Origin of the sequence: Notoacmeibacter ruber (assembly GCF_003668555.1) — a bacterium.
GTDB classification, from domain to species: domain Bacteria; phylum Pseudomonadota; class Alphaproteobacteria; order Rhizobiales; family Rhizobiaceae; genus Notoacmeibacter; species Notoacmeibacter ruber.
Genome location: NZ_RCWN01000001.1, coordinates 970,148 through 1,026,114 on the forward strand (window position 1 = coordinate 970,148; position 55,967 = coordinate 1,026,114).

Annotated in this window: 58 protein-coding genes; 30 read left to right on the top strand and 28 right to left on the bottom strand. The window is 60.1% G+C overall.

Translation table 11 applies throughout. From position 1 onward, the window contains the following. Positions 1-41 precede the first annotated feature (41 nt). Together D8780_RS04535 and D8780_RS04545 are read left to right on the top strand one after the other, a co-directional pair. Positions 42-419, top strand: a complete 378-nt coding sequence (locus D8780_RS04535; protein ID WP_147440281.1) for a response regulator — start codon at positions 42-44, stop codon at positions 417-419. A gap of 305 nt (positions 420-724) precedes the next feature. After that, complete coding sequence (locus tag D8780_RS04545; protein ID WP_121644550.1) at positions 725-2,674, top strand: hypothetical protein; 1,950 nt, start codon at positions 725-727, stop codon at positions 2,672-2,674. A gap of 17 nt (positions 2,675-2,691) precedes the next feature. Here D8780_RS04545 and D8780_RS04550 read toward each other — a convergent pair whose 3' ends face one another. Beyond that, on the bottom strand, positions 2,692-3,615 hold the full coding sequence (locus D8780_RS04550) for an alpha/beta fold hydrolase (protein WP_121644551.1): 924 nt from the start codon (positions 3,613-3,615) through the stop codon (positions 2,692-2,694). Positions 3,616-3,685: 70 nt separating this feature from the next. Continuing rightward, positions 3,686-5,677 carry a lytic transglycosylase domain-containing protein gene (locus D8780_RS04555; RefSeq protein ID WP_121644552.1) on the bottom strand — a complete coding sequence of 664 codons (1,992 nt, stop codon included), beginning with the start codon at positions 5,675-5,677 and terminating at the stop codon, positions 3,686-3,688. A 260-nt stretch (positions 5,678-5,937) separates the two neighbouring features. Here D8780_RS04555 and dapA point away from each other — a divergent pair, with 260 nt between their 5' ends. Both dapA and smpB read left to right on the top strand, forming a co-directional pair. Beyond that, positions 5,938-6,819, top strand: a complete 882-nt coding sequence (gene dapA, locus D8780_RS04560) for a 4-hydroxy-tetrahydrodipicolinate synthase (protein ID WP_121644553.1) — start codon at positions 5,938-5,940, stop codon at positions 6,817-6,819. Positions 6,820-6,844: 25 nt separating this feature from the next. Continuing rightward, positions 6,845-7,318 (top strand): SsrA-binding protein SmpB, encoded by a 474-nt coding sequence (gene smpB / locus D8780_RS04565; RefSeq protein ID WP_121644554.1) that lies wholly within the window; start codon positions 6,845-6,847, stop codon positions 7,316-7,318. Between the two features lie 27 nt (positions 7,319-7,345). On the opposite strand, the gene D8780_RS04570 is transcribed toward smpB, so the two are convergent. Next, positions 7,346-7,951: a LabA-like NYN domain-containing protein gene (locus tag D8780_RS04570; protein ID WP_121644555.1), complete on the bottom strand. Its 606-nt coding sequence runs from the start codon at positions 7,949-7,951 to the stop codon at positions 7,346-7,348. Positions 7,952-8,154: 203 nt separating this feature from the next. Between D8780_RS04570 and rpoZ the strand changes: the two genes are divergently transcribed. The 10 genes from rpoZ to D8780_RS04620 all read left to right on the top strand — a co-directional run bounded on the left by rpoZ (position 8,155) and on the right by D8780_RS04620 (position 16,473). Beyond that, positions 8,155-8,574 carry a DNA-directed RNA polymerase subunit omega gene (gene rpoZ, locus D8780_RS04575; RefSeq protein WP_121644556.1) on the top strand — a complete coding sequence of 140 codons (420 nt, stop codon included), beginning with the start codon at positions 8,155-8,157 and terminating at the stop codon, positions 8,572-8,574. Between the two features lie 123 nt (positions 8,575-8,697). Continuing rightward, entirely contained in the window at positions 8,698-10,917 is a 2,220-nt protein-coding gene (locus D8780_RS04580) for a RelA/SpoT family protein (RefSeq protein ID WP_121644557.1), read from the top strand. 34 nt (positions 10,918-10,951) lie between these two features. Then, positions 10,952-11,533 carry an orotate phosphoribosyltransferase gene (pyrE, locus tag D8780_RS04585; RefSeq protein ID WP_121646365.1) on the top strand — a complete coding sequence of 194 codons (582 nt, stop codon included), beginning with the start codon at positions 10,952-10,954 and terminating at the stop codon, positions 11,531-11,533. Between the two features lie 106 nt (positions 11,534-11,639). Next, entirely contained in the window at positions 11,640-12,236 is a 597-nt protein-coding gene (locus D8780_RS04590; protein WP_121646366.1) for a DUF2062 domain-containing protein, read from the top strand. Beyond that, positions 12,233-12,637, top strand: coding sequence for a holo-ACP synthase (gene acpS / locus D8780_RS04595; protein ID WP_121644558.1), 405 nt, complete (start codon positions 12,233-12,235; stop codon positions 12,635-12,637). The genes D8780_RS04590 and acpS overlap by 4 nt, the downstream gene beginning before the upstream one ends. Before the next feature lie 64 nt (positions 12,638-12,701). Beyond that, on the top strand, positions 12,702-13,514 hold the full coding sequence (lepB, locus tag D8780_RS04600; RefSeq protein WP_121646367.1) for a signal peptidase I: 813 nt from the start codon (positions 12,702-12,704) through the stop codon (positions 13,512-13,514). Between the two features lie 2 nt (positions 13,515-13,516). Beyond that, complete coding sequence (rnc, locus tag D8780_RS04605) at positions 13,517-14,236, top strand: ribonuclease III (protein WP_121644559.1); 720 nt, start codon at positions 13,517-13,519, stop codon at positions 14,234-14,236. Beyond that, a complete protein-coding gene (era, locus tag D8780_RS04610; RefSeq protein ID WP_121644560.1) occupies positions 14,233-15,165 on the top strand; it encodes a GTPase Era in 933 nt (310 codons plus the stop codon). Before rnc ends, era begins: the two co-directional genes overlap by 4 nt. 41 nt (positions 15,166-15,206) lie before the next feature. Beyond that, positions 15,207-15,959, top strand: a complete 753-nt coding sequence (recO, locus tag D8780_RS04615) for a DNA repair protein RecO (RefSeq protein WP_121644561.1) — start codon at positions 15,207-15,209, stop codon at positions 15,957-15,959. Further along, on the top strand, positions 15,952-16,473 hold the full coding sequence (locus D8780_RS04620; RefSeq protein ID WP_121644562.1) for a PaaI family thioesterase: 522 nt from the start codon (positions 15,952-15,954) through the stop codon (positions 16,471-16,473). The genes recO and D8780_RS04620 overlap by 8 nt, the downstream gene beginning before the upstream one ends. A 6-nt stretch (positions 16,474-16,479) precedes the next feature. On the opposite strand, the gene D8780_RS04625 is transcribed toward D8780_RS04620, so the two are convergent. The 8 genes from D8780_RS04625 to D8780_RS04660 form a co-directional block, all read right to left on the bottom strand. After that, positions 16,480-17,736 carry an MFS transporter gene (locus tag D8780_RS04625; RefSeq protein ID WP_245412263.1) on the bottom strand — a complete coding sequence of 419 codons (1,257 nt, stop codon included), beginning with the start codon at positions 17,734-17,736 and terminating at the stop codon, positions 16,480-16,482. A 109-nt stretch (positions 17,737-17,845) separates the two neighbouring features. Then, positions 17,846-18,754, bottom strand: a complete 909-nt coding sequence (locus D8780_RS04630; RefSeq protein ID WP_121644564.1) for a mechanosensitive ion channel family protein — start codon at positions 18,752-18,754, stop codon at positions 17,846-17,848. A gap of 100 nt (positions 18,755-18,854) precedes the next feature. After that, on the bottom strand, positions 18,855-19,436 hold the full coding sequence (locus D8780_RS04635) for a YfbR-like 5'-deoxynucleotidase (protein ID WP_121644565.1): 582 nt from the start codon (positions 19,434-19,436) through the stop codon (positions 18,855-18,857). 38 nt (positions 19,437-19,474) lie between these two features. After that, a complete protein-coding gene (ygfZ, locus tag D8780_RS04640) occupies positions 19,475-20,305 on the bottom strand; it encodes a CAF17-like 4Fe-4S cluster assembly/insertion protein YgfZ (protein ID WP_121644566.1) in 831 nt (276 codons plus the stop codon). 3 nt (positions 20,306-20,308) lie between these two features. After that, positions 20,309-21,244, bottom strand: a complete 936-nt coding sequence (locus tag D8780_RS04645; RefSeq protein ID WP_121644567.1) for a hypothetical protein — start codon at positions 21,242-21,244, stop codon at positions 20,309-20,311. 60 nt (positions 21,245-21,304) lie between these two features. Next, complete coding sequence (locus D8780_RS04650) at positions 21,305-21,562, bottom strand: hypothetical protein (protein ID WP_121644568.1); 258 nt, start codon at positions 21,560-21,562, stop codon at positions 21,305-21,307. 147 nt (positions 21,563-21,709) lie between these two features. Beyond that, positions 21,710-22,144 (bottom strand): TIGR02301 family protein, encoded by a 435-nt coding sequence (locus tag D8780_RS04655; RefSeq protein ID WP_147440282.1) that lies wholly within the window; start codon positions 22,142-22,144, stop codon positions 21,710-21,712. Between the two features lie 32 nt (positions 22,145-22,176). Continuing rightward, entirely contained in the window at positions 22,177-22,596 is a 420-nt protein-coding gene (locus D8780_RS04660; protein WP_158598441.1) for an NUDIX hydrolase, read from the bottom strand. A gap of 49 nt (positions 22,597-22,645) precedes the next feature. Between D8780_RS04660 and D8780_RS04665 the strand changes: the two genes are divergently transcribed. Together D8780_RS04665 and D8780_RS04670 are read left to right on the top strand one after the other, a co-directional pair. Further along, positions 22,646-23,389: an SOS response-associated peptidase gene (locus D8780_RS04665; RefSeq protein WP_121644570.1), complete on the top strand. Its 744-nt coding sequence runs from the start codon at positions 22,646-22,648 to the stop codon at positions 23,387-23,389. Between the two features lie 5 nt (positions 23,390-23,394). Next, a complete protein-coding gene (locus D8780_RS04670) occupies positions 23,395-24,027 on the top strand; it encodes a LysE/ArgO family amino acid transporter (protein ID WP_245412264.1) in 633 nt (210 codons plus the stop codon). Between the two features lie 12 nt (positions 24,028-24,039). On the opposite strand, the gene D8780_RS15665 is transcribed toward D8780_RS04670, so the two are convergent. Further along, the gene (locus D8780_RS15665; RefSeq protein ID WP_147440283.1) at positions 24,040-24,375 is read right to left on the bottom strand and encodes an SH3 domain-containing protein; all 336 of its coding nucleotides are present in this window, start codon (positions 24,373-24,375) and stop codon (positions 24,040-24,042) included. Positions 24,376-24,517: 142 nt separating this feature from the next. Further along, on the bottom strand, positions 24,518-24,709 hold the full coding sequence (locus tag D8780_RS04675) for a hypothetical protein (protein WP_121644572.1): 192 nt from the start codon (positions 24,707-24,709) through the stop codon (positions 24,518-24,520). Positions 24,710-24,972: 263 nt separating this feature from the next. Here D8780_RS04675 and cysS point away from each other — a divergent pair, with 263 nt between their 5' ends. The 6 genes from cysS (at position 24,973) to D8780_RS04705 (ending at position 30,704) form a co-directional block, all read left to right on the top strand. Next, positions 24,973-26,535 carry a cysteine--tRNA ligase gene (gene cysS, locus D8780_RS04680; protein ID WP_121644573.1) on the top strand — a complete coding sequence of 521 codons (1,563 nt, stop codon included), beginning with the start codon at positions 24,973-24,975 and terminating at the stop codon, positions 26,533-26,535. Further along, positions 26,532-26,987: a GFA family protein gene (locus D8780_RS04685; RefSeq protein WP_121644574.1), complete on the top strand. Its 456-nt coding sequence runs from the start codon at positions 26,532-26,534 to the stop codon at positions 26,985-26,987. The genes cysS and D8780_RS04685 overlap by 4 nt, the downstream gene beginning before the upstream one ends. Continuing rightward, the gene (locus D8780_RS04690) at positions 26,984-27,454 is read left to right on the top strand and encodes a GFA family protein (protein WP_121644575.1); all 471 of its coding nucleotides are present in this window, start codon (positions 26,984-26,986) and stop codon (positions 27,452-27,454) included. Before D8780_RS04685 ends, D8780_RS04690 begins: the two co-directional genes overlap by 4 nt. 41 nt (positions 27,455-27,495) lie before the next feature. Next, the gene (cimA, locus tag D8780_RS04695; RefSeq protein ID WP_121646369.1) at positions 27,496-29,106 is read left to right on the top strand and encodes a citramalate synthase; all 1,611 of its coding nucleotides are present in this window, start codon (positions 27,496-27,498) and stop codon (positions 29,104-29,106) included. After that, on the top strand, positions 29,106-30,077 hold the full coding sequence (rarD, locus tag D8780_RS04700) for an EamA family transporter RarD (protein ID WP_121644576.1): 972 nt from the start codon (positions 29,106-29,108) through the stop codon (positions 30,075-30,077). Before cimA ends, rarD begins: the two co-directional genes overlap by 1 nt. Positions 30,078-30,152: 75 nt before the next feature. After that, positions 30,153-30,704 carry a 2-thiouracil desulfurase family protein gene (locus D8780_RS04705; RefSeq protein ID WP_121644577.1) on the top strand — a complete coding sequence of 184 codons (552 nt, stop codon included), beginning with the start codon at positions 30,153-30,155 and terminating at the stop codon, positions 30,702-30,704. 76 nt (positions 30,705-30,780) lie between these two features. Here D8780_RS04705 and D8780_RS04710 read toward each other — a convergent pair whose 3' ends face one another. From D8780_RS04710 to D8780_RS04735, 6 genes are all read right to left on the bottom strand, one after another. Further along, complete coding sequence (locus D8780_RS04710) at positions 30,781-32,058, bottom strand: glycerophosphodiester phosphodiesterase family protein (protein ID WP_121644578.1); 1,278 nt, start codon at positions 32,056-32,058, stop codon at positions 30,781-30,783. 135 nt (positions 32,059-32,193) lie between these two features. Further along, positions 32,194-32,892 carry an aspartate/glutamate racemase family protein gene (locus tag D8780_RS04715; protein ID WP_121644579.1) on the bottom strand — a complete coding sequence of 233 codons (699 nt, stop codon included), beginning with the start codon at positions 32,890-32,892 and terminating at the stop codon, positions 32,194-32,196. A 2-nt stretch (positions 32,893-32,894) separates the two neighbouring features. Further along, entirely contained in the window at positions 32,895-33,734 is an 840-nt protein-coding gene (locus D8780_RS04720) for an ABC transporter permease (protein WP_121644580.1), read from the bottom strand. Between the two features lies 1 nt (position 33,735). Then, positions 33,736-34,641 carry an ABC transporter permease gene (locus tag D8780_RS04725; RefSeq protein ID WP_121644581.1) on the bottom strand — a complete coding sequence of 302 codons (906 nt, stop codon included), beginning with the start codon at positions 34,639-34,641 and terminating at the stop codon, positions 33,736-33,738. Positions 34,642-34,718: 77 nt separating this feature from the next. Continuing rightward, a complete protein-coding gene (locus tag D8780_RS04730; RefSeq protein ID WP_199699556.1) occupies positions 34,719-36,011 on the bottom strand; it encodes an ABC transporter substrate-binding protein in 1,293 nt (430 codons plus the stop codon). A gap of 62 nt (positions 36,012-36,073) precedes the next feature. Then, complete coding sequence (locus D8780_RS04735; protein WP_121646371.1) at positions 36,074-37,063, bottom strand: ABC transporter ATP-binding protein; 990 nt, start codon at positions 37,061-37,063, stop codon at positions 36,074-36,076. 275 nt (positions 37,064-37,338) lie between these two features. On the opposite strand from D8780_RS04735, the gene D8780_RS04740 reads away from it, so the two are divergent. Beyond that, positions 37,339-38,064, top strand: a complete 726-nt coding sequence (locus D8780_RS04740; protein WP_121644582.1) for a GntR family transcriptional regulator — start codon at positions 37,339-37,341, stop codon at positions 38,062-38,064. 62 nt (positions 38,065-38,126) lie between these two features. Here the strand turns inward: D8780_RS04740 and D8780_RS04745 are convergent, their stop codons facing one another. Continuing rightward, positions 38,127-39,671 (bottom strand): bifunctional GNAT family N-acetyltransferase/carbon-nitrogen hydrolase family protein, encoded by a 1,545-nt coding sequence (locus tag D8780_RS04745; protein WP_121644583.1) that lies wholly within the window; start codon positions 39,669-39,671, stop codon positions 38,127-38,129. A gap of 70 nt (positions 39,672-39,741) precedes the next feature. Next, entirely contained in the window at positions 39,742-40,350 is a 609-nt protein-coding gene (locus tag D8780_RS04750) for an LOG family protein (RefSeq protein WP_121644584.1), read from the bottom strand. A 125-nt stretch (positions 40,351-40,475) separates the two neighbouring features. Between D8780_RS04750 and D8780_RS04755 the strand changes: the two genes are divergently transcribed. The 4 genes from D8780_RS04755 (at position 40,476) to D8780_RS04770 (ending at position 46,116) form a co-directional block, all read left to right on the top strand. Then, positions 40,476-43,229, top strand: a complete 2,754-nt coding sequence (locus tag D8780_RS04755) for a midas domain-containing protein (RefSeq protein WP_121644585.1) — start codon at positions 40,476-40,478, stop codon at positions 43,227-43,229. Positions 43,230-43,374: 145 nt separating this feature from the next. Continuing rightward, positions 43,375-43,698: an ArsR/SmtB family transcription factor gene (locus tag D8780_RS04760; RefSeq protein WP_121644586.1), complete on the top strand. Its 324-nt coding sequence runs from the start codon at positions 43,375-43,377 to the stop codon at positions 43,696-43,698. Next, positions 43,695-45,575, top strand: a complete 1,881-nt coding sequence (locus D8780_RS04765; protein ID WP_121644587.1) for an ABCB family ABC transporter ATP-binding protein/permease — start codon at positions 43,695-43,697, stop codon at positions 45,573-45,575. The genes D8780_RS04760 and D8780_RS04765 overlap by 4 nt, the downstream gene beginning before the upstream one ends. A 106-nt stretch (positions 45,576-45,681) precedes the next feature. Continuing rightward, positions 45,682-46,116 (top strand): potassium channel family protein, encoded by a 435-nt coding sequence (locus tag D8780_RS04770; RefSeq protein WP_121644588.1) that lies wholly within the window; start codon positions 45,682-45,684, stop codon positions 46,114-46,116. 54 nt (positions 46,117-46,170) lie between these two features. Here the strand turns inward: D8780_RS04770 and D8780_RS04775 are convergent, their stop codons facing one another. Beyond that, complete coding sequence (locus tag D8780_RS04775; RefSeq protein ID WP_121644589.1) at positions 46,171-46,647, bottom strand: hemerythrin domain-containing protein; 477 nt, start codon at positions 46,645-46,647, stop codon at positions 46,171-46,173. Between the two features lie 159 nt (positions 46,648-46,806). Between D8780_RS04775 and D8780_RS04780 the strand changes: the two genes are divergently transcribed. Beyond that, a complete protein-coding gene (locus D8780_RS04780; protein WP_121644590.1) occupies positions 46,807-47,505 on the top strand; it encodes a phosphatidylserine decarboxylase in 699 nt (232 codons plus the stop codon). A gap of 9 nt (positions 47,506-47,514) precedes the next feature. After that, positions 47,515-48,387, top strand: coding sequence for a CDP-diacylglycerol--serine O-phosphatidyltransferase (gene pssA, locus D8780_RS04785; protein ID WP_121644591.1), 873 nt, complete (start codon positions 47,515-47,517; stop codon positions 48,385-48,387). A 12-nt stretch (positions 48,388-48,399) separates the two neighbouring features. Here the strand turns inward: pssA and D8780_RS04790 are convergent, their stop codons facing one another. The 4 genes from D8780_RS04790 to radA form a co-directional block, all read right to left on the bottom strand. Then, positions 48,400-49,149 (bottom strand): SDR family NAD(P)-dependent oxidoreductase, encoded by a 750-nt coding sequence (locus tag D8780_RS04790; RefSeq protein WP_199699624.1) that lies wholly within the window; start codon positions 49,147-49,149, stop codon positions 48,400-48,402. Between the two features lie 12 nt (positions 49,150-49,161). Then, positions 49,162-50,637, bottom strand: a complete 1,476-nt coding sequence (purF, locus tag D8780_RS04795) for an amidophosphoribosyltransferase (protein WP_121644592.1) — start codon at positions 50,635-50,637, stop codon at positions 49,162-49,164. Positions 50,638-50,695: 58 nt separating this feature from the next. Then, positions 50,696-51,250, bottom strand: coding sequence for a CvpA family protein (locus tag D8780_RS04800; protein ID WP_121644593.1), 555 nt, complete (start codon positions 51,248-51,250; stop codon positions 50,696-50,698). Between the two features lie 73 nt (positions 51,251-51,323). Next, complete coding sequence (radA, locus tag D8780_RS04805; protein WP_121644594.1) at positions 51,324-52,721, bottom strand: DNA repair protein RadA; 1,398 nt, start codon at positions 52,719-52,721, stop codon at positions 51,324-51,326. Between the two features lie 120 nt (positions 52,722-52,841). Here radA and D8780_RS04810 point away from each other — a divergent pair, with 120 nt between their 5' ends. Continuing rightward, a complete protein-coding gene (locus D8780_RS04810) occupies positions 52,842-53,270 on the top strand; it encodes a YbaN family protein (protein WP_245412266.1) in 429 nt (142 codons plus the stop codon). Here D8780_RS04810 and alr read toward each other — a convergent pair. Further along, entirely contained in the window at positions 53,261-54,373 is a 1,113-nt protein-coding gene (gene alr, locus D8780_RS04815; protein WP_121644595.1) for an alanine racemase, read from the bottom strand. The two genes, D8780_RS04810 and alr, sit on opposite strands and share 10 nt — an antisense overlap. Beyond that, positions 54,370-55,866: a replicative DNA helicase gene (locus D8780_RS04820; protein WP_121644596.1), complete on the bottom strand. Its 1,497-nt coding sequence runs from the start codon at positions 55,864-55,866 to the stop codon at positions 54,370-54,372. The genes alr and D8780_RS04820 overlap by 4 nt, the downstream gene beginning before the upstream one ends. Between the last annotated feature and the right edge of the window lie 101 nt (positions 55,867-55,967).

Sequence of the window (55,967 nt, forward strand, 5' to 3'; positions counted from 1 at the left end):
CGATAATGATTTCTGTCGTACGGGGGTGAGTGGTTCAGATCATGTTGAGGGGAAAGCGATTTCTCATTCTGGAAGACGAACCGCTCATCGCGCTCGACATCGCGACGGAGATCGAAATGCTTGGCGGCAATGTCGTCGCGGACCTGCGTTCGGTGGCGGCTGCCGAAGATGTTCTGGAAAAGGTGGCATTTGACGCCGCCGTGCTCGATTACCGATTGACGGATGGTACGAGCCGCGAAATCGGACAGAAGCTGCATTCGCGCGGCAAACCGTTCGTGTTCTGCACGGGTGGGATGAGCGGAGAGGCTGCCGAAGGCGCTCTCGCGGATGTGACGGTCTGGCAGAAACCCTGTGACTGGTCGGTGCTGTTGCGCCGGTTTGCTCAGGAAATGAATACGCCCAATCAGGTTGCCATCTGAGTTTTCCAGCCCCAGGCCACGGCCGACGCTTTCACGATCAATCGACCACTTGCATTCTGAGCCTTCAGCGCAGAACCTTGTCCCCGGTCTTGTCTGAGGGATAGCGGAGACGGTCCGATGAATGGAGCGGCTGACGGTGATGTCGGAGTGATGACTGAGGTCGCGGCGAGTGTATCCGATCTGACGAGTGGTTTTTTGCCCGCGTCTGTCGCGACCCTCGTGGGCTCGCTATGGTGGCTGTTGCTGCTGACCTTCCTATTATCGATCCCTCTTGGCTGGAAACTTGCTGCGGGCGGGCGACGCCGATGAGCGTCAGCCTGCCTTTCATTCAGGCCCTTATTCTCTTCGCCTGGGCGGCAGTGCTGGGTGCTTTTGTGGGCTGGCTTCCAAGGCGCCTCATTTTTGTGACGCGGGGCAAGAAGCAGCTCGCCCCATCCGTTTCCCCGTCGCAAAGTCATCGCCCAGCCGGCCGGGCGCGCGACCTCATCGAGGCAGTTTCAGCTCCGCGACCCGTCCAACCGGCTCGGGAACAGACGCTGCCACGCACTCAATCCTGGCAGGATCTGGCCGAACTTTCGCAGGCCTCTGCGGCATCCGCGATGGCCGGGGCGGGCCGTCCTGCAACAAGCCTTCTGCCGCCGGCGAAAACGGAGGAGCGATGGGCACTGCGGGTCGAACGGGCACCACGGCCAACTGCGGTGACGAAATGGCCGAGAACGGAAGAGGTGCGCGACAGCGATCCGCCTGCCACGGATTGGCGTGCCGCTGTGCCGGAGCATGGCGACTATGCTCTCGCCACATCAGTCGATGCCGCGCCGTTTCGGCCGCTAGACCCGGCCATTCGTGATGCCGTCTTAGGTATCCGTACAGAGGCCAATGAAGGGGAGGACGCACCGCCCTCTCTATTGGGCGAGAGCGAGCAGGTGGAAGAGGGCGCGGAAGATGCCGCCATTCGCTCTGATGCGCCTGCATCGCCGGACAAGCTGTCTCCGACACTCGCGATCAGAACGATGAGCGGGGAGATCGAGCATGTCGATCTGGCTGCGCTGGGTGCGGCAAGATTCAAATCATCGGAGCCGCAGGACAGTCCTTCACCGCTCAAATTCCTCCCTTCGCAAAGCGACGAGAGCGTCCGTTTGCAGGTTTCGACAATCGGCGGCGAACAAGATCCCCTGCCGAGCGTTTATGAAGGCGAGGACGAAAATTTATCCGCCTCGCGGGGCAGGGAAGACTGGCGGCCGAAAAAAGCTGATGCTTCGTTATCAACGGGAGCGCCGCCCTTTCGGCCGATTGGCGACCTTGGTGCGCTCAGTCGCAGCCGCTGGGGACTTCCCGCCGTGATTTCCGAGACAATGGACGAGATTGTGAAAGAAAATTCGGTAGACGAACATCAGAGCCAGACAGACACGGAAACGACTTGGAAAGGACGTCTGTGGGGTCCGGCCGTGGCATTGCCGCTTCCGTCGGCCGTCGCATCCAGGGCGCTGGCTGAGGAGCGGGCGGCGCACGACCTGGATGATGACGATCGAGCCGAGGCGGGCGCTTCCACACAGGATGAACGCCTGCCGGGCCCCGTGGATGAAGAGGCCGATGCCATCTCTTTCGAGATCGGGATGGACGATGATCCGCGGCAGGATCGCCTCGCCGAAGCGGCTGATGACCTTGCGGCAGAAGCCGGTGAGGAGCTAACGGAGGACATCGCTTCGCCTTCCCTTGTGGAAAGTGAAATGCAGCAGGTCTCTATAGAGGACGAAGCTCTTGATTCCAGTCAGGAAAACTCCGAGAAGGGCGATCTGGCCAGCGAGCCATCGGCAGACTCTCGGGAGATGGAGGAAGAGTTGGATCCCACGTCGGAGCCTCCATTCGAGGACATGATCGCTCCAAAGAAAGGGGCGTTCTCACACGCAGCATCTTCCCCAAGGGAGCCACAACCGATCGAGCCGCCCCTGACGGGCGACCCGCTCATGGACCGTCCGGCCGATGCGCACGGGGCCGCCGGCTCTTTTGATCCGCCAGCCGGCTCAGCCGATCCATCCGCAGAAGATGATCTCAGCCGCATCAGGGGCGTCGGACCCGCCACGGAACGGCGTCTCCACGAACTTGGTGTCACGCGCTACGAGCAGATTGCAGCATGGGGACCGGATGAAGCCGCCTGGATCGGCGAGCAGCTGTTCTTTCCCGGCCGTGTGGAGCGCGAGAACTGGATAGAGCTGGCGCGTCAGCTTATCGATGAGCAGGAGAAGCGCCGCGGCTGACGGCGCACTCGCGGCGGTCAGATCGAGCCAGACGCCTCCTTGTGCTGCCTTTCGGCTTGGTCGAAAAAGGTGGCGATCTGTTGCGGTAGATCTCCGGTCTCCAGCAGGACCGGGTGCCCTTGGCCGGGCACGGCAATGACGGTCAGATCGGGATCGATCTCCCTCATCTTGTCCACCGTCTCGGCCTCCAGCAGTTTCGAGTTTTCTCCGCGGATGACCATAAGCGGCATGGCCGCAAGACTCACAAACTGATTCCACATGGGGGGAAGTGCTGTCCCCGGTTTCCATGCTTCAAGCGTCTTCAAAAGATCGAGATCGAAATCGGATGTCAGTTTTCCGCTTTCTGTCCGCCGCAGGCCGGCCATGCCGAAACGCCGGAAATCCTCGTCGGATACGGCCGAAAACGCGTCGCCATGCGCCTTGCGCATTGCCGGCAGGACGGCGTTTGGCGCAACTTCGCTGCCAGAGCGGGCCAGATAGGTCTTGATGTGCCCGAGGCCTTCGGTACCGATAACGGGGCCGACATCGTTCAGGACTCCGGCGACCATTGCCGTCGGCCGCATTGCCGCGATGACATGCATCACCATTCCGCCGCGCGATGTGCCGATGAAAAGCGCGTCCGAAAGACCGAGTGCGGTCAGTCCAGCAAGGACGTCTCCGGCTTCGACAAGGATGTTGTAGTCTTCCCAGTTCTCCGACGGCTCCGAGAGGCCACGCCCCCTGAAATCGAATGCGTAGACCCGCCGCCCTTCGCCTATGGACGAGAGCGTCTTCGCCAATGGCGTAAAGTCACGGCTGTTGCGGGTCAGGCCCGGCAGGCAGATGACGGGAAGGCGGCCTGCGACGGCCTCACCGAAGACGCGGACCGCGATTTCTGTGCCGTCGCTGGCGCTGAACCTGCGAATATCGCCTTCATCGCCAAGGTCCTGATCACTGACCATCGGAAAGCCCCTCCTTTGTCACGTTTGAAAAGGATAGGGGTGAGGCCGCAGCTTTCCAGGGTCGGAGGTGTCAGCGGCCCCGCGTCAGATCGACCGATGGCTGCACTTTGCCTGACAGGCGCATGCGGTAGACCTGATAGTTCTCCATGACGCGCTGCACGTAATTGCGCGTCTCGGTGTAGGGAATGCGCTCGACCCAGTCGACGGCGGCTTCCACGCTCATGCTTCTCGGATCGCCATAGCGCTGCGCCCACTCGGCCGCGCGGCTCGGGCCGGCATTGTACCCGGCGAAGGTCATGATCATCGAGCCGTCGAATCGGGCAAGCTGCTCATCCAGATAATGGGCACCCAGAATGGTGTTGTAGGCCGCATCGCTTGTCAGCCGTTGCGGGCTGTAGGCAAGGCCGGCCTTGCGGGCCATCTGCTTGGCGGTGCCTGGCATCAATTGCAGAAGACCACGCGCGCCGACATGAGAGACGGCGCCGGTGTTGAACTCGCTTTCCTGGCGCGCCACCGCATAGGCCAGCGCCTTGTCTGCGCTACCGATCTGCGTCTGGGCAGGAATGGCGCCGATGGGATGGGCGAGGGCGCCGATGTCGAGGCCGCGCGAAGCAGCGATCTTCCCGACCTTCAGACCGAGGTAGTGACCTTCGCTCTGTTCGGCCTTCACGGCGAGAAGGGCCAGTTCTCCTGGACTGGTCAGTTCGCGTGCGAGGTCGAAATAAAGCTGGCGTGCGCGACGCTCATGGCCGGCTGCTTCCAGCCGTGCGATGGCCTGAACAGCATGGCGCTGTGCGAAGGTCGAGCGCTCCGCATCGGTCGGCTTGGGAAATTCGACCGAAAGCGTGTCTCGGCCGAGCTTTGCGGCTGCAAGCTGGCCGTAGAAAGCCACATCGTACCGTGCGGCCTGCCGATAATAATCGCGTGGATCGCCGCCCGCGCCGGCCTCCGCCGCACGGCCGAGCCAGTAATAGCCTCGTGCCTTGGAAATCGGCCCTTCGGCCCGCAGCAGAATGTTCCGGAAATGATTGGCGGCGCGCTTCGGCTCGTTCAGAAAGCGCAGCGCGTACCATCCGGCATGGAAGGAGGCATCGATCCGGGTCACCTCGCGTCCGCCGCCATGCTGCGAAACTACCCGGTAGGCGAGGGCGGGTTGTTGGATATCGAGCAATTCGCGCGACAGGACGCGGCGCTCGAACCACCATGCGTCGGGGTCGAGACGTCCGGCATTGTCCGGCGCCTCAAGCAGAGCTACCGCCGCTTCCTGAAATTTCCCCTGCCAGCGCAGATGCCGAGCCTTCGCGAAGTAAAAAGCATCGGTTCTCTCATTGCCGGGTACGGCGGAGAGCAGGCTCCAGGCATCGGACTGTTTGCGCGTGACTGCAGCAAATGCCGCATGAAGCCGGGTGCGCCCGCAGAGGCTTGCCACTCGCCCAGCGCTGCGGACGCGGTCTTCATAAAGCATGGTTTCCATGCGATCGCAGTGTACGGCCCGCGAAATGAACGGCCCGAAACGGCGGAGAATGTCATCTTCGTCGGACGCATCCATCTTCTGGCTGCGCCAGAGCGGCGCGAGCGTTTCACCGGCGCCTGTCTTGTCGCCCATGGCCAGTTTTGCGCTCGCTAGCGCCTTTGCGCCTTCGATCGTTTCAGGCTGGGTGGAGCCGAAGGCCGCGAGAATAGACTGGGGCGGATGGTTTTCAGAGGCGAGCGCCCGTTCGGAATTCTGGCGAAGGCGCTCCGCGCCGGGCCACCCGTTCAGTCCGGCTGCGGCGGCTGCGATTTCGGCAGAAGGAATATTATCGCCGCCGTAATAGGCGATGGCCCAAGTGAGAATTTCACGATCCAAGCCCGAAAGAGTATCGCGGATCTGGCGCGCCTTGCTCCACTCATCGGCCGTCACGGCATCCAGGCCGGCTTTCAAACGCACCGGATCATATGAAGATGGACCGTTGGTGCGGGGGGGGATGGCGGAGGTCACCTGAGCGCCGGCGGGGGCGGCGGCCGTCATCGAGATGCCGGTGAGAACAAGACTTGCAGAAAGGGCAAGACGCAAACGCATGATCGCTCCAATTGGGCGGACTCTACTCGATTGGCGTCGACATGTCAGAGGCCCGACCATATCTGCGCCACAACGGACCAGAATAGACGGTGACTGTGAAGTACGGGTTAACGAACCCTTGCAGCGACCCGTCAATTGCCTCCAATAAATCGAGCGTGATTTGGTGCGTTTCTGAGGCTTGCCGCCTCATCTGCTGCAAATTATGGTGCGCCGCTCTGCAACCGGTGCCACGCGCCCCCTTATACCGTCTGGAGACTGAAATGCTGAGAGGATCGCTGCCCGCGCTCGTCACCCCCTTCACACAGGACGGGTCGGTGGACGAGAAAGCGTTCGGCGATATCGTTGAATGGCAGATCGCCGAGGGAAGCGATGGTCTGGTCCCGGTCGGCACGAGCGGCGAAAGCCCGACCCTGACGCACGCTGAACATAAGCGCGTGATCGAGATGACGGTTGAGATCACCAATGGCCGTGTTCCTGTTGTCGCCGGCGCAGGATCGAACAACACGACCGAAGCCGTGGACTTTGCCCGCTTTGCCGAAAGCGTCAAAGCCGATGCGGTCCTCGTCGTCACGCCCTATTACAACAAGCCCAACCAGCGCGGTCTCTACGCCCATTTTGCCGCAGTGGCCGCCGCCGTCTCGATTCCGGTTGTCATATACAATATTCCGGGCCGCTCGGTGATCGACATGACGCCGGAGACGATGGGACGTCTCGCCCATGATTTCGACAATATCATCGGGGTGAAGGATGCCACGGCGAAGGTCGACCGGGTCTCCGAACAGCGCGTGACGTGCGGCGAAGATTTCATTCAGCTCTCGGGCGAAGATTCGACGGCGCTCGGCTTCAACGCTCACGGCGGCGTTGGCTGCATTTCGGTGACCGCCAATGTCGCGCCGGCCCTCTGTGCCGAGTTTCAGCGCGCGACCCTCTCGGGCAACCGAGAGAAGGCGATCGAATTGCAGGGCCGTCTCATGCCGCTTCACAAGACGCTGTTCATCGAACCCAATCCGACCGGCGCAAAATATTGCCTGTCCCGTCTCGGCCGCATCGAGAATATCGTACGGTCGCCTCTCGTTACTGTCGACGAGAGCACCGCTGCGAAGCTGGATGATGCGATGCGTCACGCCGGCCTCTTGAACTGAAGGCTGCGCATTCCAAGCTAGGGACATGACAAAAAAGAGCGATCCCAATAGCCGGACAATTGCGGAAAACCGCAAGGCCCGCTTCAATTACCAGATCGATGATACGATCGAGGCGGGCCTTGTGCTGACCGGCACAGAGGTGAAGAGCCTGCGCAATGGCGAGGCTAACATTGCCGAGAGCTACGCCACTGAAGAGAACGGCGAGTATTGGCTGATCAACAGCTATATTCCCGAATACACGGAAGGCAACCGCTTCAATCATGAGCCGCGCCGGCTTCGCAAACTGCTGTTGAACAAGCGCGAAATGGCGCGTCTCAGCAAGGAGATCGACCGCCAGGGCATGACGGCCGTGCCGCTGAAGCTCTATTTCAATGATCGGGGCATTGCGAAGCTTCTACTTGGAATCGCCAAAGGCAAGAACGTCGCCGACAAGCGGGAAACGAGCAAGGAGCGTGACTGGAACCGCCAGAAGCGCCGCCTGATGAAAGAGCACGGCTAACCGCAGGCCGCACGTTCTGAGGTGGCTTCAGCGCTCCTCATATTCGAAATCGTCGACATCCTCATCGATCGCGTCAGGCTCGTAGCGGCGGGGCAGCCGGTCTCCCGGCGTGTCTCGTCCGATATCGGCGCGCAGATCGGCAATATCGAGAAAATGATCGGCCTGCCGGCGAAGATCGTCTGCGATCATGGGCGGCTGGCTGGAAAGGGTGGATACCACGGAAACCTTGCGGCCCCGTCGCTGAAGCGCCGCGACAAGACTGCGAAAATCGCCATCGCCGGAGAAGATGACGTAATGGTCGAGTGACGGCACCAGTTCTATGGCATCGATCGTCAGTTCGATGTCCATATTACCCTTGATCTTCCGCCTTCCCATGGAGTCGGTGAACTCCTTGGCCGGCTTGGTGACGACAGTGTAGCCATTGTAGTCGAGCCAGTCGATCAGCGGGCGGATCGAGGAGTACTCCTGATCCTCGACCAGCGCGGTGTAATAATAGGCGCGCAGTACGTAACCCAGCGACTTGAAGTGGGCGAGCAGACGGCGATAGTCGATATCGAAACCGAGTGCCTTGCTGGTTGCGTAGACGTTGGCCCCATCAATGAAAAGGCCGATCTTTTCTCTCTGATCAAACATTGGAGTAAGTCCTGAAAAGCCTGAAAACGAGGGCTTGGGTAAAATCTAAAATCATATCGAACCAACGGCCCTCATCACAAAACGTTGCATTTGTCACAGGGCTTCTTTCTCGCATGGGCCGAACCATGCCTTGCCTTTGTCAAACTGTTCGGTTAAGGCAGCCCTTCATCAGCAGACATGCACCGCACTGAAAGGAACCCGGCATGGCCCGCGTGACCGTCGAAGATTGCATTGACAAGGTTTCGAACCGTTTCGACCTTGTTCTCCTGTCGGCTCACCGTGCCCGGCAGATCAGTCAGGGTTCCACGATTACCGTCGACCGCGACAACGACAAGAACGCCGTTGTTTCTCTTCGTGAGATCGCCGACGAGACGTTGTCGCCGGAAGATCTGCGCGAGGACATGATCCATTCGCTGCAGAAGCATGTCGAGGTCGACGAGCACGAGCATGCCGCTTCGGATGCACTGATCGAGCCTGCCCGCGAGATGGCCGATGAAGAGGCAGGTCCTGATGCCAGCCGCGATGAGGTGGACGAGCCGGCCACCTTCGACAGGATGAGCGAAGACGAGCTTCTTGCCGGTATCGAGGGTCTTGTTGCACCCGAGAAGAACGACGATTATTGATCGCCGACCGGGTGCGATCATTCGGAATTTCGAAGCGCGTCCGGCTGAACAGCCGGGCGCGTTTTGCGTATAGACGATGTATTATGAAGTCGCGGGCATCCGCGCTTGAGGAGTAGTCGCGCGATGATGCGACAATACGAGCTTGTTGAGCGGGTCCAGCGCTACAAGCCGGATGTAAACGAGGCGCTGCTCAACAAGGCCTACGTTTATGCCATGCAGAAGCATGGCCATCAGAAGCGTGCGTCGGGCGATCCCTATTTCTCCCACCCGCTGGAAGTCGCCGCGATCCTGACCGACCTGCATCTCGATGAAGCCGCGATCGCCGTCGCCCTCCTGCACGATACGATCGAGGATACGGACGCCACCCGTCAGGAGATCGACCAGACCTTCGGCCCGGCAATCGGCAAGCTGGTCGAGGGACTGACCAAGCTGAAGAAGCTGGAGCTGCATTCCAAGAAGGCCGAGCAGGCTGAAAACCTGCGCAAGCTGCTTCTGGCAATTTCCGACGACGTCCGCGTCTTGCTCGTCAAATTGGCGGACCGTCTGCACAATATGCGGACGATGGAAGCGATGCGTCCCGACAAGCAGGTTCGCATCTCCGAAGAAACGATGGAAATCTATGCGCCGCTTGCCGGGCGCATGGGCATGCAGGATATGCGAGACGAGCTGGAGGAACTCTCTTTCCAGTATATCAATCCGCAGGCCCATCAGATGGTCACGGAAAGACTCCAAAGCTATGTCGCCCGCAATTCGGACCTGATCGAGACCATCGAATCGCAACTTGGCGAACGCTTCGAGGCCGCCCATATTCGGGCGCGGGTGAAGAGCCGGCAGAAGACGCCGTGGTCGATCTTCCGGAAGATGGAGCGAAAGACGCTCTCATTTGAGCAATTGTCCGATATTTTCGGCTTTCGCGTCATCGTCTACGACGAAGACGACTGCTATCGCGCACTGGGCGCCATTCACAGGGAATGGTCAATGGTGCCCGGGCGCTTCAAGGATTACATCTCCACGCCAAAACAGAACGGATACCAGTCGATCCACACCACCATTGTGGGGCCGTCGCGTCAGCGTATCGAACTGCAGATCCGGACGGAGGAAATGGATCAGATCGCCGAATACGGCGTCGCGGCCCATGCTGCCTACAAGGAAGGCGGCGACGATCCGCTGAGCCAGAGCGTCGCCTTTGCCAGCCTTCGCCGCACGATCGAAACCCTGGTCCAGGGCGAGGCCCCGGAAGAGTTTCTCGAAAACACCAAGCTGGAACTCTTTCACGATCAGGTCTTCTGCTTCACCCCGAAGGGCAGGGTCATCGCGCTCCCCCGCGGCGCCACTCCGATCGATTTCGCCTATGCCGTCCATACGCAGATCGGTGACACAACGGTCTCGTGTAAGATCAATGGCGCGATTGCGCCGCTGATGACCGAACTGGTCAATGGTGACGAGGTTGAGATCGTCACCTCCGAAACCCAGACGCCTCCGCCCGCCTGGGAGAACATGGTCGTGACCGGCAAGGCCCGGGCGGCGATCCGCAGAGCGACACGCGCGGCAACCCGCAGGCAATATTCGGGACTTGGCGAACGTATTCTTGAACGCGCTTTCGAATATGCAGGTAAAATCTTCTCGCTCGAGGCTCTCGGACCGCATCTTCACCGGTTCGGTCAGCGTGAGCCTCTTGATTTGCTGGCCGCTGTCGGGCGCGGAGAGATCTCATCGAACGATGTGGTCAAGGTTCTCTATCCGGACTGGCAGGGCGACAGGGCGTCGCATCTGGAGGGGGCGGCGAAAGGCAGGATGCGGCCTCGCGATCAGCAGGGCTGGTTCGGCCTGTCAGCCGGGCCAGGCATGCTGTTTCACATGCCTGAGACCACGGGCATGGAGGGCGAAACGGCCGACGCTCTTCCTATCCGCGGCCTCACCGGAAATCTGCCCGTCCATTTCGGTGCGTCAGGCGCCGTGCCAGGGGACCGCATCGTCGGTATTCTGACGCCAGGACGCGGCATTACGATCTATCCCATCCAGTCCGATGCGCTGATCGCCTTCGATGATCAGCCTGAACGATGGGTCGATGTCCGCTGGGATATCGATTCGGCGTCCGGCGAGCGGTTCCCAGCGCGCATTGCGGTGACGCTTATCAACCAGCCGGGCTCGCTCGCGGCCATTACCAATATCATCGCGTCGCTCGACGCCAATATTCACGAACTCCTCATGACGCGTACCGCCACCGATTTTACCGAGATGCGGATCGATCTGGAAGTATGGGACCTGAAGCATCTCACCCGCTTGCAGCAAGCCCTGCGGGAGTGCGACACGGTCAGTGACATTCGCCGGCTTTTCGGCTAGCTCGGCTCAAACTGTCGGAGGGATCAGCATGAGCATGAGCGTTGATGAAGTTCTGGATGTCTTTCGTGAAGCGGGAGCTATTCTGGAAGGTCACTTCATCCTGACCTCCGGCCTTCGTAGCCCTGTTTTCCTGCAGAAAGCCCGCGTTTTCATGCACGCGGACAAGACCGAGCGGCTTTGCCGTGCCTTGGCGCAACGCATTCGCAGCGAGACGGACGGCGCGATCGACTATGTCGTGGGTCCGGCGGTTGGCGGGCTCATTCCCGCCTATGAGACGTCGCGGCATCTTGGTGTGCCGGCCGTCTGGGTCGAACGTGAAGACGGCAAGTTTCGTCTGCGGCGCTTCGAGATGGAGCCGGGTGCGAAGGTCGTCATCGTCGAGGATATCGTCACGACCGGCCTGTCGATCCGGGAAACTGTGGAGGCTTTGCGCCAGATTGGCGCGGAGGTCGTTGCCGCGGCCTGCATCATCGACCGTTCCGCCGGCAAGGCCGATATCGGCGTGCCGTTGATCGCGCTGGCGGAATATGAAGTTCCTGCCTACTCCGCCGACAATCTGCCGCCCGAATTGTCGGCCATACCGCCGGTCAAGCCGGGCAGTCGCAATCTCGGCTGATGTTTTGCCGAGGCAGCCGAGCTGGCGACGTGAAACGAAGTTTAACCCGAAGGTGACAGAGTCGTGCGCAGAGCGGTTCGAGCGGTCTGTGCTCCAGGATTTTCAGATGCTATTTAGACGACGAAGCGAGGAGACAGGATGGACGCGGTTCCGTATCGCCGTCTGGCCACGCCGGTCCTGGTCCCGCTCGATCGCCTATTTCACGAAACGAGTCCTGCGCCTCAGTGGCAGCCCTCATGCCATCGCAGCCGGTGTGGCCGCCGGCGTTCTGACCTCGTTCACGCCCTATCTCGGCTTTCACATCATCGGTGCGGCCGCTCTCGCCTGGCTGATTGGCGGCAATGTGATTGCTTCGGCCATCGGCACGTTCGCAGGCAATCCGCTCACCTTTCCGCTGATCTGGGCGACCACGCTGGAGACGGGCCGCTACATGCTCGGCTATCATGCGACGACATCGGATCGCTGGATCGGCAAGCGTTTGATGCATATGGAATTCGATGCGCTCTGGCAGCCGCTTCTGAAGCCGATGACGATCGGCGGTTTGATATGGGGAACGGTTGCCGCCCTTACGACCTATGCGTTGTTGCGTGGTTCCATCGCCGCTTTCCAGCAGCAGCGCCGCCGCCGGCTGGTCGAAAGGGCGAAGGCCCGTGCGCGGCAGGCCCAAAGCGCGTCGCGCCAGGATGGAGTGTTGACGGCATGATTATCGGGCTGGGTTCCGACCTTATCGATATCCGGCGTGTCGAAAAGACGCTGACGCGCTTCAAGGGCCGCTTCGAGCAACGTGTTTTCACCGATATAGAGCAACGAAAATCGGACCGAAGGACCGAACGCGCCGCCTCCTACGCAAAGCGCTTCGCCGCCAAGGAGGCCTGTTCCAAGGCGCTTGGGACGGGCCTGCGAGATGGCGTTTTCTGGCGTGATATGGGTGTCGTGAACCTGCCCTCCGGCAAGCCGACCATGGCTCTGACAAATGGCGCCTATGAACGGCTTCTCTCAATGATGCCGGATGGGCACGAGCCGTCCATCCATCTGACCATTACGGACGACTATCCGCTGGCGCAGGCCTTCGTCATCATCGAAGCCTTGCCGAAAGCCCGATGAAGCGGTCCAGCCGCATTGCAGCATGGGGCTCGGCCCTGTAAAGACGATTCCATTCAAAGGCGGCATGGACAGTGGTCCGTGGCAGCCTGAGGCCGGCAAGAACGAGGACGGCGTGGCAGGACAGGGCGACAGTAAGGCCAAGGCCGAAAAATCCGGCAAAAGCGGCTTTTCGGAAACGATATCGGTGGTGGTGCAGGCGCTTATTCTGGCGCTCGTGCTGCGAACGGTTCTGTTCCAGCCGTTTTCGATACCGTCCGGCTCAATGCGCCCGACGCTTCTCGAAGGCGACTACCTCTTTGTCAGCAAATGGTCCTACGGTTACTCGCGCTATTCGCTGCCGCTGGGCCTCGATATTTTCGATGGCAGGATTTTCGGCAGCGAACCGGAACGCGGCGATGTGGCCGTCTTCAAGTTTCCGCCCGATCCGTCGATGGACTACATCAAGCGCGTGGTGGGTCTGCCCGGCGATCGCATCCAGATGCAAAACGGACAGCTTTCCATCAATGGTGAACTGGTGGAGCGCGAGAAGATCGGCACGATCGACGATGAGGACATCACCGAAATCGACCGCCCCGTCGACGTCTATCGCGAGAGCCTGCCGAATGGCGTTTCCTACGAGACGCTGGATATCACGCCCAATGGCATCTCCGACAACACGCGCGAATTCGTGGTGCCGGAAGGTCATTATTTCATGATGGGCGACAACCGCGACAACTCCAATGACAGCCGGGCTGCGGTGGGGTTCGTGCCGTATGAAAATCTCGTCGGCAAGGCGCAGATCATTTTCTTCTCCGTTTCCGATGGTGCCAGCCCGCTTGCTGTCTGGCGCTGGCCGAGCACCTTGCGCGCTTCGCGGCTGCTTGATCTGATCGACTGAAAATGGCTCGGGATAAAACAGATCCCCAGGAACTGGCACGCCAGGCTGGTGCCCTGACGGGCCACGAATTTCAGAATGCCGAGCGGCTTGAGCGCGCGCTTACGCATTCGAGCGCGCGACATGCACATGACCGCAATTACGAGCGCCTTGAATTCCTGGGTGACCGCGTCCTCGGTCTGGTCATCGCAGAGATGCTCTTCGACGCGTTTCCGGATGCTGATGAAGGGGAATTGTCGGTTCGGCTGAACCAGCTTGTGGATGCGACCACCTGCGCGGAAGTGGCCGAAGAGATCGGGCTGCACAAGCTCATTCGTACCGGCTCGGAGATCAAAAGCGTCGCCGGACGGAAACGTCAGTCCCTTCGCGCGGATGTGATGGAAAGCATGATCGCCACCATCTATCTTGATGGCGGGCTGGGCGCCGCGCGTCCGTTTATCGAAAGACACTGGCGTGAACGCGCGCAGTCGAAGACGGCAGGCCGCCGCGATGCCAAGACCGAATTGCAGGAATGGTCGCATCAGAAGATCGGCAAGGCGCCGACATATCATGTTCTCGATCGTAGCGGGCCCGACCACGATCCGGTCTTTTCCGTGCGTGTCGAAGTTGAAGGTTTCCGATCCCAGCAGGCAGAAGGTCGTTCGAAGCGTGAGGCCGAAAGGCTAGCGGCCGAACGGATGCTGATTGCCGAAAAGGTTTGGGCTGCGGACGGAGAAAGCAATTGACGGACGAACCAACCCGCACCGACGGTATCGCGCAAGAAGGTGACACCAAATCGGCATTCGTGACCCTTCTCGGCGCGACCAATGCCGGCAAATCGACGCTTCTCAACCGGCTGGTGGGCTCCAAGGTGTCCATCGTGACGCACAAGGTCCAGACGACGCGAACGATGGTGAAGGGCATTGCTGTGCAGAAGCAGGCGCAGCTCGTTTTCATCGATACGCCGGGCATCTTCAAACCGCGCCGCCGCCTCGACCGTGCCATGGTCGCCAGTGCTTGGAGCGGCGCGCGCGATGCGGACATCATCCTTTTCGTGGTCGACGCCGAACGCGGCCTTGAGGGCGATGCAGCCATCATCCTCGAGCGGCTTGCGGAGAACCCGCGGCCCAAGGCTCTGCTTCTCAACAAGATCGACCGGGTGAAGCCCGACCGTCTGCTTGAACTCGCCGCCAAGGCGAACGAGACCGTCGATTTCGAGCGGACGTTCATGATCTCCGCTCTGAATGGCTCGGGCACGGCGGATGTCATGGATTGGCTGGAAGAAACCGCCCAGCCGGGGCCGTGGTACTATCCCGAGGATCAGATCGCCGACGCGCCGCTCCAGCTTCTCGCTGCGGAAATTACCCGAGAGAAGCTCTATCTGCGGTTGCATCAGGAGCTGCCCTATTCCTCCCATGTCGAAACGGAACGATGGGAGCGTAGCAAGAAGGGTATTCGGGTCGAGCAGGTCATCTATGTGGAGCGGGATAGCCAGAAGAAGATCGTCCTCGGCCACAAGGGCCAGACGATCAAGGCGATCGGCACGGCCGCCCGCGAAGAACTGTCCGCATTGCTGGAAGAGCCGATCCATCTTTTCCTCTTCGTCAAAGTGCGCGACAACTGGTCGGATGATCCGGACCGCTATCGGGAGATCGGACTCGATTATTCGAAATAGCTCGGCACCCCTTTCGGGCGGGTGCCTGATACGAGGCCGCCATGCAGTGGACGGATGAAGGCATCGTCCTCGGTGTTCGCCGCCATTCCGAAAGCGCGGTGGTTCTGGAACTGATGACAGCCAGCCACGGCCGGCATCTCGGTCTGGTCCGAGGCGGCCGCTCCCGGCGCATGCAGCCGGTCCTCCAGCCCGGAAACCGTGTTTCCGCAGCATGGCGCGCCCGGTTGGACGAACATCTCGGCACCTTTACTGTCGAGCCTTTGCAGCATCACGCAGCACGGCTCTATGGCAGCTCGGCCGGCCTGTATGGATTGCAGGCGCTCGCCGCTCACCTTCGTCTTCTGCCAGAGCGCGATCCCCATCCACGGCTCTTCGACATGACGGCGCTTCTGGTCGATCATCTGGAAGAGCCCGAACGCGCAGTCGAACTCTTCCTGCGCTTTGAACTGATGCTGCTGGATGAAATGGGTTTCGGTCTCGACCTCAGGACATGCGCGGCAACCGGTACGACGCAGAATCTCATCTATGTTTCCCCGAAGAGCGGAAGGGCCGTATCCGCAGAGGCCGGCGCCCCATGGGCCTCGCGGCTGCTCGCTTTGCCTGGCTTCTTGCGTGATACGCAGTCGCGCGCCGATGCCGAGGGTATGCGGAAGGCAACGACGCTTCTCATCCATTTTTTCGAACGCGACATTCACGGGCCCCGTGGAAAACCACCCGGCCCGGAGCGTGAGGCTTTCCTGGAGGCCGCTTTCCGGGCCATGAAGGCTGCCGACAAGGAGCCTCCCAATGAATGATGTGCAACTGCGCAAAAAGCTCGACGAGCTGAAGGCGGGAGAATGGAACCCTGTTTCGCCCGATACGCCATACGAAAAATCGGCGCTGGAAATGTTCCAAGGCATGATTGCCGGCGAACTCCCTCCCCCTCCCATCGGTCAATCCATGGATTTCCTGATGAGCGAAGCGGAGGAGGGCCACGTCGTTTTCGTGGGATGGCCTGCCGCGGCACATCTCAATCCGATGGGAACCGTCCATGGCGGATGGGCCGCCACGATCATGGATTCGGCCTTGGCCTGCGCAGTCCATTCCACCTGCCCGGCCGGCCGGGCTTCCACGACGGTAGAGATGAAGCTCAATTATCTGAGGCCGATCGTGCCCGATAGCGGCATGTATCGCTGCGAGGCCACGATCGTGCAGGCCGGCCGTACGCTCGGAATAGCGGAAGCAAGGCTGACGGGGCCGGACGGCAAACTCTATGCGTTCGGAACCGAGACCTGCATGATCTTCGATCTGCCCTCGCGAAACGATTGAGTGGCTCTACTCGGCCGCGGCGACTATGCCGCGTTCGACAGGCTGCTCGCTGATCGGCCAATGGAGGAGCGCTGCGATGAGCCCCAATATCACGCCGATCCACCAGACAGGATCATAGCTCCCCATCGTCTGCCGCAGATAAGCGCCGAGCCAGACGCCCATGAAGGAGCCGATCTGGTGGGAGAGAAAGACGATCCCGCCGAGCATGCCGAGATATTTCGTTCCGAACATCACCGCGACCAGTCCGTTGGTCGGCGGCACTGTCGAGAGCCACAATATGCCGATGACGATGGAGAAGGCGATGACGGTGGCAGGGCTGGGCGGCAACAGGACGAAGGCCGCCACCGCGACGGAACGCGCCACATAGATAAGGGTTAGAAACAGTGGTTTGCTCATTTTCTGACCGATAATACCGGAGGCGAGCGAGCCGCCGACGTTGAACAGTCCGATCAGGGCCAATCCGATGACGGCATATTTCGCATCGATGCCGATATCCGCCAGATAGGCAGGAAAGTGAACGGTAATGAAAGCCAGCTGGAAACCGCAGACGAAGAAGCCTGCGGTGAGCAGAAGATAGGAGCGATGGGCAAATGCCTCGCGCAATGCTTCGGCGAGCGACTGGTTGCTGACGGCCGCGACGGCACGTCCCGTCGATGAAGTGCCGGTCAGAGGGATGGCGAGAAGCGGCACAAGCAGCATCAGCGCGGCCATCCATAAAAGGGCGTCCGACCAGCCGAACAGCTCGATGAATTGCTGGCTGAGCGGTGCAAATACGAACATGCCGGCACTGCCCGCGGCCGTTCCTATGCCGAAGACCAGACTGCGCTGGCTCTCATCGACATTGCGGGCGAATGCGGCAAGGACGATCCCGAAGCTGCCGGCGGCCACGGCGAACCCGACCAGCATACCGGCACTCAGATATAGGATGCCCGCCGTGTTGGCTGTGGCCATCAGAACAAGACCGGCTGCATAAAGGATTCCGGAAAGAGCGAGCACACGCCACGTCCCGTAACGGTCTGCGATTGCGCCGAAGAGAGGCTGGCCGACGCCCCAGCAAATGTTCTGCAGCGCCAGTGCCAGGCCGAAGGCATTGCGGTCGAAATCGCGGTCCGCCAGCATGGGAAGCTGAAAGAAACCCATTGCCGAACGTGGACCGAATGTCAGCGCTGCAATGATGCAGCCGCATGCGATGATGAGAAACGGGAAACCCGGATTGCCCGGCGGGCTCTTCACCGCCTTTGCACGCGCCTTGCCGTCCATCATGGCCTTGCCACTCCCGATTTATGGAACGGCTATGAGTACCCGCAGAAAGACGAACGGCAAGAGGCGCAATTGCATCATCGTGTCACCGCAGCAAAGTGACTGGGCGCTGTCAGGCGGCTCCGGCCACAGGCGACCCCTCCGGCGCAGGAGTGGAAAGCGCGTCCTGTCCGGACACGATGTGAAGATCGCGCTGCGGGAAGGGAATGCTGATCCCTTCGGCGTCGAAACGCTCCTTCGCCAGCTTGCGAAGATCGTTGATCGTCGCCCAGTAATCGGGTGTCTTGGTCCAGTAGCGCGCCTCCACGGCGACTGCGCTGTCGCCTAGCGCCTGCACGTAATAATAAGGCTCGGGATCGGACAGTACACGGTCATCGCGCTCGATCAGGCCGCGCATGATCGCGATCGCCGCATCGGCATTGTCACTATATCCGATACCGATATTGAGGTCGCCACGACGCAAGCTGTTGCGGTGATAGTTGGTGATCGGCTGGTTCCATATCTCGCTGTTCGGAACCATGAGAAACAGGCCGTCGAGGCGCTGCAGTTCCGTGGTGAACAGACCGATCTCTTCGACTGTCCCCATGACGCTGCCAGCTTCGATCAGTTCGCCCACCTTGATCGGTCGGAGTACCAGCAACATGATGCCGGCGGCGACGTTCTGCAACGTGCCTTGCAGGGCAAGGCCTATGGCGAGGCCGGCGGCACCGAGCGCGGCGACGATCGAGGTCGTCTGCACGCCGAACTGGCTGAGCACCGTCGTGATGACGAAGGCTAGGACAATGTATCGCACCGTCTTCGACAGGAAACGCGTCAGGGTCGCGTCCATGTGCCGGAAGGCGGAAAGGCCGCTACGGGTCCATCGCTCCAGGACCTTGGCGAGAATCCAGCCGAAAATCAGGATGAAGATCGCGCCAACCACCGAGAAGGCGTATTCGGCGATAAGCGCGGTCAATTCTCCGGTGGCTTCGCTGAAAGCACCCGTCACCTCGGCGGTGACCTGTTGCGTTAATTCTTCCATTTCGTCTCGTTCCGGTACTATTGGATTGGGCCGTCGCCGGCGGCATTATTTTTGCGACGTGGCAATTTTCCGGCGAAACTGCAAGGGAGGCAGGCTTTTGCTACGAAGAGCGCTGGCGGGATACGGCCGCCTCAAGCCGTTCTACGCGCTCCTGAAAATCCTTTTGGACAACAAAAACGGCACGCGGAGTGAGGTCGAGACCCGTCGGATCGAAACCCCGTGGCCGCGAAAATGTCTGTGCTGCCTCACGTTCGGAAAAGCCTGCCAGCGTGATGGCTTCATGCCAGGCCGCGATGATATCGGCTCTTTTTATGCATCGTTTCCAGTCTGATGGCAGCGCTGCGGGGAGGCCGAAGCGCAGATGGATGGCTTCCTGAAGGCGGTTCTCGACCACCTTGTAGGTGCCACCCACGACCGCCTTGAAAGGCGAGATCATATCGCCGATCACATATTCCGGTCCGTCATGCAGCACCGCCGCGAGCTTCAGTTCGGAGGAGGCCTCCGGCTTCATTCGCTCCACGATATCGGTGACGAGGAGGCTGTGCTGCGCCACCGAGAAAGCATGCTCACCCTTCGTCTGACCATTCCACCGCGCCACTCTCGCAAGGCCATGGGCGATATCTGAGAGCTCAACATCGAGAGGCGACGGGTTGAGGAGGTCGAGCCGGCGTCCCGACAGCATACGCTGCCACGCCCGTTGTTCTTTTGGCTGACTCACGTTCAGCTCTCGCCGCCGGGCTCGATCGAAAAGGAAAATCGCTCCGGTATTTCGAAGCGAGCTTCGACGTTGTCGGCCGTGACAGGGATCTGTTGCGCGATGGCGGTCGCCACCCGGTCAATTCTGACCATGGCCAGTCCGCTCTGGCCGACCACGGTGCCGATCTCCCCGACCGGCTTTCCGGCCGCGTCGAGGGACGTTCCGCGACCGGGCAGCTCCTGATCTGCCAGAACCTTTACGACGCGCCGCCGGGCTGTTCCACGATGGTGCATCCGCGAGACGACTTCTTGCCCGATAAAGCATCCCTTCTTGACGGACAGGCCGCCGAGTTGGTCCAGAAGCGCATCGAAGGCGAAGGCATCACCGACCGTATAGTCGCTGTCTTCTTCCGGCACGCAATGGCGGATTCGAATTTCGGCAACGGCGCGATCATCGGTCTGCGCTCGATCGCCAATCTCCTCGTAGAGACGGCCGATGCCTGCTTCATCGGGAAACCTGACGTCCCTCAGGCCGCCGGCTTCGTCCTCCGTCAGGGCGATCGGCGTTTCGCCAAGGTTTTCGACGGTAACCTTGGCTCGCAGCCGGTAGAGATTGAACCGGGTATTGAGATCATCCGCCCTGCAGGAGGCCGTCTCCAGCCGAAACCCATCGGCGATGCGACTGATCAGAAACGGATAGGCGATCTTGCCCTGTGGCGTCAGAAGAGCGGCGGGGCGCACCTCATCGGCAGAAAGAAGATTGATGTCGAGCGTGATGAGATTCTGCAGAAAGTGCTCTGCTTCGACACCGGTAACGGTGATCACCGCTCTATCATTGATGGCGTAACGGTTCATGCGTCAGTCTCCCGACACGAAGAATGCCCATTCTCCGTCTGGTGTGATGCCGACGCGATAGAAGACATATGCGCCGATCTCAAGCATGTCGGCGTAATCGCCGGCCGTGACGATGCGGAAGAGTTCGACTTTCTGTTCAGGCGTCAACGATTCCAGCGAGCGGCCGAAAAAATACGGCCAGACATAGAGTTCGGTCTCCTGACCTTCATCGAAATGAACATAGCCCGCTTCCAGGACCTCGGAGAGGATCGCAAGAATCTCCTGCCCATCCTCATCGCCGCTGACGTCCTTCAGAAAGGCAATCGGGTCATCCTCGATCCGACCAATCGAAAGCGCTGTCTGCTTTTCGCCTATCCCGAGATAGGGACGCAAACGTTCAATATCTCCGGTCTTTGCCGCCTCCAGAATCAGCCCACGCATACGCGCCACCGGTTCCGGTAATGCCGTCATGTCATAGCTGACGGGCGGGAGCGGCTTGTTCTCCGGCGCTGGTGCATGCTCGTCTCCGTTCGCCGTAGCGGGCGCTGGCTCGGCTTTGTCGACGGCTTCTTCTTCGCCATCGCCAGCATTGTCAGACGGGCTTGGCACATCCTCTTCCGCGTCCGTTCCGGAGGTATCCTCCAATACGGGATCGGCGGCGCCCGGCGGGCTGGGCGGGGGCAGGGGAGCCGTCTCGACCGGACCTGGCTCACCCTCCGGCGCGAGCTGCGGATCGTCTTCCAGGGGTGGCAGCGCTTTGACGGGGGTTTCCACCTTTTCTGAAGCCACCGATTCGTCTGCCGGCAGGCCATCTTCCGCAAGAGGTTCGGCAGGCGCGGCCAGCACTTCGCCGTCTTCGCTTTTCACCTCGCTGAGAGCGAAAGCCGATGACGTTGCAATGAGGCACGAGCCAGCGAACAGGCTGATAAAGAAAAACCGAAGAAGGGAATTGGGCATCATGAGGCATAGATTGCCGTCAATGCCTCATCCGTCAATGGCCCCAAGACGATAGGAGGATGCTCAATGATGCCGAAGCGAGGGATCGAATTCGCCGGCGGTCAACCGGTCCTGCATCCGGCTCAACATGTCCGCCGCGGCCTGCTCTCCCGCTTCGCTCTGCAGTGCGGAAAGTGCCGTTGCAATTGCGGTTTCGGCCAGAATTTCGACGTCGATACCGGCGATCCGTCCTTCAGCCCAGGCTTCGTCGTGCGATTCACTGGCGCAGAGGCGCATCTCTTCAAGAATGCGGCTTTCGATGTCGCTCGTCGTATCCTGCATGAAACCGTTCCGCTTTCTTCGTTCATTAAACGAGTCTTAATCGGTGTAGCACAGCGACGCAGCGACGCACCATCCATGCGCTGAATTGGTTAACCGGAAAGAATTCTGTCGGGAGAGAGCGCTAAACTCTGTCCCGAAGCGGTTCGCTCAATTGCCGAAACGGTCCACGAGACTTTTGGAAAGCAGGCTGCCCTCGATGCGAAAACGCTCCGCCGCGCTGACCGAAGCGGGGGTGCAGGTGCGATGGTAGCTCGCATAGCGCCGGTAGCCACGATTATAGGCGGCCGTGAGCCGCCGCTCGATCGCTTCGTTGCCGCCGCTATTGGCGATGATGGTTCCGACTGCCTGACGCCAGTTGTCATCGGCTTCGCCGCAAAGTGTGCGCAGATACTGCATGGAGCCCGATATCTCGGCCAGCCGAAGGAGGTCCGGCAGATAGGTCGATTCGGCGCTCTCCACCGTCACGGCTGGCTGGGATGCGGTGTCCTCGGCATCGGCTTCGGTTTCGTCCTGGCCGGCAGCCGGTGCCGCCAGAACGATGGCAGCCAAAAAACCTGCAAGAAGGGTGGAGCGTCTGATCATGACTTTTTCTCTGAAGGCAAAGCGCGGCACATTCAAGACGGTCGCTCGACCCGGTGCGCCTTTTCTGTCGCGAAGCTCTGCGCCAGGCGAAGCGTGTCCTCGGTAATCTCCTTTCGCTGACGTTGCATGGCCTCCAAATCCAGCCAATAGAGGGATGCCGCGTCGTCGCCCGCCACGGCATCGCCTTCTGCGGTCGCGCTGAAGACATGTAGGCGATAGCGGCCCTTTTCGGTCTCGATGTCGAACGTATCGGCTGCCTCCAGTGCGTTGGTCGACAGGCCTGTCTCTTCCTCAACTTCGCGACGGGCGGCATCGTGCAGGCTCTCTCCTTTTCGTACACGGCCGCCCGGAAAAGCCAGCATGTACTGAAAGGGCGGGTGCGCGCGGCGGACGAGCAGAAAGCACTCCTCGCGTCGGATGATAACGGATACGCCTTCAATCGTGTCGTCCATGGCCAGACTCCGCTTGACGCCGCATGGTTGGGCGGGAAAGTTGCGCCGCATGTGCGGACGCTTTTCCCTTACCACCTCGTCGCAGAGGATCGAGGACCATTTCGACCTCGACACGCTGGAGGCGTTTCCGCCTCGATACAATATTGCTCCGACCCAGCCCATTCTCGTCGTCATGGCGGGTGACGGATACGCGTCCGAATCGGTCAGGCCGGTGCGGGAGGGTCGACTGGTCCGCTGGGGACTGATCCCATCCTGGGCCAAGGACCTCGCCGACCTGTCGCTCATGTTCAATGCACGCAGCGAAACGGCTGCCGAAAAGCCCGCCTTTCGTGGACCGATGCGGCATGGGCGGGTGCTCGTACCCGCTAGCGGTTTTTATGAATGGCGGCGCAGCGGCGGAAAGCCGCAGCCCTTCTGGATCTACCCAGCCGCCGGCGAAGTCGTCGCATTCGCCGGCATCTACAGCGCCTTCATGGCACCGGATGGTTCCGAGATCGAGACGGCAGCCATTCTGACGACGGCATCCAACGAATCGCTCAATCCCATTCACGACCGGATGCCTGTCACCATCTCGCCGCCGGATTTCGAACGCTGGCTTGATTGCCGCGACGGCGAGCCGCGTCATATCGCGGATCTGCTCCGACCGGCGCCGGAGGATTTCTGGCGTGCCGTGCCCGTTTCCGATCGCGTCAACAAGACCGCCAATATGGGACCGGAACTGCAGCATGCCGTGCCGGACGACCAGGCTCCAAGGCGCGATGCGCCATCACAGATCGATCTTTTCGGAGAGTAATGCCCGTGGACCAAACCGTGTCTCTTGCCGGACCGTTCGGTACCGGCTTCGTCCTGGGCGCCACGCTGATCATCGCCATCGGCGCGCAGAATGCCTTCATTCTGCGGCAGGGACTTATGCGCCGGCATGTCTTCATCCTCTGCCTCGTCTGCTCTCTATCGGATGCGTTGCTGATCGCAGCCGGCGTGGCCGGGCTCGGAACACTCATCGCTGAATCGCCTGCTCTCATTTACTGGGTGACGCTCGGCGGCGCGATTTTTCTTTTCTGCTACGCGCTGATCGCTTTTCGGCGTGCCTTGCGACCGAGCGCCATGGCGGAATCCTCTGCGGGCAGGGATAAGTCGGGCGGTCTGGCGGCCGCGATGGCCGCTTGCCTCGCCTTCACCTTCCTCAACCCTCATGTCTATCTGGATACGGTGCTTCTGCTCGGCTCGCTGTCGGCCCGCTATGACGGGGCGGGACGGACGGCTTACGGAGCTGGCGCGATGGCGGCGTCATTTGTCTGGTTCTTTGCGCTGGGGTATGGCGCACGCCTTTTATCGCCGGTTTTCGCACGCCCCAAGGCCTGGCGCGTCCTCGACGGCCTGATCGGAATCATTATGGCAGCGATTGGCGCCAAGCTTCTGATGCAGCTTTAAAAGTTCCGCTATTTAGGGGCAATCGGAGTCGCGGACGTAGCGCGCTTTGACGTAGCCTTTCGTGACCCGGTCGCTTTCATAATGAGTGACAGGGCACCAGCGTGAGCCCCATGGCCGGTTGAGGGGGATGCACTTAGCGTCCAGATGGATGATGCCGTGCCGTCGCGGCGGCAATTGATCGACGATGGCGGAACGGGCACTCGGACGGGCGCGCATGTTCAGCACATCGTAGGGAGCGACATTGACGACGTAGAGGCAACCGGGACCGGACGTAGCAAAGGACGCGCCTGAAGTCGCGGTCAGTAAAAAAGCTGTCGCAGCAGCCAGCAGCAAGGGGTATCGGCTCATCTCTGAAACCTCCGATCAATGCCCCTCATCGGAAAATTGCCCGACAAGCGAGTGGGAGGCAAGATGAAAGGTCCGTTCGGATCACCTATCTCGCTCAAATGCCCTAGCAAGAACGGCGGAAACCCGAAAATTCGTCAGCGATTCACTTGGAGCGGCGCGAACTGTCGGCGCAGCGTCCCGCCACGGCACCCGACACGGCGGGATGGGCAATGTTCTTGTACTGCGGCTCGAGACGGACACCGCAATGGCTATAGGTCTCGCGCTGTTTGTTCTTGCGGGCGGCGTCTTCACAACGCTTGGCGGCTTGAACGGCTTCGACGATTTCCAGCGACATGGCTCTTCCTTGTCTGGCGAAATCGAATCAAATTCGAGGCCGCCTTTTTTACGCATGTTCCACGGTAGTATGACCCGCTTTACACTTGGCTAACTCAAGTCCCCGAATGGGGTTCCAATGTGTTTTTTCGATTGAGGGGTGCCGAAATCTGTATTCTGTGGCTGCCGCGCCACAGCAGGAGCGCTCGGCAACTGCTTGACGCTCTGCCGTTCGCCGGCCCAAAAGAGCGGCCGCCGATCCCGCCCAAATGACCGGATAACCCTATGACCGAACTGCGCCTGACCAACACGATGACCCGCCAGAAAGAGGTCTTCACGCCCGAAGATACGAGCAATGTGCGGCTGTATGTGTGCGGGCCGACCGTTTACGATTACGCCCATATCGGCAATGCGCGCCCTGCCATCGTCTTCGACGTGCTGTTCCGCCTTCTCCGGCATCTCTATGGCGAGGATCACGTCACTTATGTGCGCAACATTACGGACGTCGACGATAAGATCAATTCGCGGGCGCTGCGCGACTTCGGGCCGCAGATCGAGGCGGGCGAACTGACGCTGAACGAGGCGATCCGTCAGGTCACCGAGACAACGTTCGCGCAGTACCAGAAAGATGTTGAAGCGCTGGGTTGCCTGCCGCCGACCATCCAGCCCCGCGCGACGGAACACATCGATGGCATGATTAAGATTATTCAAGCACTTTTGGACGAGGGACACGCCTACGTTGCCAATGGTGCCGAAGGCAGGGAGACGCTCTTTGATGTTCGCTCGATGGCGAATTATGGGCAACTATCGAGACGTAACCTCGATGACCAAAAAGCCGGCGCGCGAATCGACGTTGAGGATCACAAGCGAAATCCGGGCGACTTTGTTCTCTGGAAAGAAAGTGCTCCCACTCAACCCGGATGGGAGGCTGAATTCACGATTAGCGAGGAGAACCGACAGGCGCTGCATCTCAATGATTGCTACGTCTCGATCCACGGCCGCCCCGGCTGGCATATCGAATGCTCGGCCATGAGCGCGGCCTATCTCGGCGAGACGTTCGACATTCATGGCGGCGGGCTGGATCTGATCTTCCCGCATCACGAGAACGAGATCGCCCAGTCCTGCTGCGCGCATGGATCATCAGCCATGGCCAATTACTGGCTGCACAATGGTTTCGTGCAGGTCGAAGGGCGGAAGATGAGCAAGAGCGAAGGCAACTTCGTCACTATCCACGACCTGTTGCACACGGAAAAATTCGGCGGTCGCAAATGGCCGGGCGAGGTGCTGCGCCTCGCCATGCTGATGACCCACTACCGCGAACCGATCGACTTTTCTGTGCGGCGTTTGGAAGAGGCCGCGAATTGGCTAGAGCGCTGGCGACGCCGCATGCGTCAAACGGATAATCGTAAACCCAATGTCCCTTCTCTTTTCATTCATTCCATTTGCGACGATCTTGATCTCTCAAAAGCATTCGAGATGATCCATATCATGATGAATGTAGGACAGTGGGCTGAGAAAGATGAAGCCTCCAAGATTGGTGCAGTGGGCTTCGGCGACGGTTTTACTTTTTTTGAAACCTCGGAAAAGATTGCGGAATCAATAGCGACCGCGGCTGTCTGCCTGAAGTTTCTTGGTATCGATATTAGTGCCGCGGCATCGCCGGAAGAGTCACCCGATGTTGATGATTTGGCTGCAAAAATTGACCAACGCCTTGCCTTCATCCGCGAGAAGAACTGGGCCGAGGCCGACCGCATTCGCGATGAACTTCTGGAGCAGGGAATCCAGCTAAAGGATTCAAAGGATTCCGAAACCGGCGAACGCGTGACCACCTGGGAGGTGAAGCGATGACCATCACCGGCGGATGTCAAAGCGGAGCGGTGCGCTATCGTGTCGAGGGCGCATTCGGCGATCCGCATCTCTGCCATTGCCGTATGTGTCAGAAGGCCTCGGGAAACTATTTTCAGCCCTTCGGTCTGGTCCAGCATCGAAACTTCGCCCTGGTCACCGGCGAGCCGAAATGGTTTGCATCTTCGGAGCCGGCGCGGCGCGGCTTTTGCGGCGAGTGCGGCACACCGCTCTTCTTTGAGCTGCTCGGAAAGGGCCGCATCGGTGTTTCGCTTGGCTCCCTCGACGACCCGGCTTCAGTCAAACCGGTCAGCGCCTATGGCGCGGAGTCTCGGGTGCCCTTCATCGCCGAGGTGTGCGCGATCGAAGGAGAGCCGTACGATACAGAGAGCCCGACAATCGCCTCCGTCGCGGCAACGAACCGGCAAAAGTCGGGCCAGGAGCGGCGCGAATGAAGCTGACCGGCGGCTGCCAATGCGGTGCCGTCCGCTTTGTCGCAACCGGCGAGGTGAAGGAGGCCGCAGTCTGTCATTGCCGCATGTGCCAGAAGGCTGCCGGTTCGGTCATCTGGCCGTTCTTCACGGTTAAACGCGTCGATTTGGACTGGACGCGCGGCAAGCCCGACCGCTGGCGTTCATCCAATTCAGCGCAGCGCGGTTTCTGTGCGCACTGCGGCACACCGCTGACCTTCGAGCCGGATGGCAAGGAGACGATCGATCTTTCCATCGGTGCGCTGGATGATCCGGAAACCCTGCCGCCGACCCATCACGTCTGGTCGCAGAAAATGATCGGCTGGTTCGACAGCCTGATTGGTTTGCCGCGGACCGAAGAGCCGGAAATACCAAACGAGGCGACGGCGCAGCAGTCGTTTCAGCATCCCGACAACCCGACCGATGATAAAGACGGTTGGCCGAAGGGCTGAAATGCTTTCCCCGGAGGCGTCCGGGGTGTATGGGGCAAACCATGACGAAAGAACGGCTCTACCTCTTCGATACGACCCTCCGAGACGGCCAGCAGACGCCTGGCATCGACTTCTCGACCGAGGAAAAGCAGCAGATCGCGCAATGGCTGGATGAGTTCGGTATCGATTATGTCGAAGGCGGCTATCCTGGCGCCAATCCGACCGATACGGCGTTCTTTGCCAAGCGCCAGACCAACCGGGCGAGGTTCACCGCGTTCGGCATGACGAAGCGGGCCGGCATTTCCGCATCCAACGATCCCGGTCTCGCCGGCACATTGGCGAGCAAGGCCGATGCGGCCTGCCTCGTCGCCAAGAGCTGGGATTATCACGTCCGCGTCGCGCTCGGCTGCTCGCTTGAAGAAAATCTGGCGAATATCCGGGAGTCGGTCGAAGCCGTGGCCGCTTCCGGCCGTGAAGCGATGATCGATTGCGAGCATTTCTTCGATGGCTACAAAGCCAACAAGGATTATGCGCTGGCCTGTGCCAAAGCCGCCTACGAGGCGGGTGCCCGCTGGGTCATCCTGTGCGACACCAATGGCGGTACGCAGCCGATCGATGTACGGGCGATCGTCGAGCATGTGATCGGCGAAGTCGGTATTCCGGGCGATCATCTCGGCATTCATGCTCATGACGATACGGGACAGGCGGTGGCCAACAGTCTGGCGGCCGTCAATGCCGGTGTCCGTCAGATCCAGGGCACGCTGAACGGCGTGGGCGAGCGCTGCGGCAACGCCAATCTGGTCTCCATCATACCGACACTGCTTCTGAAGGAGAGTTTCGCCGAGCGGTTCGAGACCGGCGTCAGCCCTGAGAAGCTGAAGGGCCTGGCGCGCCTCTCGCGCATGTTCGACGACCTGTTGAACAGGATGCCTGATCCGCAGGCCCCTTACGTCGGTGCGTCCGCTTTCGCGACAAAAGCCGGCATCCACGCATCCGCGCTTCTCAAGGAGCCGGAAACCTACGAGCATGTGGCGCCGGAGAGTGTGGGCAATGCGCGGCGCGTCATGGTGTCTGACCAGGGCGGCAAGTCGAATTTCATCGACGGCCTCTCCCGGCGCGGCATTGCCGTGCGAAAAGACGATCCTCGGCTCGATACGCTGATCGCGCTGGTCAAGGAGCGTGAGGCGCAGGGCTATGCCTATGAGGACGCAGATGCATCGTTCGAAATGCTGGCCCGTCGGCACCTCGGCACTGTGCCGACCTTTTTCAACGTCACCAGCTATCGCTGCGTGGTGGAGCGGCGCATCAATGCCGTTGGCCAGAAGATCGATATGTCGGAAGCCGTCGTAAAGGTGGAGATCGACGGCGAGGAGAAGATGAGCGTTGCCGAGGGCAAGGGACCCGTCAATGCGCTCGATATCGCCTTGCGCAAGGACCTCGGCAAATATCAGGGCCTGATCGACGATATTGAACTGGTGGACTACAAGGTCCGCATCCTCAATGGCGGTACAGAGGCGATCACGCGTGTCATGATCGAGACGCGCGACGGGCAGGGGCGTCACTGGACGACAATCGGCGTCTCGGACAACGTCATAGATGCATCGTTCGAGGCCATGATGGACTCGATCGTCTATTGCCTGTTCGAGCGGCTGGAAGCGCAGAAGGCGGCTTGATGACGACAGCGGCCGAGACCCCGGCAAAAGCAAATCCCGCGGCGACGGATAGCGGTGACAGCCTGCCGGGCTTTGTCTTCGCTCTGTCGGCCTATTTCCTCTGGGGATTTTTGCCTTTTTATCTGAAGGCCGTCGATCATATCGGCGCGATCGAGGTGGTCGCTCACCGCATCCTGTGGTCGGTCCCCATTGCCGGTGGGTGGATTCTTTGGCTGGGACGCACGGCGGATCTCAAGCGCGCCCTCCGGGACTGGCGCATTCTCGGCATGGCCGCCGTTACCGCGACGCTCATCAGCATCAATTGGTCGATCTATGTCTGGGCCATCGCCAATGACCGGGCGCTGGAAGGCTCGCTCGGCTATTATATCAACCCGCTTTTCACCATCATGCTTGGCGCCCTCGTTCTGCGCGAGAAGGTCACACGGCTACAACTGGCGGCCATCATTTCGGCCTTCGTGGCCGTGGCTATCCTGACGTGGGAGGGAGGGGGCCTGCCGCTGGTCTCGCTGGGACTCGTCTTCTCATGGGGCGGATACGCCTACTTCCGAAAGACGCTGCCGGTCGGCCCCAACCAGAGCTTTTTCCTCGAGGTGCTTCTGCTGGCGCCGGTCGCGCTCGTCTACTTGTTGTGGCAAACCTTGTCGGGCGACAGATCCTTCTTCGGCGATGGCAGCTGGACAGATACCGGCCTCCTTCTCTTTGCCGGTGTGGCGACGGCCATTCCGCTCATTCTCTACGCCAACGGCGCCAAGCTGCTGCGGCTGTCGACCATCGGCGTGATGCAATACATCGTGCCGACGATGATCTTCCTGATCGCGGTCTTCGTCTTCAAGGAGCCGTTCGGCTGGGTACGGCTTTTGGCATTCGGTTTCATCTGGCTGGCTCTCATACTCTACGTGTCCTCGATCCTGAACGAGCGCCGCAGACTGAGGGCCAATCTGCCTCTTATCGAGCCGGGCACCCGGACGTAGGTTTTTAGGATTTCGTGGCTCTGGTAACGGCACAGCCTCTGGTCCGGTCGAATGTCTGATGCTAGCCATTTCGTCATGGAACGGATTCTCGTCTCAGCCTGCCTGCTCGGCCGGCCTGTCCGTTATGACGGCAGGCCCAAGCTTTCCAATGACGCGATTATTGCGCGTTGGATGGAGGAGGGCAGGGTGGTTTCGGTCTGTCCCGAGGTCGCCGTGGGTTTTCCGACGCCGCGTCCGCCAGCGGAGATAAGGGGAAATCAGACGAAGGAAAGCGCTCCGTCCTCTCAAGAGGTGGATTGCCGAGAACTTGACGGCGTTTCAGTGCTGGCGGGTGGGGCATCTGTCGTCGAGCAGACCGGCGGGGAGATCACCGACCTTTTCGTCAGAGCAGCCGGGGATACGGTCGCCATTGCGCGCCGATTTGGCTGCCGTCATGCCGTCCTGACCGACGGGTCCCCGTCATGCGGTTCGACGTTCATCTATGATGGATCGTTCAGCGGAAACCGCGTGGAGGGAATGGGGGTTACAACTGCGGCCCTGAGAGAGGCGGGTATTGAGGTTTGGCCAGAAACGAAGCTGGCCGAACTGGACGAATTGCTTCAGGCGGGCGGCGGCTCCCCATCCTGACCTTCACTTCAGGCCCTTGGTGCTGTGTGGCAGCGCAGATCTCATACGCGCTGCCACGGCTGTCTATCCTGAAGGATCAGTTGCTCGACTGGTCCATGCAGTTTGCGAAGAAGGTCGTGGTCGCCGGCCAGTCGGAAAATAGGCCGACAATACCGATATCGTTGTAAAGCACGTCCATCAGCTTGAGGATGTCGCCATCGTCTTTGATGATGTCGCTGACCGTCTGATAGTACCAGCCGCCGCCATTTTCGGCGTTGAGCGGGCCGGAACGCTCCAGCGACCAGCTGATGATATCCAGCCCGGCTTCTTTGGCGGCCTTGGCGTATTCGCTCGGCACCATCTCACCATCCTGCACCGTGACGAGGTACCAGAGCGGGGGCGCGATGTAATTGATGCCTTCCTCTTTCAGGTCGGCAAGCTGATATTCCCATGTCGAGCGATCGTTGACATCGAAATTCTCGTTGCTGTCCTGATCGTCGAGATAAACGGCCTGCTTGCCGAATTCCGGCTCGTTCTCGATCCAGTAACGAACATCCTCGATCTGGAAGGATTGCGGCCAGACATTGGCGGGATCGACATTGGCCGCTTTCAGCTCGTCGATCATCTTCTGCGCATAGGCCTCCTGGGTAAGGCCATCGAACGGCATCTCGACCGACGGCGCCTTCAGTTCCGGCGTCATCTTCACGTCGAGCTGCTTCATCAGTTCAATCGACTCGGCAAAGGTCAAAAGATGCGCGCCGGCCGTGTAGAGATCGGTGCGGAAGTTCGGTGTACCATCCTGATATTCTTCGGCGGTTGACGCTTTTTTGTTCGCCGCGTCCTGCTTCGGCTCAAGCGTCTTGAATTCGGCAAGCGTCAGGTCGGAAGTGCGACATTCCGCGGTCGCTTCGTTATCGCCGGAGGCCGGGGTGAAAGCTGTTGTGCAGTTGCCGGCCAGGTCCGTCGTCAGAACATTGGTCGTGGTGTGCAGATCGTTCTGTGCGTGTCGGCAGACGAGCTCCTGGTCCTTCGTGAATGTCACATCGCATTCGACGATGCCGGCACCCATTCGAGCTGCTGCAACATAGCTTTCGGCGGTATGCTCCGGAAACATGAGCGTCGCACCGCGATGGCCGATCGACCAATCCGTCCTGGTCGGCGTGTTGGAGAGACAGCCCTGAAGTTTCGTCTTCAGTTCGCCTTCCTCGAGAACATCGACGAGATAGGCTGGACGTACGCCATAGGTGATCGTGCCGACCTCCGGCGCCTTGAAAGACATGGTCTGCGGTTCGGTTGTCGCCTCGTTCGACTGGGCGTAGGCCGGAGCGGCGGCAAGGACCGTCGCAGCGGCAAGTGTGGCGCGTAAAGCAATCATGAAAAGCTCCCTCTGGTTGGGACGAGTCGAGTACTCGTCCACCAACCAGTTTAGGTCACCGATCGTAACAGTCGCGCTGCAACTGCGAACCCGGCTTCCGTTGCCAGTCGGATTCGCAGTTCGTTCATTGGAGTATCACGCGCTCAATCTTTCTTTCGCGGCAACGATCCAACGGTCGGCATTGGCGGCGCGCAGTGCTTTCGCCATGGCAACCGCTGCTGCGACGCCGTCAATGACCGGAACATGGAAATGGTCGGATAGGTTCATTGCGAGATCCGCCATGCCCGCGCAGCCAAGAACGATGGAGTCGGGCTTGTCTTCCGCGAGAGCTAACGCGATTTCAGCTCTTATGGCTTTTCCGGCGCGCTCTCGGGCACCCTCCAGTTCTAAAACGCCGATCTCGGAGGCGCGGACGCGAGCGCAGCGTGATGCAAAGCCGTAGCGTTCCAGATTGTCTTCAATGACCGGCACGGAAACGCCAAGGGTTGTGACGACCGAGAACCGTTCCCCGACCAGCATCGCGGCGTGAAAGGCAGCCTCGCCAATTCCTATGAGGGGAATGGGGGAGCGCCGTTTAAGCGTCATGAGGCCGGTATCGTCGAAACAGGCGATAATGCAGGCGTCATAGAGGCTTGGCTCCATCCTCGTCTCGAAGAGATGAAACAGGCCGGGCAGTGCGGCTGCTCCGTCCTCTGGACCTTGGATAGCTGGTGGCGTGTCGGTTGGATTGATGGCCGTGATCGTCGTGCCCTGGCCGGCGGCTGCCAACGCTGCCCGCTCGATCGACCGTGTCATCGCCGTGGTCGAGTTCGGATTGATGACGAGAATGTGCATGTTTAGACCATGCCTTCGCCGGCATCGGAGCCAAGGCGCGCGCGTCGGCGGTTCATAATGAGGACCGCGACCAGAAAAGCCGCGATGATGACCAGGGAAAAACCGGTGGTCAGCGTGCCAAGGGCGAAAATGACCGGTGTCGTCACATTGGTTGTCATGCCGAAGATTTCGAGCGGCAGGGTGTTGTAACTGCCCGCCGTCAGCAGGGTGCGGGCGAATTCATCATAGGAAAGGGTGAAGCCGAAGAGGGCGACACCGATCAGCATGGGAGCGATGATCGGCAGCACGACATGACGGATCGTCTGCCATGATGACGCTCCCTGATCCCTTGCAGCCTCCTCATAGGATTTGTCGAAACGGTTGAAGACGGCGAACATGATCAGCAGGCCGAAGGGGAGGGTCCAGGTCAGTTGCGAGCCGAAGCCGGAGGTCGCCCAATGGACGTTGAGGCCGGCCCGCGAGAAGATCAGGCCCACGCCGAGCGAGATCAGGATGGACGGGATCACAAGCGATATGATGATCAGATAGAAGATGACGCCCGAGCCGGCAAACCGCTTTCGGAAGGCCAGCCCTCCCATCACGGAAACGACCACGGTGGTGACCATCACCATAAGGCCAAGAACGAGCGAGCGGCCGAAACTGCCCCAGATGTCGCCGACCGCCTGTTGCTCGAACAGGTCGCGGAACCAGTGAAGCGAGACGCCGCGCATCGGAAATGTCAGGCCACCGCCCGGTCCCTGAAACGAGAGGATCGCAATGGTTAGGGTCGGGCCGTAAAGGAAAACCAGAAAAAGCGCGAAGATGAAGGCAAGGACGTAGAAGGAGCGGGGCCGGGTTTCCATTTCATAGCTCCTTTCGAATGTCGACAAAGCGAAGCAGTATCGCGATCACCAGCAGGACGGTGCCCAGCAGAACCACGGCGGTGGCGCAGGCCGACGGATATTGCAGAAGGCTGATATCGTTGGAGATCAGGCGACCGACATTCGCTTTTTGCGAGCCAGACATGAATCGCACGGTGATGAAGTCGCCCATGACGAGCGTCACGACGAAGATCGAGCCGATCATGATGCCGGGCTTGGTCAGCGGAATGATGACATTGGTCAATGTCTGAAAGCCGGTTGCGCCATTATCGTAGGCCGCTTCGATCAACGATCTGTCGATACGCATCATCGTGTTGAAGATCGGCACGACCATGAAGAGCGTGTAGAGATGGACGAATGCGAGGATGACCGAGAAATCGGAGTAGAGGAGCCATTCCAGCGGCTCGTCGATCGCTCCCATCGAGATAAGCGTGGAGTTGGCGATGCCGTTTCTGCCCAGAAAGGGAATCCACGAAATCATGCGAATGATATTCGATGTCCAGAAGGGGATGGTGCACAGCAAAAACAGAGCGACCTGCCAGGTCAGCGTGCGCACGTGGAACGCCAGAAAATAGGCGACGGTGAAACCGAGGATGAGGGTGACCGCCCAGGTGACCGCTGCATATTTGAGGGTGTTGAGAAAGACCTTATAGGTGACGGGCGAGGTCAGCAGGAACTCATAATTGTCGAACTGAAAGGCCGGATAGATCGAAAATTCGGTCGCGCCCCAGAAACTGACGACCACGATCATGATGATCGGCAGGACCAGAAAGAATATGAGGATGAGCGCAAGCGGCGCGGAAAGAAGCCAGGCGCTCAGCGCACCTGACAGTTTTAGCGTCACTCGATCCTGCGTTCCGATCGGTACGGTCTGGGTCTGGTCTGTCATGGGCAGCGTCATCCACGGTGGTAGGCGGCGTCCCGGCCAAGAGAGGAAAGCCGGAACGCCAGTGCGGTCGGATCAGGTCAGGCCGCGATGAACTCGTTCCATTTGCGGACCATGTACTGGTTTTCATCCATGACAGCGTTCCAGCACGCCACAGAGCCCATTCGGTCGTAGAACGAGCCGCCATCCCGCGTTTCGCCCGGCTGGGCCATGACGTCACCAAAAGGATTGGTGATCGGCTCGACGGCTTCCTTGCCTTCGAACCAATAGCCCCATTCATTTTCGGACATGTGGTCTTTGGACGTTTCCGGAACGGCGGAATAATAGCCCTGACGCATGAGGAAGCCGCCGACCCATCCGTCGAGATACCAGTTGATGTAGTCGTAGGCTGCATCCAGCTCCATGCCGGTCAGTGACTTGGAAAGGCCGATGCCGCCGCCCCACGAGCGATAACCTTCTTCCAGCGGCTGGTAGATGCATGGAATACCGCGCGACTTGACGGCTGTGATCGCCGGCGACCACATGGACTGGATGACGACCTCGCCGGACGCCATGAGATTGACGCTCTCGTCGAAACTCTTCCAAAAAGCGCGGAACTGGCCGTTCTTCTTGGCTTCCGTAAAGATGGCGAAGGTCTTGTCGATCTCTTCGCGGGTCATGTTGCCCTTGTCGCCATACTGGATCTCGCCCATGGATTCGCAGACCATGGCCATGTCCATGATGCCGATCGAGGAAATGTCGAGAATCGAGGCCTTGCCCTTGAATTCCGGGTTCAGCAGTTCGGACCAGTTCTTGATCGGACGGCCGATGAGATCGGGCCGAATTCCAAGCGTATCAGCATTGTAGATGGTCGGGATGAGTGTCATCCAATTGGTCGGTTCGTCCGCAAAGGTGGTCGCGCCCGGCTCTGGGATAAAACCGACCTTGTGCGGTGCGGTGCCCTGGGCGATTTCGCTTTCGGGTGTAAGCTTTCCATCTTTGAAGATGCCGACGATCTGGTCGTAGCGCTTGATTTTGGAGACATCCATTGCCTGAAGGTTGCCTGTCGGCCAGACCTTCTTGCAGATCCAGTATTCAATATCGGCGATGTCGAAGGAATCCGGCTGGGTGGCCGCGCGCTGTGTCACGCTATCGGAATCGAGGGCCGTCATCTCGAGCGTGAAGCCGAGATCCTCCTTTACCTTCTGGGCGACCTCGTTGAGATTGGACACGCCCGTACCGAACTGGCGCAGTGTGATGTTCTTGATATTCTGTGCCCAGATCGTCGGAAAGCCGGTGATCGCACCGCTACCAACCGCTGCGCCGGCGGTGGCCGCCGCACCCTTGAGAACGGAACGTCGGCTAACGCCCTTTTTGCTACTATCGATCGTCATATCGGAACTCCTTTTCGCTTCCGGTCACGGTTCACGGGCGCGGTGCCGTGAGATTCTGCGGCTCAGGCCGCGAGCTGGTGGGCGTCGTCCGGTTTCCAGGTCAGGAAGACGGTGTCGCCAATTTCAAAGGGATTGGAGAAAAACTCGCTCTCCGGCACGGCCGCGATGAATTCATCGCCTTGTCCCGTCAGGAGCGATACGTTCACGATCGTGCCGAGATATTCGATCTCGCGCACTTGTGCGTCGATCATTCCGTCATCCGCCGGGGTTTTGGAGAGCGCAACCCGGTCGGTGCGCACGGCCAGTTTGGCGGCGCCATGACCGATCACGTTATGGCCGCCAATGAAGCGGGCGACGAACTCGGTTCGGGGCGCGTTGAAAACCTCACGCGGCGGTCCATCCTGCTCGATCTTGCCGTCGTTCATGACGATGATGCGATCGGCGAGTGCGAGCGCTTCATCCTGGCTGTGCGTGACGTGGATGAAGGAGATGCCAAGTTCGCGTTGGAGCTTTTTCAGCTCTGCGCGCATGCGGATGCGAAGAAAGGGATCGAGCGCAGAAAGCGGCTCATCGAGCAAAAGGATCTGTGGCTGCGTGATCAGCGCACGGGCAAGGGCGACGCGCTGCTGCTGCCCGCCGGAGAGTTGAGCCGGAAGGCGGTCCCCATAGGCCGACATATCCACCAGTTCGAGCAACCTCGATGCTTCGGCATGGCGTTTCGCCTTGTCGACGCCTTTCATCTTGAGGCTGAAGGCAACATTGTCCTTCACGCTCAGATGCGGAAACAGCGCATAGTTCTGAAACATCATCGCCGTGCCCCGCTGTGCGGGAGCCAGATCGGTGACGTTTTTGCCACCGAGGATGATATCGCCTTCGGAGACCGACTCATGGCCGGCGATCATGCGAAGGGTCGACGATTTGCCACAGCCTGACGGGCCCAGAAGGCACGCATAGGTTCCACCTGCGATCTTTTGATTGATCGCGTCGACAGCGACGGTATCACCGTATCGCTTGGTCAGGCTGACGAGTTCCAGGCCCCGATCACGCATCATCGCACCTTCCGTTTCGGTTGCGATTGAGGTGAAGCAATGAGCGTGCCAATTGGCAGCGAGCGCGTGTTCCCGCGCTTTCTGGCCGTCGCAATCAGGTTTCACCATCATGCAGCTTAAGGAATGCGCACAATAAATGATCATTAAGAATACGAAATGACCACGCCATTGTATACAATGTGATCGTTTGATTGGGTGGGATCGTGGGCGTAAGAAGTTCGGCGTCAGTGGACTATTCTGAGTCGCCAAGGTGACCGGACCGATCGGAGGCAGAGGCGATGCGGCAAGTGACGACCGATGAGCTGGATGGCGGCTATTCGCTGCCGCCGGGCCGGGCGCTCGCGATTTGTCAGCAGATTGAAGCCGCGATTTTGGAACACCGCCTTCAACCCGGCATGAAACTGGCCGAAGACGAGGTTGGCGAAACTTTCGGCGTCAGCAGGACGGTCGCGCGTACGGCTTTGCAAGCGCTTGCGCATGGCGGCTTGGTGACCATAGAGCGCAATCGCGGTGCGTTCGTTTCACGCCCTACTATGCGTGAGGCGCATGAGGTGTTCGAGGCAAGAGGGCTGATCGAACCCCGGATCGCGCGGATGGCTGCAAAGGCGATCACGCCAGAGCAACTGGCTCAACTGAAATCGCATATCGATGCGGAGCACGATGCTGTCAGAATAGGCAATAAGGGGCTGGCGCTGGCGCTGTCGGGCACCTTTCACAACGCGATCGCAGAGATCGCCGATCAGAAGGTGCTGACGCATATTCTGCGCTCGCTCGTTTCGCGCTCGTCACTGATCATAGCTCTTTATGGGAAACGCCCCGACACGGCCTGCGAGAGTCACTCGCACCATGCGCTCATGGACGCTTTCGCCAAGAACGACGTAGCCGGTGCCGAAGAGATCATGAAAAGCCATATCATCGATCTGCACTCCGGTCTCGACCTGAAGGAACGGGCGGTTGAGAAGCCGTCGCTAGCCAACGTTTTCCAGTTCACCCAAGCGAAATGAACGAAGCGCTTTTGGCCGCGCGAAGAATGCTGCCGGCCGACGTTCCAGGATGAAAGCGGCAATCAGCCGCCATCGCTCCAGACCGTGCGATAGAGGTCGAAACGCCTGTCGCGCATGTTGCGGACCGAACCTTTTGCGCGGGCCCAGGTCACCGAATTGAGGTTGAGGTCGGCCACGGCGACCATCTCGACATTTTCCGATGCGAGGGCCGCGATGCCGTCACGCGCGAATGGGAAATCCGAGGGTGTGAAGATGCCGCTCTCCGCCCACTGGATATCCAGATTGGAAACATTGTCCAGATTGCCGGTCATTCCCGACGTGACGACATAGCATTGGTTTTCGATGGCACGGGCCTGGCAGCAATAGCGGACGCGCCAATAGCCGTGGCGTGTATCGGTGTTGTAGGGCACGAAGAGGATGCGCGCGCCCTGATCGGCGAGCCGCCGCCCCAATTCCGGAAACTCGCTATCGTAGCAGATCATCACGCCGATTGGCCCGCAATCCGTTTCGATCGCCTCGACCGCGTCGCCGCCATGAATATTCCAGTAGGTCCGTTCATCCGGCGTAGGATGGATCTTCTCCTGGGCGTGCACCGATCCGTCGCGCAGGAACACGTAAGCGATATTGTGAATATCGCCATCTTCCACGATGGTCGGATGACTGCCGCCGATAATGTTGACGTTTCGCTTAACCGCCATGTCGCGCAGCCGGTTGACGAATTCTTCCGTGTGTTCCGTCAGCCGGGCAATAGCCTTGTCCGGCGCCAGTTCTTCGGGTTCACAGGACAATAGTTGCAAGGTGAAGAGTTCGGGGAAGACAACGAAATCGCCCTCATACTCCGAGGCGACGTCGACGAAATAATCGACCGCCTTGTAGAACTCTTCCGTATCATTGAGCGTCCGCGCCGCCATTTGCACGGAAACGATGCGCACCACTTCCGGATCGAGCCGGGTGACGGGCTGGTTGTCGAGGTTTGGATCATAATACGGATTACGCCAGAGCATCAGCGCGGCGTGTCCGTCGGACGGTTTGTCCTCGCGATTATAGAGCCGCATGACACGCTCGGGCTCGAAACCGGCACGGATCTGGAAATCCAGTGTCGGATCTTTCGTTTCCCTTCGTTTCACCGAAGCGAGGTACTCGTCGGGGTCAGGAAACTGTTTGCGCTTCTTGGCATAGCCCGCCATCCGGCCGGCAAAGACGATGCCCTTGAGGTCCAGTTCGACACACAGAGCCTGGCGCGCATCATAAAGCCGCTTGCCGATTCTCAGCCGCCGCCTGGACGGGTCGACCATCACCTCGAAACCGTAGAGCCAGTCACCATTGCCATCGTGGGTTGAGCCATAGCCACCCCCGGTGATCTGGATCCAGTCGTGCTGCCCGAAGGCCTTGCGCTCCTTCACTCGGAGCGTCGCCGCGTAGCCGACGACCTTGCCCTCATAGGTTGCCACGAACTGACCACGGGCAAACGTGTTGATGTGGCCCCGGATCATGCCGCGCGTATAAGGCGTCTCCACCGGATAGACACGCTTGGACAGTTCGACGAGCGCGTCGATATCTGCCGCTGTCGCATTACGGATTTGCAGTTTCGCCTTGGTGGATTTCATGGACCCGCACTTAAAGATTGTGATGGGCGCGCAGATAAAGCCGACTGACGCCCCGGCAAGCCGTAAGGGCCTAGAGTTTGTCGGAAAGGTCCTGCTGTTGCGTTCCCTGTTTCGGGGCCTGCCCGGACCATCCGGCCTCTACCGCGGTAACCACATCTTCGACCCGATGAACGGTGATCGGCTCGACCCGGCTTGCGGAATGGATGAAGCCGGCGGTCGACATATGCGAGAGCAGACTCTCCATCGGTTTCCAGAAATCCTTGAAGGAGGCGAAAACCATCGGCTTCTGATGACGGCCGAGCTGCGCCCAGGTCATGATCTCGACGATCTCTTCCAATGTTCCGAGGCCGCCCGGCATGGCAACGAACGCATCGCTTTTGTCGAACAGCATATGCTTGCGCTGATGCATGGTCTCGACCACGTGATATTCGTCGAAGAGGGACGTATCCCCGTCGCCCTGCTCGCGATCCAGAAGAAACTGCGGAATAATTCCGGTGACATGCCCGCCGGCTGCCTTGGTCCCGCGCGCCACGGCGCCCATGAGCCCGCGAAGGCCTCCGCCGAAGACGAGGTTGCAATTGGAGCTGCCGATCGATTCGCCCAACTGATAAGCCAATTCGACAAAGCTCGGATCGACGCCGTCACTCGATCCGCAATAGACACAAATGGATCGTTTCATTGCGTTTTCCTTTTCCCGCGCTGTGTGGGCCATGATCGGGCACCAAACCTTTTCTCGAGGCAATAGGCGCGCTAAGCCTCCTATTGACGAAAAGTTAAGCCTTCAAGGGGCGGGGAGAGGAATCGATGGGCCGGCTTTTATTTGCCATTGTGTTGTTCGCCGTGGGCTTCGTCGGTGCGGTTTGGCTGACGGCGGTCTCGACTGATCGCGAGCTGGGCGACCTTCTGAGCCAGGATACGTTCCGTCAGTTGATGAGGGGGGAAGGCGTAACGCTGGAGACGGCGGAAGAGCGCGGCCCGGAGGACAGCGAAACCGTCGAACCTGTTGCGGCGACGCCGGATGACTCTGTCGCCGCGAGCGATGATGAGCCACAGGCCGAAAGCGAACAGGACGTCGCCCTTGCCGACGCCGAAGCGCAGACAGAAGAAGAGGGCGATGAACCCTCCTCGGCTCCCGGCGACGAATCCGATACCGGAAGCGAATCGGATTCGGATCAGACGGCTTCCGGCGACCGGTTCGTGTTCGGCAATGTCGCTACCGACGGAGATGGCCGCCTGGCAGTGACGGGCACCGCGCCGCCCGGTGCGCCGGTCGAGCTTCTCCTTGGCGATGAGGTGGCCGCTTCGACCAATGCGGACGATGAGGGCCGCTTTTCCCTTCGAACGAGCGTCCCTCTTCCGGCGGGCAAGAACGAGCTGACGCTTCGTTCGGAAACCGGTAGCGGAACGCCTGTCATTTCACCCGAAACGCTTACGGTGACCGTTCCGGACGAGGCCGACATGGCGATGAGTGCGATAGCGACGAACAGCGCCACCGAGGAGCAGCGGACGATCAAGATCGCAGATCCGTCTTCGGATGATGAGGAGGCCGCCGCGACGCGGGATGGAGAGCAGGCGCCCGCCGATGATGCTGCTGAGGATGTGGTGGCGGCCGCTGACGAAGGCGGTGCTGATCGCGCGGTGGAGGACGATTCCGCGGCAGAAGGATCGCTTTCGGATCCTGCCGCTAACGAAGCGGAAACGCCATCGACAAATTTGAACGTGGAAGAGGCGACTGACGCACCGTCTTCGCAGCAGGCGCTCGATCAAGGCGACGTTCCGGCTGAGGACCAGGAAGTCGCCGAGCTTTCTGAACCGGCTGTGTCCGGCGCCACAGATGCGGAGGAGGCGGCAGCGTCGACGGCGGATAGTGACCCCGCTGCTGGAGAAGATGAAGAGGCGGCAAGACCCAATCAGGCCGACGACGCCGATGGGAACAGCAGAGCCGAGCCGGTATCCCAAGAGGCAAGCGCCGATACCGAGACCGATGGGACGGCCGACGATGGTACAGCACGCGCATCTGTCGCTGAAGAAACGACCGATGACGGCACCAATTCTTCGCAATCAGCCCCAGTCGCTCCCGTCCTGCCCCGGATCGAAGCCATCGAGATCGACGGTCCGTCGGTGCTCGTGACCGGTGCAGCAAAACCCGGCTCCCGCATCCGCATATTCGCGGGCGATGACGAACTGGGCGTGACGAAGGCCAACGAAAACGGTCGCTTCCTGCTGGAGACCGACGCCGATATTCCGGTTGGCCCCGTCTCCTTGCGGGCCGAAGAGCTGGGTGACGAGGATGATGTGGTTCGCTCAAGCGTGACGCCATTCGAGCGGACGCCCGGCGAGCGCGTGACGGCGGTCGCCGAAGCTTCCGCTGCGGATGGCGGCGCGTCGTCCGAAGGGTCTGAGCAATCGACGGCTGACAGACCACAGAATGCGGATGAGGCAACCGAAACGGCCTCGGAGGCTGCCGATGTCATGGCGAACGCCACCGCTGAAGGACAGGTTGAACGACCCTCGGAAGAAGAAGACGCGGCGAATAGACCGTCAGCTTCGGGTGCGGAGCCGGATCCGTCAGGCCAGCCGGACGACGCGGATGGAGCTGCACTGTCCAGCGACCAGGGGAGGGTTGCGCAATCCACCGAGGGTGAGTCGCAGGAGCCGTCCGCAGCCTCTTTGTCTGACACCTCAAACACTGGTGCCGATCAGGCTGTCGAGCCTGATGAGGCTGAACCGGGGGAAGTCGATCCGCAGGTCGTAAAGCCAGAGCCGAGCGCACAGGACGTCGCAAGCAAGGACGATGCCGCGCCTGCCGATAAGCCTGCATCGAACAGCACGAACGCGCCTTCGGCTGCAGAAACTGGCACGTTGCCCGCCGATGATGATCGTGCCGATCAGGATGCTGTCGCTGCGAACACGTCTGATACGGGGGAGGCCGATACGGCCGAAAGTAACCAGGCGGACGGTCCGGTATCACCCGGAAAGGCGGGCTCGGAATCGGACTCTGCTTTTGAGCGTGCCCGTTCCGCGATGGAACGTGCCGGCAGTGCCCTCCGCGGCATGATGGACGACAAAGAGAGCGAGGATGCCGCATCTCAAAGCGCGTCTCCGGAGAACGGCACCAGTGAAACGGGGTCCGATCCGATTTCTGGTCAAGCCCGGGATGATGGGCAGGCTGCCGATCCTTCTCAGGAGACCGCCGAGGGCGACACAGCGCGAACAGCTCAGGTTGAATCGGAAGCGGATGATAAGGCAACTGATGAGACATCCCGAGAGACAATGTCAGAGACCACCGATGAGGATGCGGATGACGCGGCCAGACTGCCGGCCCCTCCGAGCGTCTTCGAGGTCCGACGCGGCGACACGATCCGGTCTCTGACTCGTCTGCTTTATGGGCCGGATGTCCCCGATGCCGCATTCGTGGATGTCTCATCGGGGAAAGTGGTTGAGACAGGGGATTTGCGGCCAGGAATGCACCTTCGCCTCCCGAAGGCTGGCCCCGCTAGACGGCAACCCGATCTAGAGGCTTTGGGTACGCGGCTCATCTCTGCTACCGACAAGTAGACCTCCATCTGGATTTTACCCGGGGCCGGCTCAACAAGCCGGCCTCCATTTCTTTCTCGCTCGTTGCATCCGGTTGCCTCTCACTACTTCATCGTATAATTACGATGAAGAAACGCGGTTTTTTACAACCATATGAGCGCCAGCGATGGATGCGACGAAGATACTGGCCGCCCTGGCCCATCCCGCCCGGCTGAGCATCATCCGGCAGCTTCGGGGCTGTGAATGTGCTTGTTGTGGCGAGATGACGTCTCTGACCGGCCTAGCGCAGAGCACCACATCGCAGCACCTCCGGGTGCTTCTCGATGCCGGTTTGGTCGAACGACGCATGGCCGGCACCACCAGCCTCTACCGCCTGTCTGACAATGCGGCGGATCTGCTTCGCCGCACTGGCGAGTTGGTCAGCGGATTGGTGCCTGAGGATGGTTGCGGCTGTGAAATGCCGATTCAGGAGAAAGTCATGACGGAATGAGTGGGACAGTTTCGGCCGATCGGGGATCGACACTACAGACGCTGAAAAACCTGTGGCCCTACATGTGGCCGTCCGATCGGGCTGATCTGAAATGGCGCGTCGTCTGGGCAACCGTCTTTCTGCTGATCGCGAAAGTGGTTCTCATCGCCGTTCCCTATTTCTTCAAATGGGCGACTGATGAGCTGGCGCAGGATGGCGATGGTGCGCCGTCCTGGTTACCGCTGGCGGTGGCAGGGCCGATCGCGCTCGTTCTCGGCTATAATCTCGCCCGCATCGCCCAACAGGGATTTAACCAGTTGCGCGACGCACTGTTTGCGCGGGTCGGGCAGCACGCGGTCCGGCAACTGGCCTACAAGACCTTCGTGCATATGCACAAACTGTCCTTGCGCTACCATCTGGAACGGCGGACTGGCGGCCTCTCTCGTATCATCGAGCGCGGCACGAAGGGAATCGAGACGATGGTCCGGTTCACCATCCTCAACACGATTCCGACGATCCTCGAATTTGCAATCGTGGCGGTCATTTTCGGCCTGGCCTACGGTGTCTGGTATGTCGTGGTGATCGCGCTGACAATATGCGCCTATAGCTGGTTTACCGTCCGGGCCTCGGACTGGCGCATCCAGATCCGCCGTGAAATGAATGATTCCGACAACGACGCCAACACGAAGGCGATCGACAGTCTCCTCAATTTCGAAACGGTCAAATATTTCGGTAATGAAGAGATGGAATCGGCGCGGTTCGATCGCTCCATGGCCCGTTACGAGGAAGCGGCTACCAAGACCTGGACCTCGCTGGGATGGCTCAATTTCGGCCAGGCCCTTATCTTCGGTCTCGGCATGGGGACGGTTATGGTGATGAGCGTCATCGCCGTACGCGCGGGTACCCAGAGCGTGGGCGATTTCGTCTTCATCAATACGATCCTCATGCAGCTCGCCGTGCCATTGAACTTCATCGGTTTCGTCTATCGGGAAATCCGGCAGGGGCTGGCGGACCTGGAGCAGATGTTCGGACTTCTCGATGTCGATGAAGAGGTTCAGGACGCGCCGGATGCCACACCGCTCGTCGTTGAGGAGGGGGCAATCCGCTTTGACGACGTCCACTTTGCCTATGATGCCAATCGCCCCATCCTGCGGGGCATCAGCTTCGAGGTACCCGCCGGTCGAACGATTGCCATCGTCGGACCGTCGGGTGCGGGCAAAAGCACGATCAGCCGCCTGCTCTACAGGTTTTATGACATTCAGGCCGGATCGATCACCATTGACGGTCAGGATGTTCGCGACGTGACGCAACGCAGCTTGCGCAGTGCGATCGGAATGGTCCCGCAGGACACCGTCCTCTTCAACGACACCATCATGTACAATATTCGCTATGGTCGGCCCTCCGCGACCGAAGCCGAAGTCGTGCGGGCGGCAGAGCTGGCGCAGATCGCCGATTTCATTCGCAGCCTGCCTGACGGCTTCGACACGATGGTCGGCGAGAGAGGGCTCAAACTGTCGGGCGGCGAAAAGCAGCGTGTCGCCATCGCCCGAACCATTCTGAAAAGTCCTCCCATTCTCATTCTGGACGAGGCGACCAGCGCGCTCGATACGCATACGGAACAGGAAATTCAGGCATCTCTGGACCTCGTTTCCAAGGACCGTACTACGCTGGTTATCGCGCACCGACTTTCGACCATTGTCGATGCCGACGAGATCATTGTCCTGCAAGGCGGCATGATTGCCGAGAGAGGAACGCACCGTGAGCTGATCGAACGGAGTGGCCTTTACGCCGATATGTGGAACCGCCAGCAGGAGGCGACGGAGGCCGAAGAACGATTGCGCCGTGCCCGAGAAGAGGACGAAATGGGTGTGGTCGTAAGGAAGTCACCCGCCCATTGACGAGAGCAATGCGAAAGGCTGATGGCTCTCGTCAACAGTACTGGAAAGAGCCTGACTGTCGGGTGCTAAAGTCGACCACCATCTCATCTCGACAGGGCCGAAAACGATGTTTGCCAATCTATCGCTGGGAACCGCCATTATCGGCGCGACAGTCCTGCTCCACACTGTCGGGCTCATGCTGCTGACGGGGACAATGACCGTCCTTATCCGCTGGTTTCGTTTGCATAAGCATCGGGGCGGCAAAACCGGAGCGATGCTCTTCACTGTTCTGGGGCTCTTTGCCGTTCACACAGCGGAGGTGTGGTTATGGGCCTTTGCCTATCTGATGCTTGGGGCGAGCCCGAGCTTTGAGTCCGCGCTCTATTTCTCAACCACCACCTTTTCCACTCTTGGCTATGGTGATCTGATCCTTCCCTCCGAATGGCGGCTTCTTGGAGCGCTCGAGGGGATCAACGGTTTTCTTCTGATCGGCTGGTCGACGGCCTATCTCGTCGCCGCGTCGACCCGCCATGGCCCGTTTCGGATGGGCGAGCATTTCTGAAAAAGAAAGCCCCGGCGTTTCGGCCGGGGCGCGTTAGCTTCGATTGAATGAAGCTCACTCCTCGAGTGATTCTTCGGCCTTCTGGTCCACCAGCTTCATCTCGGCTTTCTTGCGCTTTTCGAATTGCGGTGCGAACTCGCGCGCTTCCTTCTCGGAAAAAACCTCTTTCGCCTTGGCGAAGATATCCTCTTCTTCCTCGTCGATATGATGCTCGTAATCGTGGCGCATCTGTTTGAACTTGGTGAGCCAGCCAGGTGAACTCATATCCATCTGGTTGAGTTCTTCCATCATGTCATCGAGCTCCTTGTGCTCGGAGACGGAGTGGCGCGCGTCGTCCTGTCCGTCCGGATCGGACATCAGCTGCGAATAGAAGGTCTCTTCCTCCGCGGCGGCGTGGCTCTTCACATCGTAGTAGAATTCTTCCCACGCCGTACGGCGCTTCTCGCTATCGCCCTGCGTATCGCCGATCGTCTCCAGCAGCGCCCGGTGATTGTCGTGGTCGGATTTGATCGCCTCGTAAATGGTCGTCATCAATGGTACCCCTTTTTAGAATGTTTCCAAAAAGTAGGGCGACGACTGTCGGAAGCAAAATGCCGAGAGCGAAAATTTTGCGCCATGCTTTGCAAGCCATCAGGCTTGTCTTATGTGGGGCAATACGGCTTTCCGCCCGCCGGAACAGGGAGAACGGCAATGAGTTTGACGGATACCATAAAGAAGACGCTCGTACCTGTGCGTCAGGAAGGCTATCCGTTCATCGCCGCCTTCTTCGCGGTCGCGGTCCTGCTGGGCTTTCTCTGGTCGGGCCTTTTCTGGATCGGTCTGGCGCTGACCGCCTGGTGCGCCTACTTCTTTCGCGATCCTGATCGCTATGTGCCCGTCGACGATGGGCTGGTGATTTCACCGGCCGATGGACGAGTTTCGGCCGTCGGCCCTGCCGTTCCACCGGAAGAGCTGATGCTGGGCGCGGATCCGATGCTCAGGATTTCGGTGTTCATGGATGTCTTCTCCTGCCATGTGAACCGCGCGCCGGTTCGCGGACGCATTTCCCGTATCGCTTATCGCTCGGGCAAGTTCGTCAACGCCGACCTCGACAAGGCAAGCCGCGAGAACGAACGGAACGGCCTCGTCATCGACGGTCCGCATGGTGCAATTGGCTGCGTGCAGATTGCCGGGCTCGTCGCGCGGCGGATCATCTGCTGGGCCCAGGAGGGTGAGGCTCTGGTCGCCGGTGAGCGTTTCGGTCTGATCCGTTTTGGCAGCCGGCTCGACGTCTATTTACCCGAGGGCGCTGTCTCTCGCGTGGTCGCTGGCCAGACAGCCATTGCAGGCGAAACCGTGCTGGCCTCGTTCGAGGAAGGGCAATCCGCTGCCCACGCGGTGCGGCGCTAGAGTGGGCCGATGACGCAAACCCCGGATCAGGAGAAAGATATCGCCAATACATCGGGCCGCGGACCACGGCTGCGGGAAATCCCGCTTCGGCTGATCTGGCCGAATCTCGTCACAGTCCTGGCTATCTGTTTCGGCCTCACCGGCATGCGCTTCGCTTTGGAAGGCGATATGGAGCGTGCCGTCTACCTGGTACTTGTTGCGGCTTTCCTCGACGGTATCGACGGCCGGCTGGCGCGGATGCTGAAAGCCACCAGCCGGTTCGGCGCGGAGATGGATTCTCTGGCAGACATTGTCAATTTCGGTGTCGTGCCGGCGATTCTTCTCTACAGCGACCTTTTGCATCTGACCAAGCCATTCGGTTGGATCGCCGTGCTCATCTTCGCAATAGCCTGCGGCCTGCGGCTTGCACGCTTCAATGTGATGAGTGAAAATCCGGGCAGGGCGCCGTGGCAGGGCGAATACTTCGTTGGCATGCCCGCGCCCTCTGCTGCCGTCCTGCTTCTTGTGCCCGTCTATCTCGGTGTACTGGGCGTCGAGCCAAGCCCCACATTCGCAGTGATCGCTACGATTTATGCCTTGGGCGTCGCCATTCTCACGGTCAGCCGTCTGCCGGTCTGGTCCGGCAAGGCTCTCGGAGCGCGCGTGCCACGCGATGCCGTTGTGCCGATTCTCCTAGCCGTCGTGATCTTCGCGATGGTGCTTTACTCATACACCTTTCTGACGCTGGTCGTCGGCTCCATTCTCCTGTTGGCTTCGATCCCGATCTCGACGTATCGCTACAATGTGCGCCTCAAGGCCTGGCAGGAGCGACAGGATCTTGGCCAAACCGAAGCCGAACCCGACGACCGACGCGAGCCGATCGACGAGGATATCTCGCTTTAGGCGACGATGGCGTCAGGCCGGTGCGGGAAGGTCGACAAAAACCTGATCGCGTGCTTCGAAGCGCTTGCCGGTCACCTGCAATTGCGGTGAGGCAAGAAACAGCAGGCGCTGTGCGATCTCGGATGGATGCGGCAACGTTTCCGGCTCTTCGCCCGGCATGGCCTGCGCGCGCATGGCGGTGCGCGTGGCGCCTGGATTGGCCATATTCACGCGCACGGCCATGTTCTGCGTCTCGTGCGCCCAAGAGCGCCCGAGTGCTTCCAGCGCCGCTTTGGAAGCGGCATAAGGACCCCAGAACGCCTTGGCGGACGATGCTGCGCCGGAACTCATGAGGATCGCCCGACCTGCATCGGAAAGTCGTAACAGCGGATCGACGGAACGGATGAGGCGCCACTGGCTGATGACGTTCACGCTCATCACTTTCTCGAAGACTTTTGCCTCGACATGGCCGATAGGGGAAATGGTGCCGAGGACCCCGGCATTGGCGACAAGCACGTCCAGCTTGCCCCACCGCTCATGAATGGCGCCGCCGAGACGGTCGATGCCGGCCATGTCCGTCAGGTCAAGCGGTACGAGAGTAGCGCTGCCGCCGGCTGCCTTTATTTCATCGTCGAGTTCTTCCAGACCACCGACGGTGCGGGCAACTGCGACAACATGCGCGCCGCAACCGGCCAGACCCTTGGCAATGAAGTAGCCGATCCCGCGCGACGCGCCCGTCACGAGAGCAACGCGTCCGGAAAGATCCGGCACCGTTCCGATCAATTCACTCAAAACCTAGCCTTTCGACGACAGGACGGAGAGGCGCCGGACATTGTCGGAACCTTCAAGATCCGTGAGTCGTGTTGGATATTCTCTCGTAAAGCAAGCATCGCAGAATTGCGGCTTCTCATCATTGCGTTTCTCTTCGCCGACGGCGCGGTAAAGGCCGTCATTGGAAAGAAAGGCGAGGCTGTCGACCCGAATGAAATCCGCCATCTCCTCGACCGACATGCGGCTTGCAAGAAGCTTGGCGGTTTCCGGTGTGTCGACGCCATAGAAGCACGATGCGCGCGTTGGTGGGGAAGCGATGCGCATATGCACCTCCTTGGCGCCGGCATCGCGGATCATCTGAACGATTTTCTGGCTTGTCGTTCCGCGCACGATCGAATCGTCGACCAGCACCACCCGCTTGCCCTCGATCGTTCTGCGATTGGCGTTGTGCTTCAGCTTCACGCCCATATGGCGGATCGAGTCGCCCGGCTGGATGAAGGTTCGACCGACATAATGGTTTCGGATAATGCCGAGTTCGAAAGGCAAATTGGCTTCCTGCGCATAGCCGATCGCGGCAGGCGTTCCGCTGTCGGGCACGGGAACCACCATATCGGCCTCGATCGCCTCTTCGCGCGCCAGTTCCGTGCCGATATTCTTGCGAATGGCATAAACGTCGCGACCCTCGATCACCGAATCCGGGCGAGCGAAGTAGACATATTCGAAGATGCAGAAGCGACTTTCCACGCTGTCGAACGGAAAATGGCTCTGGATGCCCTTTTCTGTGATGACGACCATCTCGCCCGGCTTCACGTCCCGGACGAAGCGCGCACCAATAATATCCAGCGCACAGGTTTCCGAGCAGAGGATGTAGGAGCCGTCCAGATCGCCGAGCACGAGCGGCCTGATGCCGAGCGGGTCGCGGCAGCCGATCATCTTCTTGGAGGAAAGAGCAACGAGCGAGAAAGCTCCTTCCAACTGGCGGACAGCGTCGATGAAGCGGTCGTTGAAATTGGTCTTCTCGCTTGTCGCCACCAGATGCAGAAGCGTTTCGGTGTCCGACGTGGACGAGATGATGGCTCCACGCTTCTGCAGAACGCGCTGGATCGTCATCGCATTGGTGATGTTGCCGTTATGCGCGACGGCGAAACCGCCGTCCGCCAACTCGGCGAAGAGCGGCTGGACATTGCGAAGGCTCGATTCGCCGGTGGTCGAATAACGCGCGTGGCCGATCGCCCGGTGGCCCGGTAGGCGATCCATCACGCTCTGCTTGGTGAAGGTGTCGCCGATCAGGCCGATATGCCGCTCGACGTGGAACTGTGCGCCATCGAAGGATACGATCCCCGCCGCTTCCTGTCCCCGATGCTGAAGGGCGTGCAGCCCGAGCGTGACGATGGGAGCGGCGTCCTGCCGTCCGTAAATGCCGAACACGCCGCACTCGTCGTGAAACGCATCGGCTTCGTTATCCCAATCATCGGAAATGAAACGGTCGGTCTCAGCCATTGCACTGCCCTGTCATCGCAAAAGGAGCAAGGCCACCCGCAAGAGGTGGCCAGCCGTTTCAGTTCTGTGTCGCGTCTTCATCACCAGGCTGGGCCTCGGTGTCGTCTTCGTCGTCCAGAAACCGGTCGAATAGGTCGCGTTCGGGATCTTCAGGCAGGAGCGAGGCAATTTCCTCGCCTACCGGATCCAGGATCGCCCGGCACTTGGCGTTGGCCACCCATTCCGGCGGATTGCCGGCGACCAGCCACTGGAAGAAAAGCAGAGCTACAGCCAGAACGACCACGCCTCGCGCCACGCCGTAAATGAAGCCCAGCGTACGGTCCAGCGCGCCGGCCCGACTGTCGATGATGAAGTCGGCGATGCGCATGGTGATGATGGTGACGATGATCAGAACGATCAGGAAAATGATCGCCGCCGCGGCGAGATCGGCATAGATCTGCCGGCCAAGCGGTTCGAGAAGATAGGGAGAGAGAAACGGATAGGCGATCCACGCGACAATGCCGGCGATGATCCAGGATGCGATGGAGAGCACTTCACGAGAGAAGCCCCGAACCATGGCAAGAAGCGCCGACACCAGCGTGAAAACAATGAAGATGCCATCCAGAAGTGTCATATTATCCGTCTATCTGTCCGTGTCTCGGTCGGTCTCTCTCAGCATGGGACTGCGACCGCTTCACGGCAGACAGTCAGGCCGCTTCTTCACGCGCCGAAATTTGCGAGGAGCCTGCGATGGAGGCAACCAGATCAACCAGAGTCTCAGGCTGCGAGAGCCGTAACGCCTTGGTTCCGATTTCCTCGGTACTCGCCGGAAGAACAGCCCTTTCAAATCCCAGCTTATGCGCCTCTTTTAACCGCTGGATGGAATGGCCGACCGGCCGCACCGCCCCGGAGAGACTGATTTCGCCGAAATAGACGCAATCGGCAGGCAGAGCAAGCCCGGCCAGCGACGATACCAGCGCGGCGGCGGCGGCAAGATCGGCAGCAGGCTCGGTAATGCGATAGCCTCCGGCGACATTCAGATAGACATCGTGTTGTGAAAAGCGGACGCCGCAATGGGCTTCCAGCACGGCGAGGATCATGGAGAGCCGACCGCTGTCCCAGCCGATCACCGAGCGGCGGGGCGTGCCGAGTGGGGAGGGCGCGACGAGCGCCTGGATTTCCACAAGAATGGGACGACTGCCCTCCATGCCTGCAAAAACGGCTGCGCCTGGCGATTTGCCGTTGCGCTCGCCCAGAAAGAGTTCCGACGGGTTGGCGACCTCTGCCAGCCCCTTGTCGCTCATCGCAAAGACGCCGATCTCGTCGGTCGCGCCAAAACGATTCTTGACAGTCCGGAGAATCCGGTAGGCTTGGCCGCCATCGCCTTCGAAATAGAGCACGCCATCCACCATGTGCTCGACCACGCGAGGTCCGGCGATCTGTCCGTCCTTGGTCACGTGTCCGACGAGCACGATTGCCGCGCCGGTCTGTTTGGCATAGCGGATCATGGCTGATGCGCTGGCGCGTACCTGAGTAACGGTGCCGGGTGCACTCTCCACGCTGTCGGTCCAGAGAGTCTGAACCGAGTCGAGAATGACGAAATCCGGACGCGGACCGTCAGCGAGGGTTGCGAGAATATTCTCCACATTGGTTTCGGCTGCGAGCATCACCGCGCTGTCCGCTGCATCGAGCCTGCGAGCCCGTAAGCGGACCTGCCCGGTGGCTTCCTCACCCGAGACATAGATGACACGACTTCCTCGACGAGCGAGGGACGCCGCCGCCTGCATCAGGAGTGTCGATTTTCCGATTCCCGGGTCGCCGCCCAAAAGAAGCGCAGAGCCGCGCACGAAGCCGCCTCCGGTGACGCGGTCCAGCTCAGCAATCCCGGTTCGGATGCGTGGCGCCTCCTGCTGCTCGCCGTCCAGCGTGACCAGTTCCACAGGCCGGCCTTTTTTCGGCGCGCGTTGATGCCCGCCGCCGACACCGCCGCCCGCCTGTTCCTCGGCCAGCGTGTTCCATTCGCCGCATCCATCGCATTTACCCTGCCAGCGCGGATGAACTGTGCCGCATTGTGCGCAAATGAAACTGATCTTCTGACGGGCCATGAATATCCTCGAATGTTCCTCTTTCGTTCATATCGCAGAATCGAGCATCTTGCCAGCCGAAAACACGATTGTCTGATCCGCGCTGTCGATTGCCGCCAACTGCGCTACAGATGAAAAGGAGTGACTTTCGATTTTCCTGCGCAAGGGGAAGCAGTGGCGGTGATGCGTTGGTTCTGGATGGCAGCGGGATTCACCGCGCTGATACTCGGCTTGCTGGGGGTGGCGCTGCCCCTGCTGCCGACTGTTCCGTTTCTGCTTCTCGCGGCGTTCTGCTTCGCTCGTTCCTCGCCGCGTCTTCACAATTGGTTGGTCAACCATCCCCGGTTTGGCCCACCCATCATGGATTGGCATCGTGAAGGTGCGATCTCGCTCCGCGCGAAGAGGCTTGCCACGCTCTCCATTGTTGCTGTGTTCGGTTTGTCGGTTGCTATGGGGTTGGGTGTCACCTTGCTGGCCATTCAGGCGATAACGCTCGCATGTGTGCTGGTTTTTATTTGGACGCGGCCCCATGGAGCGCGGTCCCTGGCGACGACAGACGATCAAACGTAACGGCGATCGTGTCGGCGCCCGAGCGCCGTCAGGACCTCGTAGCCGATCGTTCCGGCGCGGCGCGCGACGTCATCAACTGAAATTGCGTCACCGATGATTTCCACCCACTCGCCTTCCTGACAAGCCGAGGGTGGCACGTCGGTTGCGTCGAAGATGGAAAGGTCCATGGTGATCCTGCCAAGGAGGGGGAGGGCCGTGCCGCTATGCATCGCATAAGCGCCCCCGGGCACCGCGGAGCGGAGCGGCACACCGCTGCCGGAGGCCGAACGCAGGAAGCCATCCGCATAGCCGATGGCAACCGTGGCAAGGCGACTGTCTCGCTTGAGGCGGTGGCTATAACCGTAAGAGACCGCTTCGCCAGCCCTTGCTTCGCGAAGCTGAATGATTCGGGCGGAAAGTCTGATGACCGACGAGATGCCGGTGGTCCGCGGTCCCGCCGATCCGCCATAAAGCGCAATACCCGGGCGGGTCAGATCGAAATGATAGTCGTCACCGAGAAAAACGCCGGCGGAATTGCTGAGAGAAAGTGGCACGCCTTCAAAAGCTTGGCTGATTTTCTTGAATCGCTCTCTTTGCTCTGCACTTGCCCGAATGTCGGGATCGTCCGCGCAGGCTAAGTGACTGATGAGGAGCGAAGGCCGGACATCTTTGCCTATTCCCGCCGCCTGGTCGTCAGTCAGGCCGAGCCGGTTCATCCCCGTATCAAGATGGAGCGCGAAGGGAAGCCCCGTCGTGAGCCAGTCGGTCAATTGCCGTGGGGTATTGATGACGGGTCGAAGGGAGCAATCCGCCATGGCCTGGGCCGCCGCCATGCTCCATGGCCCCGAAAGAACGTAAATCGTCGCATCAGGTCGTATCGGCCGCAGCGCCGCACCTTCCTGCGGGGTCGCCACGAAAAACGTTCGACATTCCGGCAGAGCCGCCGCAACGCGCTCAACGCCGAGACCGTAGGCGTCGGCCTTGACCACGGCCGCGCATTCGGCGGGCGCTGATCGAAGCCGCAGCGCTTCCCAGTTGCGGCGAAGCGCCGAAAGGTCGATGGTCAGTATCGTCCCGGGAAGGCCGTTCACCTCTTTTTCGACAAGCGCGGCCGCCGCCGTCACTCGAAGCGCTCCGGCAGACGCTCCTCATCCGCCAGATCGGAGAATTTCGTGAATTCGCCTTCGAAGCCGAGGTCGACCGTGCCGGTCGGTCCATGACGCTGCTTGGCAATGATCAGTTCCGCCTTGCCGCGGACCCGGTCGAATTTCTGTTGCCAGTCTTCATGTTCCGGTGTGCCGAACTCCGGCTCCTTGTTCTGCATGTAGTATTCATCGCGATAGACGAAGAGCACAACGTCGGCATCCTGCTCGATCGAACCGGATTCACGCAGATCCGAAAGCTGCGGACGTTTGTCGTCGCGCGATTCAACCTGTCGGGAAAGCTGGCTGAGCGCGATGATCGGGGTATTGAGTTCCTTGGCCAGGGCCTTGAGGCCGGTGGTGATCTCGGTCAGCTCCTGCACGCGGTTGCCGGCGCTCTTAGCCGTGCCCTGCATGAGCTGGAGGTAGTCGATCACGATGACGTCGAGCCCACGCTGGCGTTTCAGCCGCCGCGCCCGCGCGGCGAGTGCCGCAATGGAGATACCACCGGTCTGGTCGATGTAGAGCGGGGTGCGCTGCATCATCTGCGAACAGGCGATGAGCTTGTCGAAATCCGCTTCGGTAATCTCGCCGCGGCGGATTTTCGAGGACGAAATACGCGCCTGCTCGGAAATGATACGTGTGGCGAGCTGTTCGGAGCTCATTTCCAGGCTGAAGAAGCCGACGACACCGCCTTGGGCTGGCTTGACCGAACCGTCAGCCTGAGGGGCCGGTTCATAGGCTGCGGCAATGTTGTGAGCGATATTGGTGGCTAGCGACGTCTTACCCATGGCGGGACGGCCGGCCAGAATGACAAGGTCGGACGGCTGAAGCCCGCCCAGCTTGCGGTCGATATCGATAAAGCCCGTGGAGATACCGGAGAGGTGGCCGTCGCGCTGATAGGCCGCGCCAGCCATGTCGATGGCTGTGGCAAGGGCGTCGGAAAAGGCTTCGAAGCCGCCATCATAGCGGCCGGTCTCGGCCAGTTCGAAAAGCCGGCGTTCGGCATCCTCGATCTGTTGCTGCGGCGGCGCATCGACGGGCGCGTCGAAGGCGGTATTGACCATGCCTTCGCCAATGCCGATCAGCGCGCGTCGGGTCGCCAGATCGTAGATCCCCCGCCCGTAATCCTCGGCATTGATGATGGTGATCGCCTCGGCTGCAAGCCGCGCCAGATACTGGCTGACAGTCATGTCGCCAATGGATTGATCCGCCGGCAGAAAGGTCTTCAATGTGACCGGATTGGCGCTTTTGCCCATGCGGATCAGTTCGCCGGCGACTTCATAGATCTTGCGGTGCAGCGGATCGTGAAAATGGACCGGCTTGAGAAAGTCGGAGACGCGGTAAAACGCGTCATTATTGACAAGAATGGCGCCGAGAAGCGCCTGCTCGGCTTCAATATTGTTCGGCGCCTGACGATAATTATCGCCCGAGCCGCCGTCCACTGCCTGCAGGTGCCGTGCCGGTTCGGCCATCAATCCATTCTCCATTGTCGAAATCCAGCCGACTCTCTTCAATCGGCAATGATTCTTCTACACCGAAACGCGGCCGAAAAGCTCATGAAGGGTAACTTTTG

Coding starts and splice junctions, on each gene's coding strand:
- D8780_RS04535 (WP_147440281.1), top strand. CDS start 42: ATGTTGAGGGGAAAGCGATTTCTCATTCTGGAAGACGAACCGCTCATC.
- D8780_RS04545 (WP_121644550.1), top strand. CDS start 725: ATGAGCGTCAGCCTGCCTTTCATTCAGGCCCTTATTCTCTTCGCCTGG.
- D8780_RS04550 (WP_121644551.1), bottom strand. CDS start 3,615: ATGGTCAGTGATCAGGACCTTGGCGATGAAGGCGATATTCGCAGGTTC.
- D8780_RS04555 (WP_121644552.1), bottom strand. CDS start 5,677: ATGCGTTTGCGTCTTGCCCTTTCTGCAAGTCTTGTTCTCACCGGCATC.
- dapA (WP_121644553.1), top strand. CDS start 5,938: ATGCTGAGAGGATCGCTGCCCGCGCTCGTCACCCCCTTCACACAGGAC.
- smpB (WP_121644554.1), top strand. CDS start 6,845: ATGACAAAAAAGAGCGATCCCAATAGCCGGACAATTGCGGAAAACCGC.
- D8780_RS04570 (WP_121644555.1), bottom strand. CDS start 7,951: ATGTTTGATCAGAGAGAAAAGATCGGCCTTTTCATTGATGGGGCCAAC.
- rpoZ (WP_121644556.1), top strand. CDS start 8,155: ATGGCCCGCGTGACCGTCGAAGATTGCATTGACAAGGTTTCGAACCGT.
- D8780_RS04580 (WP_121644557.1), top strand. CDS start 8,698: ATGATGCGACAATACGAGCTTGTTGAGCGGGTCCAGCGCTACAAGCCG.
- pyrE (WP_121646365.1), top strand. CDS start 10,952: ATGAGCGTTGATGAAGTTCTGGATGTCTTTCGTGAAGCGGGAGCTATT.
- D8780_RS04590 (WP_121646366.1), top strand. CDS start 11,640: ATGCTATTTAGACGACGAAGCGAGGAGACAGGATGGACGCGGTTCCGT.
- acpS (WP_121644558.1), top strand. CDS start 12,233: ATGATTATCGGGCTGGGTTCCGACCTTATCGATATCCGGCGTGTCGAA.
- lepB (WP_121646367.1), top strand. CDS start 12,702: ATGGACAGTGGTCCGTGGCAGCCTGAGGCCGGCAAGAACGAGGACGGC.
- rnc (WP_121644559.1), top strand. CDS start 13,517: ATGGCTCGGGATAAAACAGATCCCCAGGAACTGGCACGCCAGGCTGGT.
- recO (WP_121644561.1), top strand. CDS start 15,207: ATGCAGTGGACGGATGAAGGCATCGTCCTCGGTGTTCGCCGCCATTCC.
- D8780_RS04620 (WP_121644562.1), top strand. CDS start 15,952: ATGAATGATGTGCAACTGCGCAAAAAGCTCGACGAGCTGAAGGCGGGA.
- D8780_RS04625 (WP_245412263.1), bottom strand. CDS start 17,736: ATGATGGACGGCAAGGCGCGTGCAAAGGCGGTGAAGAGCCCGCCGGGC.
- D8780_RS04630 (WP_121644564.1), bottom strand. CDS start 18,754: ATGGAAGAATTAACGCAACAGGTCACCGCCGAGGTGACGGGTGCTTTC.
- D8780_RS04635 (WP_121644565.1), bottom strand. CDS start 19,436: ATGCTGTCGGGACGCCGGCTCGACCTCCTCAACCCGTCGCCTCTCGAT.
- ygfZ (WP_121644566.1), bottom strand. CDS start 20,305: ATGAACCGTTACGCCATCAATGATAGAGCGGTGATCACCGTTACCGGT.
- D8780_RS04645 (WP_121644567.1), bottom strand. CDS start 21,244: ATGATGCCCAATTCCCTTCTTCGGTTTTTCTTTATCAGCCTGTTCGCT.
- D8780_RS04650 (WP_121644568.1), bottom strand. CDS start 21,562: ATGCAGGATACGACGAGCGACATCGAAAGCCGCATTCTTGAAGAGATG.
- D8780_RS04655 (WP_147440282.1), bottom strand. CDS start 22,144: ATGATCAGACGCTCCACCCTTCTTGCAGGTTTTTTGGCTGCCATCGTT.
- D8780_RS04660 (WP_158598441.1), bottom strand. CDS start 22,596: ATGGACGACACGATTGAAGGCGTATCCGTTATCATCCGACGCGAGGAG.
- D8780_RS04665 (WP_121644570.1), top strand. CDS start 22,646: ATGTGCGGACGCTTTTCCCTTACCACCTCGTCGCAGAGGATCGAGGAC.
- D8780_RS15665 (WP_147440283.1), bottom strand. CDS start 24,375: ATGAGCCGATACCCCTTGCTGCTGGCTGCTGCGACAGCTTTTTTACTG.
- D8780_RS04675 (WP_121644572.1), bottom strand. CDS start 24,709: ATGTCGCTGGAAATCGTCGAAGCCGTTCAAGCCGCCAAGCGTTGTGAA.
- cysS (WP_121644573.1), top strand. CDS start 24,973: ATGACCGAACTGCGCCTGACCAACACGATGACCCGCCAGAAAGAGGTC.
- D8780_RS04685 (WP_121644574.1), top strand. CDS start 26,532: ATGACCATCACCGGCGGATGTCAAAGCGGAGCGGTGCGCTATCGTGTC.
- D8780_RS04690 (WP_121644575.1), top strand. CDS start 26,984: ATGAAGCTGACCGGCGGCTGCCAATGCGGTGCCGTCCGCTTTGTCGCA.
- cimA (WP_121646369.1), top strand. CDS start 27,496: ATGACGAAAGAACGGCTCTACCTCTTCGATACGACCCTCCGAGACGGC.
- rarD (WP_121644576.1), top strand. CDS start 29,106: ATGACGACAGCGGCCGAGACCCCGGCAAAAGCAAATCCCGCGGCGACG.
- D8780_RS04705 (WP_121644577.1), top strand. CDS start 30,153: ATGGAACGGATTCTCGTCTCAGCCTGCCTGCTCGGCCGGCCTGTCCGT.
- D8780_RS04710 (WP_121644578.1), bottom strand. CDS start 32,058: ATGATTGCTTTACGCGCCACACTTGCCGCTGCGACGGTCCTTGCCGCC.
- D8780_RS04715 (WP_121644579.1), bottom strand. CDS start 32,892: ATGCACATTCTCGTCATCAATCCGAACTCGACCACGGCGATGACACGG.
- D8780_RS04720 (WP_121644580.1), bottom strand. CDS start 33,734: ATGGAAACCCGGCCCCGCTCCTTCTACGTCCTTGCCTTCATCTTCGCG.
- D8780_RS04725 (WP_121644581.1), bottom strand. CDS start 34,641: ATGACAGACCAGACCCAGACCGTACCGATCGGAACGCAGGATCGAGTG.
- D8780_RS04730 (WP_199699556.1), bottom strand. CDS start 36,011: ATGACGATCGATAGTAGCAAAAAGGGCGTTAGCCGACGTTCCGTTCTC.
- D8780_RS04735 (WP_121646371.1), bottom strand. CDS start 37,063: ATGATGCGTGATCGGGGCCTGGAACTCGTCAGCCTGACCAAGCGATAC.
- D8780_RS04740 (WP_121644582.1), top strand. CDS start 37,339: ATGCGGCAAGTGACGACCGATGAGCTGGATGGCGGCTATTCGCTGCCG.
- D8780_RS04745 (WP_121644583.1), bottom strand. CDS start 39,671: ATGAAATCCACCAAGGCGAAACTGCAAATCCGTAATGCGACAGCGGCA.
- D8780_RS04750 (WP_121644584.1), bottom strand. CDS start 40,350: ATGAAACGATCCATTTGTGTCTATTGCGGATCGAGTGACGGCGTCGAT.
- D8780_RS04755 (WP_121644585.1), top strand. CDS start 40,476: ATGGGCCGGCTTTTATTTGCCATTGTGTTGTTCGCCGTGGGCTTCGTC.
- D8780_RS04760 (WP_121644586.1), top strand. CDS start 43,375: ATGGATGCGACGAAGATACTGGCCGCCCTGGCCCATCCCGCCCGGCTG.
- D8780_RS04765 (WP_121644587.1), top strand. CDS start 43,695: ATGAGTGGGACAGTTTCGGCCGATCGGGGATCGACACTACAGACGCTG.
- D8780_RS04770 (WP_121644588.1), top strand. CDS start 45,682: ATGTTTGCCAATCTATCGCTGGGAACCGCCATTATCGGCGCGACAGTC.
- D8780_RS04775 (WP_121644589.1), bottom strand. CDS start 46,647: ATGACGACCATTTACGAGGCGATCAAATCCGACCACGACAATCACCGG.
- D8780_RS04780 (WP_121644590.1), top strand. CDS start 46,807: ATGAGTTTGACGGATACCATAAAGAAGACGCTCGTACCTGTGCGTCAG.
- pssA (WP_121644591.1), top strand. CDS start 47,515: ATGACGCAAACCCCGGATCAGGAGAAAGATATCGCCAATACATCGGGC.
- purF (WP_121644592.1), bottom strand. CDS start 50,637: ATGGCTGAGACCGACCGTTTCATTTCCGATGATTGGGATAACGAAGCC.
- D8780_RS04800 (WP_121644593.1), bottom strand. CDS start 51,250: ATGACACTTCTGGATGGCATCTTCATTGTTTTCACGCTGGTGTCGGCG.
- radA (WP_121644594.1), bottom strand. CDS start 52,721: ATGGCCCGTCAGAAGATCAGTTTCATTTGCGCACAATGCGGCACAGTT.
- D8780_RS04820 (WP_121644596.1), bottom strand. CDS start 55,866: ATGGCCGAACCGGCACGGCACCTGCAGGCAGTGGACGGCGGCTCGGGC.